The 47,440-nt window shown below is 73.7% G+C and carries 48 protein-coding genes; 23 read left to right on the top strand and 25 right to left on the bottom strand.

Going from position 1 to position 47,440, the window contains the following annotated elements:
* Positions 1 to 93: 93 nt before the first annotated feature.
* Entirely contained in the window at positions 94 to 1,170 is a 1,077-nt protein-coding gene (locus ACZ7IF_RS19900) for a tyrosine-protein phosphatase (RefSeq protein ID WP_470972846.1), read from the bottom strand.
* 841 nt (positions 1,171 to 2,011) lie between these two features.
* Between ACZ7IF_RS19900 and ACZ7IF_RS19895 the strand changes: the two genes are divergently transcribed.
* Positions 2,012 to 3,022: an ADP-ribosylglycohydrolase family protein gene (locus ACZ7IF_RS19895; RefSeq protein ID WP_470972952.1), complete on the top strand. Its 1,011-nt coding sequence runs from the start codon at positions 2,012 to 2,014 to the stop codon at positions 3,020 to 3,022.
* 96 nt (positions 3,023 to 3,118) lie between these two features.
* Here ACZ7IF_RS19895 and ACZ7IF_RS19890 read toward each other — a convergent pair whose 3' ends face one another.
* Complete coding sequence (locus ACZ7IF_RS19890) at positions 3,119 to 3,868, bottom strand: hypothetical protein (RefSeq protein WP_470972844.1); 750 nt, start codon at positions 3,866 to 3,868, stop codon at positions 3,119 to 3,121.
* Positions 3,869 to 3,975: 107 nt separating this feature from the next.
* Between ACZ7IF_RS19890 and ACZ7IF_RS19885 the strand changes: the two genes are divergently transcribed.
* Both ACZ7IF_RS19885 and ACZ7IF_RS19880 read left to right on the top strand, forming a co-directional pair.
* Complete coding sequence (locus ACZ7IF_RS19885; RefSeq protein ID WP_470972842.1) at positions 3,976 to 4,836, top strand: TIGR03619 family F420-dependent LLM class oxidoreductase; 861 nt, start codon at positions 3,976 to 3,978, stop codon at positions 4,834 to 4,836.
* A 119-nt stretch (positions 4,837 to 4,955) separates the two neighbouring features.
* Complete coding sequence (locus ACZ7IF_RS19880) at positions 4,956 to 5,432, top strand: hypothetical protein (RefSeq protein ID WP_470972840.1); 477 nt, start codon at positions 4,956 to 4,958, stop codon at positions 5,430 to 5,432.
* A gap of 124 nt (positions 5,433 to 5,556) precedes the next feature.
* On the opposite strand, the gene ACZ7IF_RS19875 is transcribed toward ACZ7IF_RS19880, so the two are convergent.
* From ACZ7IF_RS19875 to ACZ7IF_RS19865, 3 genes are all read right to left on the bottom strand, one after another.
* The gene (locus ACZ7IF_RS19875; protein WP_470972838.1) at positions 5,557 to 6,762 is read right to left on the bottom strand and encodes a DUF4241 domain-containing protein; all 1,206 of its coding nucleotides are present in this window, start codon (positions 6,760 to 6,762) and stop codon (positions 5,557 to 5,559) included.
* Positions 6,755 to 8,044, bottom strand: a complete 1,290-nt coding sequence (locus tag ACZ7IF_RS19870; protein WP_470972836.1) for a DUF4241 domain-containing protein — start codon at positions 8,042 to 8,044, stop codon at positions 6,755 to 6,757. The genes ACZ7IF_RS19875 and ACZ7IF_RS19870 overlap by 8 nt, the downstream gene beginning before the upstream one ends.
* A gap of 64 nt (positions 8,045 to 8,108) precedes the next feature.
* On the bottom strand, positions 8,109 to 8,531 hold the full coding sequence (locus ACZ7IF_RS19865) for an ATP-binding protein (RefSeq protein WP_470972834.1): 423 nt from the start codon (positions 8,529 to 8,531) through the stop codon (positions 8,109 to 8,111).
* 128 nt (positions 8,532 to 8,659) lie between these two features.
* Here ACZ7IF_RS19865 and ACZ7IF_RS19860 point away from each other — a divergent pair, with 128 nt between their 5' ends.
* Together ACZ7IF_RS19860 and ACZ7IF_RS19855 are read left to right on the top strand one after the other, a co-directional pair.
* Positions 8,660 to 9,499 carry a helix-turn-helix domain-containing protein gene (locus ACZ7IF_RS19860; protein WP_470972950.1) on the top strand — a complete coding sequence of 280 codons (840 nt, stop codon included), beginning with the start codon at positions 8,660 to 8,662 and terminating at the stop codon, positions 9,497 to 9,499.
* Complete coding sequence (locus ACZ7IF_RS19855; protein ID WP_470972832.1) at positions 9,496 to 9,738, top strand: DUF397 domain-containing protein; 243 nt, start codon at positions 9,496 to 9,498, stop codon at positions 9,736 to 9,738. The genes ACZ7IF_RS19860 and ACZ7IF_RS19855 overlap by 4 nt, the downstream gene beginning before the upstream one ends.
* Here the strand turns inward: ACZ7IF_RS19855 and ACZ7IF_RS19850 are convergent.
* The 3 genes from ACZ7IF_RS19850 to ACZ7IF_RS19840 are packed head-to-tail and all read right to left on the bottom strand — an operon-like array spanning position 9,735 to position 11,939.
* A complete protein-coding gene (locus ACZ7IF_RS19850; protein WP_470972830.1) occupies positions 9,735 to 10,073 on the bottom strand; it encodes a hypothetical protein in 339 nt (112 codons plus the stop codon). The two genes, ACZ7IF_RS19855 and ACZ7IF_RS19850, sit on opposite strands and share 4 nt — an antisense overlap.
* Before the next feature lie 54 nt (positions 10,074 to 10,127).
* Positions 10,128 to 11,213 carry a serine hydrolase domain-containing protein gene (locus ACZ7IF_RS19845; protein WP_470972828.1) on the bottom strand — a complete coding sequence of 362 codons (1,086 nt, stop codon included), beginning with the start codon at positions 11,211 to 11,213 and terminating at the stop codon, positions 10,128 to 10,130.
* Positions 11,214 to 11,273: 60 nt separating this feature from the next.
* Positions 11,274 to 11,939 carry a DUF4097 family beta strand repeat-containing protein gene (locus ACZ7IF_RS19840; protein WP_470972826.1) on the bottom strand — a complete coding sequence of 222 codons (666 nt, stop codon included), beginning with the start codon at positions 11,937 to 11,939 and terminating at the stop codon, positions 11,274 to 11,276.
* Between the two features lie 250 nt (positions 11,940 to 12,189).
* Between ACZ7IF_RS19840 and ACZ7IF_RS19835 the strand changes: the two genes are divergently transcribed.
* The 3 genes from ACZ7IF_RS19835 (at position 12,190) to ACZ7IF_RS19825 (ending at position 14,108) form a co-directional block, all read left to right on the top strand.
* Positions 12,190 to 12,912 carry a helix-turn-helix domain-containing protein gene (locus tag ACZ7IF_RS19835; protein ID WP_470972824.1) on the top strand — a complete coding sequence of 241 codons (723 nt, stop codon included), beginning with the start codon at positions 12,190 to 12,192 and terminating at the stop codon, positions 12,910 to 12,912.
* Between the two features lie 113 nt (positions 12,913 to 13,025).
* Positions 13,026 to 13,682 (top strand): dihydrofolate reductase family protein, encoded by a 657-nt coding sequence (locus tag ACZ7IF_RS19830; protein ID WP_470972822.1) that lies wholly within the window; start codon positions 13,026 to 13,028, stop codon positions 13,680 to 13,682.
* A 54-nt stretch (positions 13,683 to 13,736) separates the two neighbouring features.
* On the top strand, positions 13,737 to 14,108 hold the full coding sequence (locus tag ACZ7IF_RS19825) for a VOC family protein (protein WP_470972820.1): 372 nt from the start codon (positions 13,737 to 13,739) through the stop codon (positions 14,106 to 14,108).
* 11 nt (positions 14,109 to 14,119) lie between these two features.
* On the opposite strand, the gene ACZ7IF_RS19820 is transcribed toward ACZ7IF_RS19825, so the two are convergent.
* Entirely contained in the window at positions 14,120 to 14,611 is a 492-nt protein-coding gene (locus tag ACZ7IF_RS19820; RefSeq protein ID WP_470972818.1) for a GNAT family N-acetyltransferase, read from the bottom strand.
* Positions 14,612 to 14,740: 129 nt separating this feature from the next.
* On the opposite strand from ACZ7IF_RS19820, the gene ACZ7IF_RS19815 reads away from it, so the two are divergent.
* Positions 14,741 to 15,139, top strand: coding sequence for a VOC family protein (locus ACZ7IF_RS19815; RefSeq protein WP_470972817.1), 399 nt, complete (start codon positions 14,741 to 14,743; stop codon positions 15,137 to 15,139).
* Here the strand turns inward: ACZ7IF_RS19815 and ACZ7IF_RS19810 are convergent.
* Entirely contained in the window at positions 15,103 to 15,486 is a 384-nt protein-coding gene (locus ACZ7IF_RS19810; protein ID WP_470972815.1) for a winged helix-turn-helix transcriptional regulator, read from the bottom strand. The two genes, ACZ7IF_RS19815 and ACZ7IF_RS19810, sit on opposite strands and share 37 nt — an antisense overlap.
* A 59-nt stretch (positions 15,487 to 15,545) precedes the next feature.
* Here ACZ7IF_RS19810 and ACZ7IF_RS19805 point away from each other — a divergent pair, with 59 nt between their 5' ends.
* The gene (locus ACZ7IF_RS19805; RefSeq protein WP_470972813.1) at positions 15,546 to 16,196 is read left to right on the top strand and encodes an NAD(P)-dependent oxidoreductase; all 651 of its coding nucleotides are present in this window, start codon (positions 15,546 to 15,548) and stop codon (positions 16,194 to 16,196) included.
* Positions 16,193 to 16,666 carry a nitroreductase/quinone reductase family protein gene (locus ACZ7IF_RS19800; RefSeq protein ID WP_470972811.1) on the top strand — a complete coding sequence of 158 codons (474 nt, stop codon included), beginning with the start codon at positions 16,193 to 16,195 and terminating at the stop codon, positions 16,664 to 16,666. The genes ACZ7IF_RS19805 and ACZ7IF_RS19800 overlap by 4 nt, the downstream gene beginning before the upstream one ends.
* Positions 16,667 to 16,673: 7 nt before the next feature.
* On the opposite strand, the gene ACZ7IF_RS19795 is transcribed toward ACZ7IF_RS19800, so the two are convergent.
* Both ACZ7IF_RS19795 and ACZ7IF_RS19790 read right to left on the bottom strand, forming a co-directional pair.
* Positions 16,674 to 16,976: a hypothetical protein gene (locus tag ACZ7IF_RS19795; protein WP_470972809.1), complete on the bottom strand. Its 303-nt coding sequence runs from the start codon at positions 16,974 to 16,976 to the stop codon at positions 16,674 to 16,676.
* A 162-nt stretch (positions 16,977 to 17,138) separates the two neighbouring features.
* The gene (locus tag ACZ7IF_RS19790; RefSeq protein WP_470972807.1) at positions 17,139 to 18,716 is read right to left on the bottom strand and encodes an APC family permease; all 1,578 of its coding nucleotides are present in this window, start codon (positions 18,714 to 18,716) and stop codon (positions 17,139 to 17,141) included.
* Positions 18,717 to 19,070: 354 nt separating this feature from the next.
* On the opposite strand from ACZ7IF_RS19790, the gene ACZ7IF_RS19785 reads away from it, so the two are divergent.
* Positions 19,071 to 20,888, top strand: a complete 1,818-nt coding sequence (locus ACZ7IF_RS19785; RefSeq protein ID WP_470972805.1) for a hypothetical protein — start codon at positions 19,071 to 19,073, stop codon at positions 20,886 to 20,888.
* 38 nt (positions 20,889 to 20,926) lie between these two features.
* Here ACZ7IF_RS19785 and ACZ7IF_RS19780 read toward each other — a convergent pair whose 3' ends face one another.
* The 5 genes from ACZ7IF_RS19780 to ACZ7IF_RS19760 all read right to left on the bottom strand — a co-directional run bounded on the left by ACZ7IF_RS19780 (position 20,927) and on the right by ACZ7IF_RS19760 (position 27,554).
* Positions 20,927 to 22,384, bottom strand: a complete 1,458-nt coding sequence (locus tag ACZ7IF_RS19780; RefSeq protein ID WP_470972803.1) for an aldehyde dehydrogenase family protein — start codon at positions 22,382 to 22,384, stop codon at positions 20,927 to 20,929.
* Entirely contained in the window at positions 22,381 to 24,117 is a 1,737-nt protein-coding gene (locus ACZ7IF_RS19775; protein WP_470972801.1) for an N-acyl-D-amino-acid deacylase family protein, read from the bottom strand. The genes ACZ7IF_RS19780 and ACZ7IF_RS19775 overlap by 4 nt, the downstream gene beginning before the upstream one ends.
* Positions 24,118 to 24,537: 420 nt before the next feature.
* The gene (locus ACZ7IF_RS19770; RefSeq protein ID WP_470972948.1) at positions 24,538 to 25,665 is read right to left on the bottom strand and encodes an LLM class flavin-dependent oxidoreductase; all 1,128 of its coding nucleotides are present in this window, start codon (positions 25,663 to 25,665) and stop codon (positions 24,538 to 24,540) included.
* A 134-nt stretch (positions 25,666 to 25,799) separates the two neighbouring features.
* A complete protein-coding gene (locus ACZ7IF_RS19765; protein ID WP_470972799.1) occupies positions 25,800 to 26,597 on the bottom strand; it encodes an SDR family NAD(P)-dependent oxidoreductase in 798 nt (265 codons plus the stop codon).
* A gap of 9 nt (positions 26,598 to 26,606) precedes the next feature.
* Positions 26,607 to 27,554: an LLM class F420-dependent oxidoreductase gene (locus ACZ7IF_RS19760; protein WP_470972797.1), complete on the bottom strand. Its 948-nt coding sequence runs from the start codon at positions 27,552 to 27,554 to the stop codon at positions 26,607 to 26,609.
* 157 nt (positions 27,555 to 27,711) lie between these two features.
* Here ACZ7IF_RS19760 and ACZ7IF_RS19755 point away from each other — a divergent pair, with 157 nt between their 5' ends.
* The gene (locus tag ACZ7IF_RS19755) at positions 27,712 to 28,374 is read left to right on the top strand and encodes a transmembrane-type terpene cyclase (RefSeq protein ID WP_470972946.1); all 663 of its coding nucleotides are present in this window, start codon (positions 27,712 to 27,714) and stop codon (positions 28,372 to 28,374) included.
* On the opposite strand, the gene ACZ7IF_RS19750 is transcribed toward ACZ7IF_RS19755, so the two are convergent.
* The 3 genes from ACZ7IF_RS19750 to ACZ7IF_RS19740 are packed head-to-tail and all read right to left on the bottom strand — an operon-like array spanning position 28,346 to position 31,211.
* Entirely contained in the window at positions 28,346 to 29,257 is a 912-nt protein-coding gene (locus ACZ7IF_RS19750; RefSeq protein WP_470972795.1) for a L,D-transpeptidase family protein, read from the bottom strand. The genes ACZ7IF_RS19755 and ACZ7IF_RS19750 overlap by 29 nt on opposite strands.
* Before the next feature lie 23 nt (positions 29,258 to 29,280).
* Positions 29,281 to 30,519: a sensor histidine kinase gene (locus ACZ7IF_RS19745; protein WP_470972793.1), complete on the bottom strand. Its 1,239-nt coding sequence runs from the start codon at positions 30,517 to 30,519 to the stop codon at positions 29,281 to 29,283.
* On the bottom strand, positions 30,516 to 31,211 hold the full coding sequence (locus ACZ7IF_RS19740) for a response regulator transcription factor (protein WP_470972791.1): 696 nt from the start codon (positions 31,209 to 31,211) through the stop codon (positions 30,516 to 30,518). Before ACZ7IF_RS19740 ends, ACZ7IF_RS19745 begins: the two co-directional genes overlap by 4 nt.
* 90 nt (positions 31,212 to 31,301) lie before the next feature.
* On the opposite strand from ACZ7IF_RS19740, the gene ACZ7IF_RS19735 reads away from it, so the two are divergent.
* From ACZ7IF_RS19735 to ACZ7IF_RS19715, 5 genes are all read left to right on the top strand, one after another.
* The gene (locus tag ACZ7IF_RS19735; RefSeq protein ID WP_470972789.1) at positions 31,302 to 31,793 is read left to right on the top strand and encodes a hypothetical protein; all 492 of its coding nucleotides are present in this window, start codon (positions 31,302 to 31,304) and stop codon (positions 31,791 to 31,793) included.
* Positions 31,778 to 32,944, top strand: coding sequence for a peptidoglycan-binding protein (locus ACZ7IF_RS19730; RefSeq protein ID WP_470972787.1), 1,167 nt, complete (start codon positions 31,778 to 31,780; stop codon positions 32,942 to 32,944). Before ACZ7IF_RS19735 ends, ACZ7IF_RS19730 begins: the two co-directional genes overlap by 16 nt.
* Positions 32,941 to 33,639: an ABC transporter ATP-binding protein gene (locus ACZ7IF_RS19725; protein ID WP_470972785.1), complete on the top strand. Its 699-nt coding sequence runs from the start codon at positions 32,941 to 32,943 to the stop codon at positions 33,637 to 33,639. The genes ACZ7IF_RS19730 and ACZ7IF_RS19725 overlap by 4 nt, the downstream gene beginning before the upstream one ends.
* Positions 33,639 to 34,877: an ABC transporter permease gene (locus tag ACZ7IF_RS19720; protein WP_470972783.1), complete on the top strand. Its 1,239-nt coding sequence runs from the start codon at positions 33,639 to 33,641 to the stop codon at positions 34,875 to 34,877. Before ACZ7IF_RS19725 ends, ACZ7IF_RS19720 begins: the two co-directional genes overlap by 1 nt.
* A 74-nt stretch (positions 34,878 to 34,951) precedes the next feature.
* Complete coding sequence (locus tag ACZ7IF_RS19715) at positions 34,952 to 35,392, top strand: NUDIX hydrolase (RefSeq protein WP_470972781.1); 441 nt, start codon at positions 34,952 to 34,954, stop codon at positions 35,390 to 35,392.
* Between the two features lie 26 nt (positions 35,393 to 35,418).
* Here the strand turns inward: ACZ7IF_RS19715 and ACZ7IF_RS19710 are convergent, their stop codons facing one another.
* Positions 35,419 to 36,339, bottom strand: coding sequence for an EamA family transporter (locus ACZ7IF_RS19710; protein WP_470972779.1), 921 nt, complete (start codon positions 36,337 to 36,339; stop codon positions 35,419 to 35,421).
* Positions 36,340 to 36,408: 69 nt separating this feature from the next.
* Here ACZ7IF_RS19710 and ACZ7IF_RS19705 point away from each other — a divergent pair, with 69 nt between their 5' ends.
* Complete coding sequence (locus ACZ7IF_RS19705) at positions 36,409 to 37,287, top strand: LysR family transcriptional regulator (RefSeq protein ID WP_470972777.1); 879 nt, start codon at positions 36,409 to 36,411, stop codon at positions 37,285 to 37,287.
* Here the strand turns inward: ACZ7IF_RS19705 and ACZ7IF_RS19700 are convergent.
* A complete protein-coding gene (locus ACZ7IF_RS19700) occupies positions 37,277 to 37,765 on the bottom strand; it encodes a hypothetical protein (RefSeq protein WP_470972775.1) in 489 nt (162 codons plus the stop codon). The genes ACZ7IF_RS19705 and ACZ7IF_RS19700 overlap by 11 nt on opposite strands.
* A 127-nt stretch (positions 37,766 to 37,892) precedes the next feature.
* A complete protein-coding gene (locus ACZ7IF_RS19695) occupies positions 37,893 to 38,732 on the bottom strand; it encodes a trypsin-like serine peptidase (RefSeq protein ID WP_470972773.1) in 840 nt (279 codons plus the stop codon).
* A 718-nt stretch (positions 38,733 to 39,450) separates the two neighbouring features.
* On the opposite strand from ACZ7IF_RS19695, the gene ACZ7IF_RS19690 reads away from it, so the two are divergent.
* The gene (locus ACZ7IF_RS19690) at positions 39,451 to 39,777 is read left to right on the top strand and encodes a hypothetical protein (protein WP_470972771.1); all 327 of its coding nucleotides are present in this window, start codon (positions 39,451 to 39,453) and stop codon (positions 39,775 to 39,777) included.
* Positions 39,778 to 39,780: 3 nt separating this feature from the next.
* On the opposite strand, the gene ACZ7IF_RS19685 is transcribed toward ACZ7IF_RS19690, so the two are convergent.
* On the bottom strand, positions 39,781 to 40,365 hold the full coding sequence (locus ACZ7IF_RS19685; RefSeq protein WP_470972769.1) for a class I SAM-dependent methyltransferase: 585 nt from the start codon (positions 40,363 to 40,365) through the stop codon (positions 39,781 to 39,783).
* A 736-nt stretch (positions 40,366 to 41,101) separates the two neighbouring features.
* Here ACZ7IF_RS19685 and ACZ7IF_RS19680 point away from each other — a divergent pair.
* A complete protein-coding gene (locus tag ACZ7IF_RS19680; protein ID WP_470972767.1) occupies positions 41,102 to 42,208 on the top strand; it encodes an alpha/beta fold hydrolase in 1,107 nt (368 codons plus the stop codon).
* 85 nt (positions 42,209 to 42,293) lie between these two features.
* Here the strand turns inward: ACZ7IF_RS19680 and ACZ7IF_RS19675 are convergent, their stop codons facing one another.
* Complete coding sequence (locus tag ACZ7IF_RS19675; RefSeq protein ID WP_470972765.1) at positions 42,294 to 43,514, bottom strand: amidohydrolase family protein; 1,221 nt, start codon at positions 43,512 to 43,514, stop codon at positions 42,294 to 42,296.
* Positions 43,515 to 43,679: 165 nt separating this feature from the next.
* Between ACZ7IF_RS19675 and afsR the strand changes: the two genes are divergently transcribed.
* Both afsR and ACZ7IF_RS19665 read left to right on the top strand, forming a co-directional pair.
* Positions 43,680 to 46,706, top strand: coding sequence for an SARP-family global regulator AfsR (afsR, locus tag ACZ7IF_RS19670; protein ID WP_470972763.1), 3,027 nt, complete (start codon positions 43,680 to 43,682; stop codon positions 46,704 to 46,706).
* A 211-nt stretch (positions 46,707 to 46,917) separates the two neighbouring features.
* Positions 46,918 to 47,118, top strand: coding sequence for a hypothetical protein (locus ACZ7IF_RS19665; RefSeq protein ID WP_470972761.1), 201 nt, complete (start codon positions 46,918 to 46,920; stop codon positions 47,116 to 47,118).
* Positions 47,119 to 47,440 lie beyond the last annotated feature (322 nt).

The following is a 47,440-nucleotide window of genomic DNA, read 5'->3' as shown; positions in this document are numbered from 1 at the left end:
TGCACCACCCCCCCCCCACCACCCCCCACCCCCCCCCCCCCCTCCCCCCCCCCCCCCCCCCCCCCCCCCCCCCCCCCCCACCCCCGGACCGGCCTATCCGACGAGGAGGTCCTTCTTCAGCTCGCGCAGCTCGCGGGCGTCGACGCCGAGGCCGTCCTTGAGGTAGCGGTCGAAGGAGCCGTACGTGGCCTTGACCTCGTCGTAGCCCGCGTTGAGGTACTCGGGGCGGACGTCGAGCAGCGGCTTGTAGACGGCCGCCTGCTGGGCCGGGAGGCGGGAGAGGACCGCGTCGTTGGCGGCCTTGCGGTAGTCGTTGCTGGCCAGGTAGTCGGCCATCACCGTCTCCTGGGGGACGCCGAGGGCGGTCAGCAGGGTGGCGTTCGCCCAGCCCGTGCGGTCCTTGCCGGCGGTGCAGTGGAAGAGCGCGGCGCGGCCGCGGTCGCCGCGTATGCCGTCGAGGACCTGCGTGTACGCCTTCTTGCCGCCCTCGCCGCTGACCATGGCCCTCTCCGCGTCGACCATGGCCTTGGCGGCCTCGTCGGGGGACTTGGGCATGGTCTGGAAGGAGCCGGAGCCCGCGAAGACGTCGGCGACGACGTAGTTCGCGCCGGCCGGGACCTTGTCGGCGTCCTTGCCGCGCTCGTCCTGCATGCGCAGGTCGAAGACGGTGCGCACGCGCAGCCGCTCCAGCTTGGCCAGGTCGTCCGCGGTGAGCTTGGCGAGGGCGTCGGAGCGGTAGACCTCGCCCATCTTCACCCACTGGCCGGTGGTGGTGCGGTAGCCGCCGGCGTCGCGGAAGTTGGCCGTGCCCTCCAGCTTGATCAGCCGGTCGGCGAGGCGCAGGCCCTGGCCGTGGTCCGGCTGGAAGTCGAACCACTGGCGGTCGGCGGCGGGCAGTCCCTTGACCACGGCCCGCCCCTGGGCGCCGCCCTTGGCGACGGCCTTGCCGTCGGCCTTGACCGTGACGCGCTTGGTGCCCTTGGTGTTCCACGTCAGGGTGTACGAGCCGTCGGCGGCGGCGGTGACGGTGGCCTCGGTGAAGGGGACGGCCGAGCGGTCCCGGTGGCTGCCGAACCACTCCCGGTCGGAGGCGGCGGCGGTGGGGACGGCGAGCAGGGAGGCGGCGAGCGCGGAGGCGACGGCGGTCGCGGCGAGGAGGGCCTTCTTCATGCCTCCGAGGCTGTGGGCGCCCGGAGAACGCCGGATGAACGAAGCGTGGCCGAAAACGACCGGGGTGAAGGCGAGTGGCAAAACGTGCCACACGGTGTGGCCGTGGCCGGAACCGTTCGCATTCCGGCCGTTCTCCGGTCAGTTACGGGCGACCCGACAGAGTGCTTCCGAATACGACCGAAGCCGTCCACTACAGTGCGCGTCCTGAGCCTGGGGGGACGGCATGGACACGACGACGAACACGGCGGGCGGCGCGGCGGCCGGCGCTGCCGGCGGGACGACGGGTGCGGCGGGCAGCGCGGGCAGCGCGGGCGGCAGTACGACGGACACGGCTGTGCTGAGGGTCGTTGCGACCGGGCCGGCCGGTGTGGCCGAGATGGCCGGGTCGACCGCCACGGGAGCCGCCGCCCGGGCAGCTCGGGCGGCTTCGGCCGGGGCGGCTCGGGCCGCGGCCGGTATCGCGGCGGCCTCCGGGGGCTCGGGCCCTGCCTCCACGGGAGCCTCCGCAGGCGCGGTCGCCGGTCACCCGGGGGCCGTTGGCCCCGGCTCGACGGGAACCACCGGAGTCGTCGGGCCCGCCGCCACGGGAGCCGCCGGAATCGCGGGCACCGGCCACCCGGCAGGCGGGGTCGGCGGGGTCGGCGGTCTCGCCGGGGGCGTCGAACCCGGCCACCCGGGAACCCCCGCAGGCGCGGTCGCCGGGCACACCGGGGGCGTCGAACCCGGCCACCCGGCAGGCGCCGCAGGCGCGGGCGGCGGGCACACCGGGGAGGTCGGGCCCGGCTCCGCGGACGCCTCCGGGGGCGCGGGCGGCGGGCAGGCGGGAGTCACCGCCGGAGGCATCGGCACCGCGCTGTGGGGGCGGGCCGAGCAGCAGGACTTCCGGGGCCGGGTGCGCGGAGCACTGCTCGGGTCCGCCCTCGGGGACGCCCACGGCCGCCGCGGTGCCGTCAGCGCCGCCACGCAGCTGACCCTGTTCACCGTCGACGGCCTGATACGGGCCCACGTACGCCGGGACACCGGCGGCTGGCACCCGCCGACCGACGTCCACCGCGCCTACCGCCGCTGGTTCGCCACCCAGCACGACTGGGGCCCCGACGAGCGGCGCGAGGGCAACGGCCGGCTCGGCAACGAGGAGTGGTTCTACGTCCGGCGCGACCCGGAGCGGGCCTGCCTGACCGGCTTCGGCGACGACACCCTCGCCACCCTCGACCGGCCGAAGAACCCCACCGCCCGGGACGCGGGCGCCGCCGTCCGCTCGGCCCCCTTCGGGCTGCTGGTCGGCTGGGAACCCGCGCTGGTCCTCCAACTGGCCGTCGAATGCGCCCTCCAGAGCCACGGCCACCCCGCCGCGTACCTGTCCGCGGGGGCCTTCGCCGTGATCGTGCACGGCCTGACCCGGGGCGACTCCCTCGACACCGCCGTCCGGCGCGCCCTGACCCTGCTCGCCGCCCGCCCCGGCCACGAACCCGTCACCGAGGCCCTGCGCCGGGCCCTCGCGGCCGTCCCCCAGGGCGAGCCCGGACCCGGCACCGTCGAAACCCTCTCCGTCGGCGGGGGCCGTACCGCGGAGGACGCCCTCGGCGTCGCCGTCTACTGCGCCCTGGTCGCCGAGGACGTCCCGCACGGACTGCGCCTGGCCACCGGCCACAGCGGCCCCCTGTGCGGGGCCCTCCTCGGCGCCCTGCACGGCGAGACGGCCCTCCCGGCGGCCGGGCTGGCCGAACTGGAGGGCCGGGCGATCCTGCTGGAACTGGCCGACGACTTCGCCCTGGAACTGACCCAGGGCCCGTCCCTGCACGGCCCCGCGGTCACCACCTCGGCCTGGCTGACCCGCTACCCCCGCGGCTGAGGCGCGGGGTCTGGGGCGGAGCCCCCGGGAACGGGGGAAGGACGGGGCCGGGACCAGCGCCGCAGGCGCCCGCGCCCGCGCCCGCACCCGGGACGGTCATGCCCCGGACCGCGGCCACACCCACAGCGCCTCCGCGACCCCGCACAGCTCACCCTCCCGCGTGGCCAGCGCCGTCCCCACCCGGCACTTGCGCCCCTCGACCCCGAGCAGCCACGAGTACGACACCAGCCCCGCACGCCCCGGCACCGCCCGCAGCACCCGCCCCGTCAGCGCGGCGGTGACGGCTCCCGCCGGCCCGCCCGCCAGCAGCCGGCCCGCCGCGTTGCCGGGGCAGTCCAGCGCGGCCCAGGCCAGCTCGGGCGGCAACAGCCCGTCGGCGTCGAGGAGTCCGGCGTCCGGGGTCCAGGCGGTGGCGACGAGGTCCCGCCCGGGCACCCGCCCGCAGTGCAGCCGCAGCCCCGTCGCCGGGGTCCGGCCCAGCCCGCACCCGAAACAGTCGACCTGCCCGTCCGGCGGGTCCGCCCGGTAGGTCTCGGCGGCCTTCGAGGCCTCCGCCCAGGAGGGCGCCCCCGGCACCTCCCCGCCCGGCGCGGCCACCGCCGACGCGGCGGCCAGCAGCACCCCGTCCGCGTCGAGCAGAGCCGCCCCGCCACCGGCGGCGCCGGGATCCAGCCGCACCGCCGTCCCGGTCGGCACGGGCCGCCGGAAGTCCACCCGTACCGCCCCGGAACCCCCCGCGCCGCCCGCCAGCCGCCCCGCGAGCAGCCCGGCCACGTATCCGCCGAAGGCCACCCCGGGGTAGCCGTGCAAAGCCTCCGGAACGGTGATCGTCTCCATCGAGTCCATGCCGCCCACCCCATCACACGCGCCGCGCGGAGGCCCCGTACGCTCTGCCGTCCGCACGCGCGAGCCCGTACCTTGGCCCTCCCGACGTCTCGGAGGTGCCCTCGCCCATGCGGATCGCCACGACCATCTTCCTCACCGACCGCACCGTCTCCCCCACCCGCCTCGCCCGCTCCCTGGAGGAGCGCGGCTTCTCCGGCCTCTACCTCCCCGAGCACACCCACATCCCCGTCAGCCGGGACACCGGCGCCCCGATGGGCGGCGAACTCCCCGCGCAGTACGGGCGCACCCTCGACCCCTTCGTGGCCCTCGGCCAGGCCGCCGCCGTCACCGAACGCCTCCACCTCGGGACCGGCATCACCCTCGTCGCCCAGCACGACCCGATCGGCCTCGCCAAGCAGGTCGCGACCGTGGACCACCTCAGCGGCGGCCGCCTCACCCTCGGCATCGGCTACGGCTGGAACGTCGAGGAGGCCGCCGACCACGGCGTCGACTGGCCCACCCGGCGCGAACGCGTCCGGGACCACATGGCGCTGATGCGCGCCTTGTGGGCGCCGGAGCCGACCGCGTACGAGGGCCCGTACGGCTCCGTCCGCGCGAGCTCGGCGTACCCGAAGCCGGTCCGGGCCCCGCGCGAACTCGCCCCCGGGCAGCCGCTGTACGGCCCGCGCACCCTGATCGGCGGGGCGGCCGGTCCGAAGCTGTTCGCCGCGATCGCCGACCACGCCGACGGCTGGCTCCCCATCGGCGGGCGCGGCCTGAGCGAGTCGATGCCGGTGCTGCGGCGGGTCTGGGAGGACGCCGGGCGCGACCCCAAGGGCCTCCAGGTGGTCCCGTACGCCGTCCAGCCGACGCCGGGCAAGCTCGGGCACTACGCCGAGCTGGGCATCGAGGAGGTCGTCCTCCAGCTCCCCTCGGCGCGGGAGGCGGAAGTCCTGCGCACCCTGGACGACTTCGCCCAGTACCTCTGAAACCTCCCCGCACGGAACCGGATCACCCCGCCCCTGCGTGTCTGCGGGTGGCCGCCGCCTGCCCGGACGGCTGCTAGCTTGGCCCGTCTTTCGACCGACTCGCCCCTGGGGGACTTCCCGTGCACAGCAACCTGCGTATCTCCGTCGCCGCCGCAGCCGGAGTCGCGGCCGTCCTCACCCTGACCGCCTGCGGCAGCGACAGCAAGCCCGCCGACGACAAGAAGCCGGGCACCGCCGCCTCCGCCCCGGCGGCCGCCACCCCGGCCGCCACCCCCGCCGCGGGCGGCGGCGCGGCCGCGGGCAGCCTCGACGGCGGCTGGATCGCCATGGCGACCCCGGGCAAGGGCGTGGTGCTCACCGTCAAGGGCCAGAAGGCGTTCGTGGTCGAGGCCGCCACCGGCCTGACCTGCGAGGGCACCACCAACGGCTCGACCCTCGACCTGAAGTGCCCGGCGGGCGCGACCCGTTCGAAGGGCAAGGTCGACTCGGTCGACGCCACCACCCTGAAGGTCACGTGGGAGGGCGCCGGCCAGGACACCTTCCAGAAGAGCGAGCCGGGCAAGCTCCCCTCGCTCCCGGCGCTGCCGAAGTCGTAACCCCGGCCGGCCCGCACCGCCCCGCCACCGCCGCCCCGCGCGCCGGTCGCGGGGCGGTGGCGTCCAACGCGGCCGGTCGGGCGTGCCGCGTCAGTGGCGGACGGCCCCGGCCCGCCGACACCCCCTAACCCCCGGCGCGGAGGTCGAGGTCGAAGGCCGTCTGCACGACCACGCGGACGACCTCCCCGGATGCCGACCGGCCCACCCACACCGGATAGACGCCGTCGCCGCCCGTGGCGAAGACCGCGAGGTCGGCGCCGAGGCTCCCGCCGTCCAGGTGCATCCCGGCGGCGGAGTCGGCGAGGAGGCCGCGGTCCGGAGACCCCTGCCACCGCGCCCGCTCCAGCAGGTCCCGCAGCTCCTCCCAGGCCCCGGCGTCGCCGAACGCGCCCGTGGCCGCGTCCGTGCCGAAGCCGAAGGCCTCGCCCTCGCGCAGCCGCAGCGTGTCGTCACCCGGCCCGAGCGCCATCTCCCAGACCACCGCGGGGGCGTCACCGATCCGCAGCCGGACGGCCGCCACGTCCTCGTACGACCCCCAGTACTCCTCCGGCACCTCGACCCAGGCCGCCTCGACCGGGTACGTGCCCGGCGGCACGGCCACCGTGATCCGGGACAGCCCCTCCCCGGTGTCCGGGCAGGCCACGGCCAGCACCCCGCTCGGCACGCGCACGCTGCCGCACGGCACCGGGTCGAGCACCTTCAGCCCGGGGATCTCCGCCCCGGCCCGGAACACCCGGTCGAAGTCGATGGAGCCGAGCAGCCGGGAGGGCTCCCGCCGCCAGCCGGCCGCCTCCGAGGCCGGCAGCGCGCCGACCCAGTCCGGGAGCGAGTCCGCCACGGGCAGCCCCGGCCAGTCGTCGAAGCCCGGCCGGACCGTCCAGAGATCCCCGTCGGCCACCTCAACCCCGGTCTCCAGGGAGTCGCCCCGCATCCCCCCGGGCTGGTGCGAGACGCGGGCCGTGCCGTCGGCGGAGAGCTCCACCGCCGTGCGGGGGCAGTCCACCGCGTACTCCGCCGTCCGCGCGTCCGGGTACCGCCGCACGAGGAGCCGCCGGACCAGCAGCCGACCCTCCTCGTCCCGCAGCCGCAGCTCCGCCTCGGCGGTCCGGCGGCCGTGCTCGTCGTACGCCCAGGCGTCGACGCAGCCGGCCCGCCACGCCACCATCCGCACCCCGAGCGGCACTTCACGGCCCGGGGCACGGTAGACCACCGCGTACGGAAGGCCTGCGGCATCCCGGGCGCGCGCCTCCTCGGGGGACAGCTCCCGGCCCCCGGTACGGAACGCCGCGTCCCAGGACTCCTCGAAGGTCACGTGCGCCGTCTCAGGCACCGGCGGTGGCCCCGTCCCGCTCCGGGAGGATCTCGGGCATCCCCTCGGTCAGCACCACGACCGCGACCACGTCACCGGCCCCGGACCGCCCCAACCAGACGGGGTAGGTCCCGTCGCCGCACGTCGCGAAGGTCATGAGCTCACCGCCGGTGGCCGTGTCCCACGTGCGCTGCATGAACATGGAACCGTCGCCGAGGTCCTCGTACCCGTCGAGGTCCGGCTCCCCCTTGATCAGCCCCCGCTCGTAGAGCGCGACGAGCGGCTCGAAGGCCCCGGCGTCGGCGAAGCAGCCCGTGGCACCGTCGGTGGAGAAACCGGCCATCTGGTCCTCGATGAACAGCCGGAGGTCGTCGTCCGCCCCGAGGGCCATCTCCCAGGACGCGGCGGGGGTCTCGCTGACGAGCAGGCGCACGGCAGTGGGGGCCGTGGTCGTGACCTCGGCGTCCCGCCACTCGCAGTGGTAGCTGAATTCGACCCGCGCCTCGTCGAGTACGTACTCACCGGGCGGCACGGGCACCGTGATGTGCGGCCCGTCGTCGACGTCGTCCGGGCCGGATACCGCCAGCAGCCCGCTGGGCACGCGCAGGGTGCCGACCCGGTGCGGCTCCAGGACCGTCTGCTCGGGGTGGTACCCGTCGGTGACCCGGACGCCGGGCCGGAACAGCTCGCCGATCGGGCCCGGCTGCGCGGGACGCGGCGGACGCCAGCAGCCGGCGGGCGCCTCATCGTGGCCCCCCTCGGCCACCGGCTCGACCACCTCGAAGACCGGCGGCTCCGCGATCCCGTGGTCCCGCGCCGAGAGCAACGGCCACTCCCCGAAGGCGGGCCGGACCATCCACCGCTCGTCGTCGCGGAGCCTGGGCGTGGTGGCGTACGACCCCCCGGCCGCCCCGCGGCTCTCCTCGATCCGCCGGCCCCTCCCGTCCGGAAAGAGGTCCACGGTGACGCGCGGGCACTCCCTGTCGAACTCCGCCATCTCCGGGCCGGTGTAGTACCAGCCGACGGAGTACCGGCGCAGCAGCCGCGCCGGGTCGTCGAGCAGCCGCATGTCCAGGTCGAAGGTGCGGCGGCCCTGGTCGTCGTAGACCCACAGCCCGACGTAGTGGTCCCGCCAGGAGACGAGCCGGACCTCCAGCGGCGCCTGACGGCCGGCCGTCCGGTACACCACCACGTACGGCAGCCCGGCGGCATCCCGCTCCCGGGCCTCCCCGGCGGACAGCGGCCGCCAGGCCGCGCGGGCCTCCGGGTCCCACGCCCGCGCGTACCCCACCTCGACGACCATGGCGGCTCCCTGTCTCTTGCGTTCGTGCCGAGCTGCAAGGTAGCCGCCGCGGGTGACAACGGCCCTACCGGGCCAGCTCCGCCCAGACGGTCTTGCCGATGATCCGGTCCATGACCCCCCAGTCGGTGGCGAGGGCGTCGACGATGCGCAGCCCGTAGCCGGACTCCGCCTGGTACGCATGGGGCCGCACGGCGGGGCGCCGGTCCCTGCGCGGGTCGGACACCTCCAGGCGGAGCACGCCCTCCAGCAGGGTCATGCGCAGCTCGAAGTCCCGCCCGATGACGCGGCCGTGGGTGACGGCGTTGGAGGCGAGCTCCGCGACGAGGAGCCCGGCGTCGGCGGAGAGCGCGGTGCCCTCGGGGACACCCCAGTCGTGCAGCGAGACGAGGGTCAGCTGCCGGGCGAGGCGGGCGCCGCGGGGGGTGCAGCTGAAACGCTGAGTGAACACGCGTACGAGGGCCTTGGGGTGGCCGAAGGGTGCGGTCATGGCTAGAACGTCCCGTGTCAGCACGGGAGTTCCCAGCAAGGCGACTACTACTGTTGAAGAGTAGTAGTCCAGTGTCTGGACAGGCGCAGTCACCGACCGTGAACATGAGTAATCGGGAGGTGACCGTGATGACGGCTGGCATGGGCAGCAACGGTGACGACCAGGTGGAACCCGATCCCGACCTGCGGAACTTCGGTGACGTGCTCAAGGCGACCCGCAAACGCGCCGATCTGACCCAGGAACAGTTCGGCCCACGGGTCGGCTACTCGGTGCAGTACGTGGCGTCCGTGGAGCAGGGCCGCCGACATCCGTCCGCGAAGTTCGTGAACAAGGCGGAGGAGGTGCTGGACGCCTTCGGGGTCATCCAGATCGCGGCGAAGCAGCTGACGCGCAGGCGTGGGCTGGCCTCGTGGTTCAGGCGGTGGGCGGAGCTGGAAGAGGTCGCGGTCGCGCTCAATACGTACGAGTGCCGGGTGGTGCCCGGGCTTCTCCAGACGGAGGCGTACGCGAGGGCCCAGATCCAGAACGTGCCGCCCATGTCTACGGCCCAGGAAGCGGAGGACCGGATAGCTCGACGCTTGGAGCGACAGGAGTTGCTCACTCGAACCCCCTACGCATCCTTCAGCTTCATCATCGAGCAGGCGGTGATCGAGCGGCAAACGGGTGGCCCGGCAGTGAGCCTTGAGCTGATCGACCACCTGCTGGAATGCGCCCGGCTCCCCAATGTGGACGTCCAGATCATGCCGACGATCAGCCCGGAACACTCGGGCACCGACGGCCCCTTCCAACTCCTCGAAACCCAGGAGAACGAGTGGTGGGGCTATAGCGAGGGACAGAAGACCGGCCGGGTCATCTCCGACCCGAAAGCCGTAAGCGGCCTTCACCAGCGGTATGCCAAACTTCGCATCCAGGCCCTCAATCCCACGGACAGTGCGGGCCTGTTGATGCGATTGCGAGGATCCCTGTGAACAGCTCCCAGCTCCGGTGGTTCAAGAGCAGCTACAGCGGTAGCGAGGGCGACAGCTGCGTCGAGGTCGCCCTCTCCTGGCACAAGTCCACCCACAGCGGCAGCCAAGGCGACGACTGCGTCGAGGTCGCCGCCTGCGCCGACACCGTCCACGTCCGGGACTCGAAGCTCACTGCCAGCCCCGAGCTCGCGGTCAGCCCCGGCACCTGGACCGCGTTCCTCGGCGGTGTCACCGCCTAAGGCGGCGGGATCGGTCCCGGCGCCGCCACGCCCGGGGCCGGACGCCAGAAGCGCCCGTCAGGCAGGGCCTGACGGGCGCCGAGGAAGTAGTCGGCATCGCGCTGGAACCGGACACCCGGCACGGCGCCGCGTACGTGCGCCCAGATGCTCGGCGCCACGCGGTATTCGCCGCACACCATCCAGGGGTCGTCGCCCAGCACGAAGAGGTGCCGGATCTTGAGGAACTGGTCCCGGGAGAGGGACACGGACTCGACTATCTCTTCGTCCACGTCGCCGAAGCCGGTCAGATCCCAGACGAGGTTGTACCCGTCCGCGAATGGATAGTCGCTGCTCATCTCGCTCAAGCTAGGCGGCCCCCACGGGCCGCCGCACCTGCTTTTTACCTGCGCTCAGGCGCCGAAGACCTGGCCGAGCAGCGACTTCTGGACCGCCGTGAAGGCTTCCGCCGTCTTCATGAGGTCGAGCCGGGCGTCGCTGGAGGTGAGCGAGGCGGTCAGCGTCGTCCTGCCGTCGGGCGAGCTGTACATCAGGGCGCCCCAGCCCCAGAAGCCGCCGTTGTGGGTGTAGATCGTGCCGTGCTCGGTCTCCTCGACGATCAGGCCGAGGCCGTAGGCGAACTTGGTGTGGGGGCTGCGCATCTCGTCGAGCAGCGGGGCCGGCAGGAGCTCGCCGCTCATCAGGGCGGAGAAGAAGGTGTGCAGGTCCTTGGTCGTCGAGATCATGTCGCCGGCGGCGGAGATCCACGAGGGGTTGGCGCGGGTGACGTCGACGGTCTTCCACTCCTCGCCGTCCTGGTAGGTGTAGTAGCCGTGGGCGTGCGGCTCGGGGATCTCGGGCGAGGCCTCCGGGAGGAAGGTGCCGGTCAGCCCCAGCGGGGCCAGGAGCCGCTCCCGCATCTCCTCGGCGAACGGGCGCCCGGCGACCTTCTCGACCAGGAGCCGCAGGAGCACGTAGTTGGTGTTGGCGTAGCTCCAGTCCGTGCCCGGCTCGAAGCGGGCCGGCTTGGACAGGGAGAACCGGACGAGTTCCTCCGGCCGGTAGGTGTGGAGGAGCTTGTCCACCCACTCCTGGCCCTGCCAGTCGATGCCCGGGGCGATGGTGCCGTCCTCGTAGTACTCGCCGGTGAAGTTGAAGAGGCCGCTGGTGTGCTGGAGCAGCATCCGGACGGTGATCCGCCGGTCGAGCTCGTACTCCGGGAGGTAGTCGTCGACGGGGCCGTCCAGGGCGATCCGGTCGTCGGCGACCAGCTGGAGGACGAGGGTCGCGGTGAAGGTCTTGGTATTGCTGCCGATCCGGAAGTGCCCGTCGGCCTGCGGTGCGGCGCTCTCGCCGAGCTTGCGTATCCCGGCGGCGCCGGTCCACTCGCCCCGCTCGTCGTTCACTCGCACCAGCACCCCGGCCCAGGCCTCGGACGCGGCGATCTCCTCGATGGCCTTCTGCAGTTCCGGACGGTCGTTGTTCGGCTTGACGGACATGGTGGTCTGCTCCTTGGCGTGGTGGTGGGTGTGCGGTGTCGGGCGAGGAGGGCGTGCGGCTCAGACGGTGCGGGCGGTGATGTCGCCGTAGGCGGTGGTGGCGTGGATGGTGAGGGCGTCGCCCTCGCCGGTGTTCTGGAGGGCGTTGCCGATGCGGCCGTAGCCGGTGCCGGCGTCGAGGGAGGCGGAGACTCCGCGGGCGGCGCCGACGGTGATGTCGCCGTGCTCGGTGTGCAGGGTGACGGTGCCGCCGGTGGCCTCGGTGATGGTCAGGTCGCCCTTCTGGGTGCGGATGTCGGCGGAGCCGGTCAGGCGGCCGACCGTGACGTCGCCGGCTGCGAGGGTCAGGCGGACGCCTGCGGCCTCGTCGAGCTTGACGGTGCCGTGGGCGCTCTCCAGGGACACGTCACCCAGGCGGCCGGTGGCGGTGAACTCGGCCGACGCCGTCTTCGCCTCGATGCGGGACCCGGCGGGCAGCTGGACGGTGACCTGCACGGTGCCGGAGGCGCCGAACGCCTCGTTCTTCTGCGGGGTGTTGATGCGCAGGACGCCGTCGCGGAGGTCGACCGTGGTCTCCTCGGCGGCCTTCACGTCGCGGCTCTTGCCGGCGTCGGCCGGGAGGATCTCGACGGTGGTGTCGGCGCGGTCGGTGGCGATGAATCGGATGTTCCCGGCGGGGACGTCGAGGATGGTGGCGATCGCGGCGGTGGTGGCGAAGTTCTGCATGATTTCTCTTCCTTCGGGTTCGTTCTCGCTGTTTCCGATGACCTGAACGCTACGTCGCGTTCACAAGGTGAGCAACAACTTCGTTGCGAGCAATCACCATCTCCGCAGGTCAGAGCCATAAGATCGTTGCACCACGCCTAAATCTAACGCAACGACAGCTACGCATCCGTTGCAACAGCTCGGATTTGAACGCTACGCTGGAGCCACAGAGGCAACAGGAAGCACGAAAGCAGCGCGAAGGAGACCGCACATGCCGGGAGGCAGGCTCACCCAGCAGGAACGCCAGCAGATCGCACTGGGGGTGGCCGACGGCCTCGCCTACGCGGAGATCGCCAGGCGCCTCGACCGCCCCACCTCGACGGTCACGCGCGAGGTGATGCGCAACGGCGGCCCCGCCGGTTACCGCGCCGACCTCGCACAGCGCGCCACCGAACACCGCACCCACCGCCGCAAGCAGGCCGCGCCCCGGGGCCCGCAGGCGCCCGCGCCGGCCCACGGCCGCGACCCGGAGGCGGTGCGCGAGTACGAGGAGATGTTCACGACCGTCCTGATCCAGTCGGGCCTGCCCAAGATGACGGCCCGGGTCCTCGTCTGCCTCTACACCGCCGACTCCGGCACCCTCACCGCGTCCGAACTCGTCCAGATCCTCCAGGTCAGCCCGGGGTCCGTCTCCAAGGCGGTCGCGCTCCTCGAAGGCCAGGGCCTCATCCGCCGGGAACGCGACGAACGCCGCCGCGAGCGCTACATCGTCGACGACGACGTCTGGTACGAGTCGATGATGGCCAGCGCCCGCTCCACCGCCCTGCTCGCCGAAACCGCGCGCAAAGGCGTCAACGTCCTCGGCCGCGACACCCCCGCCGCCACCCGCCTGGAGAACATCGGCCGCTTCGTCGACTTCGTCTCCGAGAGCATCGTCCGCGCCGCCGACCAGGCCCGCGAGATCCTCCACACCAAGCCCGAACAGGCCCCGTAGGGAATCCGGGAATCGGGGAAACGGGGAAGCAGCGTGTCGGCGGGCGATGAGTTCCGCCGGCGCGTGCAGTCTCGATCCTCGTCCACACACCCAACGGAGGAGGAGACAGACCCATGGTGCGGCAGCAGCTGCTGAGAGTGCAGAACTTCAACGTCTCGCGGGACGGATTCGGCGCCGGCGAGAACCAGAGCCTGGAACGGCCCTTCGGCGACGCCGACCCCGGGACCATGTTCGCGTGGGCCGGTGCCACGGCCAGCTGGCCGAACCGCACCGACCCCGGGGGCAGCCGCGGCCTCGACGACTACCTCACCCGGGACTTCGGGAACAACATCGGCGCCGAGATCATGGGCCGCAACAAGTTCGGCCCCCAGCGCGGCCCCTGGCAGGACCACGAGTGGCAGGGCTGGTGGGGCGACGAACCCCCCTTCCACACGCCGGTGTTCGTCATGACCCACCACGAGCGGCCGTCGTTCACGCTCTCCGACACGACCTTCCACTTCGTCGACGCCGACCCGGCCACCGTCCTCGCGCGGGCCAAGGAGGCGGCGGAGGGCAAGGACGTACGCCTCGGCGGCGGAGCCGCCACCGTCCGGGAGTTCCTCGACGCCGACCTCGTCGACACCCTGCACGTGGCGGTCTCCCCCGGGGTCGAGATCGGATCCGGGTCACGGCTGTGGAAGTCACCGGACGAGCTGCTCGACCGCTTCCACCTGGAAGTCGTCCCCAGCCCGACCGGCAGCGTGGTCCACCACCTGTTCTGGCGGAGGTGACTTCCGCGCCCGAACGCGGTGGACAGGGGTCGGAGCCTGATCGATAGTGCCGCCATGGCATCTCTCGTACGACACGTGACCATCGACTGCGCCGACCCCTACGCCCTGGCGCAGTTCTGGCTCGCCGCCCTCGACGGCAAGCTCGGCGACGACGACCACCCCGGCGACCCCGAGGTACTGGTCGAGACCCCCGGGGCCGGACTGCTGTTCATCCGGGTACCCGAGGGCAAGACGGTGAAGAACCGGGTCCACCTGGACCTCCAGCCGCAGGACCGCACCCGCGACGAGGAAGTGGAACGCCTGACCGGCCTCGGCGCGACCGTGGCCGGCGACCACCGCAACCCGGACGGCACGGGCTGGGTCACCATGGCGGACCCGGCGGGCAACGAGTTCTGCGTGGAACGCAGCGCGGCCGAGCGGGGCTAGGGGGACACCCCCTAAGCCCCCTCCCACCGGACCTCGCCGTCCTGCCACCGGCCGGTGGGGGCGAGGCCGGCCGCGGCGGCGACGGCGGCGGACGCACGGTGGTCGGGGTGGACGTGCGCGACGACCGTGCCCGCCCGCCGCTCCCGGAGCCAGGCGACGAGCCCCCGGGCGGCCTCGGCGGCGATCCCGCGCCCCTGCCAGGGGGTCCCCACCACCCAGGACACCTCGGCGGTGCCGCCACCGACCGTCGCCTGAACGGTGCCGACGAGGCAGCCCTCCGCACGCAGCCGCACCACCCAGTTGCACCAGGAGACGGCCGGATCGGGCGACCCGGCGGACCACCTCACGTACCGGGCGCGCAGCTCCTCGACGGTCTCCGGCTCACCGCCGATGAAGGCGTGCAGGGCGGGGTCGCCCAGCACGACGGCCATCTCCCCGGCATCCTCGACGCGCAGCGGCACGAGGTCCAGCCGGGCGGTACGAACGGTCTCAGGCTCGATCACCCGGCCGATTATGCGCGGGCACCCGGGGGAGCGGGGTTTTCGGGCGGGCGGTCTCATGGCCGAAACCCCGCTCCCCCCGCCCCACCCCCACCCCCCGACCCCCCGCAGCCCCTCCCCTACGCTCCCCGCATGATCAACTCACAGACCCACATCCGTGTCGCCCGACCCTCCCGGGACCTGGAGGCCGCCGAGCGGTTCTACGTCGACGGGCTCGGGCTCGACGTCCTGTGGCGGAGCACCGAGCGCACGCCCGGGGAGCACGACCTGCTGATGGTCGGTCCGGCCGGGGGCGGGTGGCACTTCGAGCTGACGCTCGACCCCGACAACCCGATCGAGCCCTCCCCCACCGTGGACGACCTGTTCGTCGTCTACCTCGGCGAGGCCCCCGACGAGGAACTCGTGCGCCGGCTCGTCGACTGCGGCGGGACCCGGGTCCCCTCGCACAACCCGTACTGGGACGAGTACGGCGTCACCGTCGCCGACCCCGACGGCTACCGGCTCGTGCTCTGCTCCCGCACCTGGGGCTGAGCCGCCAGCCCCGCCTCCCGGGCGTCGATGAGCTCGTCCCAGTGTTCCCGCGTCCACTCGCACGCCGCGTCCAACGGCCCCAGCAGGCCGCGGCCGAGCAGGGTGAGGGCGTAGCCGCCGGACTCCTCCCGTACGACGAAGCCGTCGCGCTCCAGCCCGCGCAGGGACTGGGTCAGGGACTTGGCGGTGATGCCCCTCAGCGGGACCTTGAGCTCCGAGAAGCGGCGCGGGCCGCCTTCGAGGCAGCGCAGGACCAGCGGGGCCCACTTGTCGCCGACGCGGAACGGCACCAGCGTCGAGGGGCAGACGGGGTCGAACATCTCGGGGTCCAGGGGCGGCTGCGTCATGATCACCACGGTAGGCCGGTATCCGATCGGTAACCAGCTCCTTTCCTACGCTCACCGGCATGACCAACGAGAACGAGACCAACGACAAGAACACCACCCCCGCCCGCCTCATCGTCTTCGGCGCCACCGGCCGCGTCGGCCGGGCCGTGGTCGCCGCCGCGCGGGCGCGCGGGGTCGAGGTGACGGCGGTGGGGCGGGCCGACGGGGAGGTGACCTCGGCGGCGGACGTGGCGCGGCTCGCCGCCGGGCACGACGCGGCTGTGGTCTCGGTGTACGACGCCCAGGCGGCGCCCGGGGAGTTCTTCCCGGGCGTGGCGCGGGCGATGGCGGCGGGCCTGCCGCGGGCGGGGGTGCGGCGGCTGGTGTCCGTCGGGCTGGCTTCCGTACTGCCCACGGCGGACGGGACCCCGCTGATGGACACCCCCGGGTACCCGCAGGAGTGGCGGGAGTTCTACGTCGGCCACGGCGCCGGCACCGAGGCGCTGCGGGCCGCCGCGCCCGGAGCCCTGGACTGGGCGGTGCTGTCCCCGGCGGGGGACTTCGACCACGAGGGCGTCCCGGGCGGCACCTCACGCCACGGCTACGCCTACGCCCCCGCGGACGCCGGCAGCCGGATCACCCCGGCGGGTTTCGCCGAGGCCGTCCTCGACGAGGCGACGGCCCCGACCCTGCACGCCGTGCACGCGGGCGTCACCGGGGCGGCGTCGTGACCCCCGAGGCACACGCGGGCGCCACCGGCACCACCACCGGCACCCCGTTCCCCGAGCGCGTCACCGACAGCCCCGCCCCCTGGGTGGCGGAGCACATCCGGCGCTTCGAGGAGACCGCGGGCCGGCCGCGCCCCGGGATCACGGACCTGCTGCTGACCACGCGGGGGCGCCGCTCGGGCCTGCTGCGCCGGACGGCGCTGGCGTACGTGCGCGACGGGGATGCGTACGTGCTGACGGCGTCGAACGCGGGCGGTGACCGCCACCCCGCCTGGTACCTGAACCTGGCCGCCGACCCGGCCGTCACCCTCCAGGTCGGCGCCGACACCGTCCCGGCGCTCGCCCGTCGCGCGAGCCCGGCGGAGGCGGAGCGGCTGTGGCCGGCGGTGGTGGCCGCGATGCCCTCGTACGCCGCCTACCGCGACGCCACGGCCCGGGAGATCCCGCTGGTCCTGGTGACCCCCACCGACTGACGGAGAACTACCCCTTCACCTTCGGCGCGTCGGGCACCCCGGCGTCCAGGGCGCTGCCGGCGCCCGCGAGGGAGCTGTTGGTGGAGTCGGCCGCGCTGCCGACGGCCGCGCCGGTGATGGCGACGGCGGTCCGGGTGTCCTGCACGGCCTGGCCGGGGTGGTCGACGATGCCGACGACGCGCTTGACCGGGGGCTGCCCTCCGAGGCTGGCCCCGGCCCCGTCGGCGGCGTGGGCGGTCAGGGGGGTGAGTGCGAGTGCGGCCCCGCCGGTGAGGGCCAGGGCGGTGAGGGTGCGCTTCATTGCCTTCATGCCCCGCCCAACGACCCCCCGCACCCCGGGTCACCGCCCGCCTCCGCCGTTCCGCGCATCGGATGACCCGGGCCCGCGTACGCCGACGGCCCCGGATCGGGGGATCGGTCCGGGGCCGCGGGTCATGACACAGCGGGAAGGAGAGGTCGGGAAATCAGGGGGTCAGTCCTCCACCACCAGCGCCGGGGTGGCCTTCGTCAGGACCTCGCCGCGGAAGAAGGCGGGGCTGCGGCGTTCGGTGACGAACATGACGACCAGGCCCAGGGCCAGCAGGCCGACGCCGATGACGAAGACGCTGCCGACGCCGAGGACGTCGGACCCGGAGCCGTAGGAGGGGTCCCAGGCGTCCATCAGGGTCTTGAAGAAGACCGCGGCGAGCAGCAGGCCGCCGAGGACGGGGAAGACGCCCTTGAAGAACAGGTCGCGCGCGGAGCGGCGCAGGTCGCCGCGGAAGTACCAGGCGCAGGCGAAGGCGGTCAGCGAGTAGTAGAAGCAGATCATCAGGCCGAGCGCGAAGATCGTGTCGGTGAGGACGTTCTCGCTGACGAGGGTCATCACGGTGTAGAAGGCGCCGGTCGCGATGCCCGCCACGACGGTGGCGCGGCCGGGGGTCTTGAACTTCGGGTGGACCTTGGCGTACGAGGGCGGCAGGGCCTCGTAGGTGGACATGGCCAGCACGGTGCGCGCCACCGGGATGAAGGTGGTCTGGAGGGAGGCGGCGGCGGAGGCGAGGACGGCGACGAAGAGCAGGATGCCGAGCACGGGGCCCATGACGGGGCCGGCGAGGGCGGCGAAGACGTTGCCGGAGGTCTCCTCGTTGCCGAGGCCGAGGCCCTCGGCGCCGGAGCCCACGGCCATCTGGGCGGCGATGCCGGTGGCCAGGTAGGAGCCGACGAGGACCACCATCGCGATGAGGGAGGCGCGGCCGGGGGTCTTGGCGGAGCCGGTGGTCTCCTCGTTGGTGGCCAGGCAGGCGTCCCAGCCCCAGTACATGAAGATCGAGAGGGAGAGTCCGGCGGTGAAGGCGCCCATGGACTCGACCGCGAAGGGGTTCATCCACTGCCAGGAGAAGTCCAGGCCGGTGTCGAAGGTGCCGGCGGAGGCCTTCTGGAGGGCCATGGCGACGAAGACCGCGAGGACGACGAGCTGGAGGCCGACCAGGGTGTACTGGACGCCCTTGGTGGCGGTCATGCCGCGGTAGCTGATGGCGGTCGCGACGGCGATCAGCGTCAGGCAGGTGGCGATGTGGACGAGCTTGTTGTCGTCGAGGGCGGCGATCGACGGGTTGCCCGTGATCTCGCCGGCCAGCAGCCAGAAGTAGGAGGTGGCGACGCCGGCGAGGTTGGAGAGCACGATGATCGTGGCGATCACCAGGCCCCAGCCGCACATCCAGCCGATCCGGGGGCCGAAGGCCTTGACGGTCCAGGTGAACGAGGTGCCGCAGTCCGGCATGGCCTTGTTGAGCTCGCGGTAGGCGAAGGCCACCAGGAGCATCGGGAGGAAGCCGGCCAGGAAGACCGCCGGCATCTGGACGCCGACCTCGCCGGCGGTGGAGCCGAGGGTGGAGGTCAGGCAGTAGACGGGGGCGACGGTGGAGATGCCGATGACGGCGCTGCCCAGCAGGCCGACGGAGCCCTTGCCGAGGCCCTTGCCCCGGACGTCGGTGTCGTTCCCGGCGCCGCCCTCGGCGACGCCGCTTACCGTGTCTCCGACCCGAGGCCGCGTGTCCAGCTGTGTCATGGGACAGGACGGTAGATGCTGCGGTTTCCTGATCCGGAAGACTTAAGTCCGGTAAACCACAAGGCTAAATTCCTTGGATTACGAAGATCAGATCCGTTCACGAACTGGCAATACAAGGTTCACCCAGGCACCCATCCGCGGTTCACGAGGCATCGAGACGAACGTTCCGGAATGCGGAAACCGCAGGACTACCCCATATGTCCGTTTCAAAACTTTCCCGTGCCAATTTTCGAAGCCTCCGGAACCCGCCCCAGCCCCCGAAACGACTGCGCCCCGTGAAAACCGCTGGACGGCCCGTGACCACGGCTGGCAGGCTCCCGGCATGACCTACGGAATCGAGTCCCACCCCGCCCTGTGAGCGCCCGCGACGAGCGGACGCCGCTCACTCCCGGAGCCTCCCTGTACGACTACGCCCTGTTCCGCCGGGGCACCGAACCCGCCGACGCCTTCCCGCGCCGCGGCTACCCGGTCCCCGACGGGCCCGACGGCCCGCCGGACCCGCCGCCCTCCCGCCCCGGCCTCACCTGGGACCGCGCGCAGGAGGAAGTCACCGCCGCCCTCGCCGGCCCGCTGGCCGACCCGGACCCCGTCCGGGCCGCCGAAGCCGTCCACCACGCCACCGGCCGGCTCCGGCTGCCGGACCGCACCGTCCGCGCGGTGGCCACCCGGATGCCGCTGGCCGACGACGCCGCCGCCCGGGCCACCGCCCGCCGGCTGACCCGGACCGGCACCACCCTCGCCGCCGTCGGCGTCGGCGTCGCGCTCCTGATCCGCCTCGGAGAACCCGAGGACGTGCCCTGCCTCAAGGCCCTCGGCCTGCTGCGCGGACTGGGCCAGCCGGCCGCGGCCGCACTGGACCCCCTCGACCGGCAGGCGGCAGCCCTGCTGCTGCTGACCCACCTCGGCCGCGACCGGACGCTGACCCCGCTGGTCAGCGCGGCCGCCGCCGGGTCCGACGGCGACCGGGCCGTACGGGACGCACTCGTCGCCCTCGTCACCGCACCGGACTGGGCCTCCACCACCCGCTGGCAGTCCCGCCGGATCGCCGAGGCCGCCCGCCTCGACGGCCTCCTGCGCGCGTACCCCGACGACACCGGGCTGATCACGGCCGCCGGGCGGCTGCTGCACGCCATGGCGAGCCAGTACAACGCACGCGCCGACCTCCTCGACTACGCCCCGGCGGTGGAGGCGTACCGCACCGTGGTGGCGCGGGCGGGCCGGCCGGACCCGGACCTCGACCACCAGGCGCTCCTGCTCTCCCTCGCCCAGGACCTGCACAGCGGCACCGGCGCACTGCTCGACTGGCCGGCCGGCGAACGGGAGGCCCTGCTCGCCCTCCTCGGACAGCACCTGGGCACCGAACCCCCGCCCGGGCCCCACGACCGCCGCGCCGCCTGGCTCGCCCGCAACCGCACCCGCCCCTTCCTCCACCCCGCACCGCACGCACCCCTGCGCATCGAGGTGGTGGTCGGCGACCCCGCCACCCACCCCGCCGTCGAGACGCGGATCCTGATCGACGGACGTCCCCTCGTACCGGCCCTCTTCGGCAACGGCGCGGCCCATCCGCCCGAGCACCTGCTCGACGACGGCGGACTCCTCGCCGGCCCCGGACCGCGCGAGGTGCAGCTCGCCGAGGCGGACTGCACCGAGGGCTGCTGCGGCGCCCTCTACGTCACCGTCCGCCGCGACGGGGACGAGGTCGTCTGGGACGGCTGGCGCGGTGCGGCCGGACCACCCCCGCCGGAGCTCCGGTTCGACGCGGCCGCGTACCGGGCCGAGGTCCGGCGCGCCCGGGCCGACGAGTCCTGGGCCTGGCCGGCCCGGCGCACCGCCCGGCGGATCACGGCGGCCCTGCGGCAGCGGCCGGAGCTGCGGACCCGCTGGGACCTCGGGTGGATCCGGGCCGCCACGGGCTGGCGCGACCCGGACACCGTGATCGTCAACTTCGGCCACCGGCCCGCCCAGGCGACCCCGCCGGGACCGGGCGAGGACCCCGGCCCGAGCCTGATGTTCGAATGGCAGCTGCCCGACGACGGCCGCCCGCCCGAGGTACAGGCCGAAGCGGCGGTGGCCCGCCTGGAGACCACCGACCCGAAGACGTACGCCCGGGTGGCCGGCGGGGACCGGGAGTTGGCCGAGTCCCTCGGGTACGCCTGGCCGCAGCAGAACTGACGCGGGCCCCCGGGGTGGACCGGGGCCCTCCCCCTCCATCAGGTCGTCCAGACCACCGACTGCACCTCGCTGTACGCGTGCAGCGCGTACGAGCCCACGTCCCGCCCGACCCCCGACCGCTTGAACCCGCCGAACGGGGCCTCCATGTTGCGGCCGATCGTGTTGACCCCGACCCCGCCCGAGCGCAGCCGACGGGCCACCCGGAAGGCACGGGCCGCGTCCCCGGACCACACGTAGCTGATCAGCCCGTAGTCGCTGTCGTTCGCCAGCCGGACGGCCTCCTCCTCGTCCCCGTCGAACGGGACCACGACCACGACCGGGCCGAAGATCTCCTCCCGCACCACCCGCATGTCGTTCGTGCAGTCCACCAGCAGCGTCGGCGCCACGTAGAAGCCGCGGCCGTCGCCGACCACCGGGCGCTCGCCGCCGTACGCGATCCGCGCGCCCTCCTTGCGGCCCAGCTCCACGTACGACTCCACCCGGTCGCGGTGCGCGGCCGAGATCACCGGGCCGACCACCGTGCCCCGCTCCCCCGGGTCGCCGACCTTCATGAACGCCAGATAGCCGCGCAGCTTCTCCACCAGCGGTTCGTACACCGACCGGTGGACGATCACCCGCGTGGGCGCGGTGCAGATCTGGCCGCTGTAGAAGGAGAAGGTGGTGCCGATGCCCATCACCGCCGCGTCCAGGTCGGCGTCCTCCAGGACGACCGCCGCGCCCTTGCCGCCCAGCTCCATCAGCTGCCGCTTCATGGACCGCCCGCACACCTCGGCGATGCGCTGCCCGACGCCCGTGGAGCCGGTGAAGGAGACCATGTCCACGTACGGGGAGTCCACGGCCGCCTCGCCGACCTCCACCGAGGCGCCCGAGACGACGTTCACCACTCCGGCCGGGACCCCCGCCTCGTGCAGCGCCTCGGCCATCTTGAACACCGACAGCGGGTCCTGCGGGGCGGGTTTGACCACCACCGTGTTGCCCATGGCGAGCGCCGGGGCGACCTTGCCGGCCGGGTTCGCCCACGGGTTGTTGTACGAGGTGATGCAGGTGACCACCCCGACCGGCTGGCGCACCTCCAGCGCGCCCAGGACGGACGCCTTCCCCATCGGGCCGGCCTCGGTGACCTGCGGCGGGAGCCCCTTCTCCACCGGCTCCAGGGCGCCCTTCGCGTACCGCCGGAAGCGGGACACGCCGACGCCGACCTGCATCCCGCGGGCGATGCCCGTCGGCGCGCCCGTCTCCGCCTGGGCCAGGGCCGCCCACGGTTCGAACTCCCGCTGCATCACGTCCGCGGCCCGGTCGAGGATGGCCGCGCGCTCCTCGGGGGCCGTACGGGACCACGTACCGAAGGCCTCGGCGGCGGCGCGGGCCGCCTCCTCGACCTGCGCGCGGGAGGCCTCGGGAGCCAGGCCCACCACGGACTCGTCGGCCGGGTCGACCACCTCGTAGTGGCCGCCGTCGGGCTCGACCCACTCGCCGCCGATGTAGAGCCGTGTCATCGCGTGCTCACCGTCCTCGTGTCGCGGCCGGAGCGGAGCACGGTCCCGGGGACCGCGCCGGTCACCTCGTCGTCGCGGATGGTCTCCACGCCGTTGACGCGTACGGACACCACCCCGACCGCCCGCGCGTCCAGCCGCGGGCTGTCGCCGGGCAGGTCGTGGACGAGGGTCGCCGGGCCCGCGTCGATGCGCTCGGGGTCGAAGAGGACCAGGTCGGCGTGGAAGCCCTCGGCGATCCGGCCGCGCTCGCGCAGCCCGAACAGCCGGGCGGGGTCGTCGGTGAGCATCCGCACCGCCTGCTCCAGCGGGACGAGCTTGCGGCCGCGCAGGCAGTCGCCGAGGAACCGGGTCGTGTACGGGGCCCCGCACATCCGGTCCAGGTGCGCGCCGGCGTCCGATCCGCCGAGCATGACGTCCTCGTGCTGCCAGGTCTCGGCGCGCAGGGTCCAGCTCGCGGGGTCGTTGTCGGTGGGCATGGGCCACAGGACGGTGCGCAGTCCGTCGTTGGCGCAGATCTCCACGAGGCACTGGAAGGCGTCCTGGCCGCGCTCGGCGGCGATGTCGCGGACGACGCGTCCGCTGAGCCCCTCGTTCTCCTTGCTGTACGTGTCACCGATGACGTAGCGGCCGAAGTCGGCGAGGCGCCGGAAGACCCCGGCCTCCTTGCTGTCGGCGCGGCGCAGCATCCCGGCGCGTACGTCCGGGTCGCGGAGCCTGGCGATCCGTTCGGGGACGGGGAGGGCGAGGACCTCGCCCCAGCCGGGGATGAGGTTGAGGGCGCAGAAGGTGCCGAGGGACATGTTCATGGGGGTGAGGATCGGCATGGTCAGCGCGACGATCCGGCCGCCGGCCTTGCGGGCGCGCTCGCTGGGGACCAGCTGGCGCGGGACGCGTTCGGGGACGGCGGCGTCGATGGTGAGGACGTTCCAGTTGAGGGGCCGGCCGGCGGCGGCGCTCATCTCGACGAAGAGGTCTATCTCGTCGTCGGAGAACTGGTCCAGGCAGCCGGCGACGATGGCTTCGAGCTGGGTGCCCTCGTGTTCGCCGACGGCGCGGGAGAGCGCGAGGAGTTCGGCGGGTTTGGCGTGCCGGGAGGCGACGGGGGCGCCGGCGCCGTCGGAGTGGGTGGAGGACTGGGTGGTGGACAGCCCCCAGGCGCCGGCGGCCATGGCCTCGTGGAGGAGGTCGGTCATCTGCCGCAGCTGCCCGGGGGTGGGCTGTCCGCCGACGGCGTCCTCGCCCATGACGTGCCGGCGCAGGGCGCAGTGGCCGACCATGAAGCCGGCGTTGACGGCGATGCGTCCTTCGAGGGCGTCGAGGTACTCGCCGAAGGTGGACCAGGTCCAGTCGACGCCTTCCTCCAGGGCGGCGAGGGCCATGCCCTCGACCTTGCTCATCATGCGGCGGGTGTAGTCGGCGTCCTCGGGGCGGGCGGGGTTGAGGGGCGCGAGGGTGAAGCCGCAGTTGCCGCCGGCGACGGTGGTGACGCCGTGGTTCATGGAGGGGGTGGCGTAGGGGTCCCAGAAGAGCTGGGCGTCGTAGTGGGTGTGCGGGTCGATGAAGCCGGGGGTGAGGACGAGGCCGGTGGCGTCCTCGGCGGTCGCCGCCTCTGCTTGGGTGCCGGGTGGGGCTATGACGGCGATGCGGCCGTCCTTGATCCCGACGTCCGCGGTGTACGCGGGGGCGCCGGTGCCGTCGACGACGGTCGCTCCGCGGATGAGGTGGTCGAGCATGCGGGTCCCCTCCTGGGTGGTCCGTGGTCTTTGCCGTTGCCCTGGCCGGGCGAGTTCCGTGTCCCGCGGCCCTCCCCTGGCGGGGGTTGTTCCCTGCCGGGCCGGACCCGGCGCGCCGGGCGGGGCGCGTGGCCCTGCGGGGCTGTCCCCTGCCCGCCCTTCCACCGTTCCCAGGGCTCCGCCCTGACCCGCGCCTCCATCGCCGGCGGGGCTGGATTTGGCCGCGCTGGGCCGGAACGTGCCGCTCGGTGGGCTGGAGTGCCCGGAGGGCACTTCCAGCCCCGCCGGCGACTGGGGCGAGAACGGTTGAAGGGCGGGGAGGGGCGGCCCCGCGCAGCGGCCGGCCACCCGCACCCGGCCCGCCGGCCCCAGCCACCCGCACGGGCCCCGCACCACGTCCGACGGCCGGAGGCGGGCGCGTCAGGAACGGGCGGACTGGCGGAAGCGGGTCGTGCGGTGCACCGGGTCCGTGTCGATGTGCGGGATGACGTGTTCGCCGATCAGCTTGATCGTCGTCATCGTGTCCTCGTACGAGACACCGGTCGGCAGTCCGAAGGACAGCTGGTCCGCTCCCGCCTGCTCCCAGCGCTTGCACTGGGCCCGCACCTCCGACGGGTCACCGCAGATCAGCAGCTCCTCCGCGATGAGCAGCTCGATGATCTCCGCGTTGTACTCCGGCAGGGTCTCGGGCCACTGCGGGATCGCCTCCGGCCGCGGGAAGGTGTCGTGGTAGCGGAACACCAGCGACTGGAAGCGGTTCATGTTCGCGTTGACGGCGATCTCCACCGCCTTCTCGTGCGTCTCGGCGCAGATCGCCGTCGAGGTGACCATCACGTTGTCGTTCACGAAGGCCCCGATCGCCTTCGCCTCCTGGATCGCCGTCTTGTACTGCTCCAGGACCCACTCCATGTCGGAGACCTTCTGGACGCTGAAGCCCAGCACCCCCAGGCCCTTCTTCGCCGCCATGGCGTAGGAGGAGGGCGAGCCGGCGGCGTACCACATGGCCGGGTGGGCCTTGCCGTACGGCTTGGGGAAGATCTTGCGCGGCGGGAGCGACCAGTGCTTGCCCTGGAAGCCCTCGTACTCCTCCTGGAGGAACATCTTGGGGAACTCCGCGATGGTCTCCTCCCAGATCTCCTTGGTGTGGTTCATGTCCGTGATGCCGGGCAGGAAGCCGAGGATCTCGTGGCTGCCCGCGCCGCGTCCGGTGCCGAACTCGAAGCGGCCCTTGGAGAGGTGGTCGAGCATGGTGACCTTCTCGGCCACCTTCACCGGGTGGTTGACCGGGGCGAGCGGGTTGAAGATGCCGGAGCCGAGGTGGATGCGCTCGGTGGCGGCGGCGAGGTAGCCGAGGAAGACCTCGTTGGCGGAGAGGTGGGAGTACTCCTCCAGGAAGTGGTGTTCCGAGGCCCAGGCGTACTTGAAGCCGGACTTGTCGGCCTGGATGACGTACTGGGTCTCCTCGAGCAGCGCCTTGTGCTCCGCCTCGGGGTCGACCTTGGACCGCGCCTCAGGCACGTATCCCTGCACGAAGAGCCCGAATTCCAAGGGGTTCACCGTCCTTAGGTTTCTGACGTTGCGTCAGATTCGATGGGTCCGACTGTTCCACCGCCGGGGCGGGACCGTCAAGAGAGCCGTAAGGCCTGATCTGACGAGTCGTCAGGAAACACTCGGAGGGGGTCTCAGAGGATGCTGACGCCCGCCATCCAGCCGCCGTCCACCACGAACGGCTGGCCGGTGATGTAGGAGGAGTCGTCGCCGGTCAGGAAGAGGGCGAGCTTCGCGATCTCCTCCGGCCGCCCCACCCGGCCCAGCGGGACCACCCGCTTGTACAGGTCGGCCATCGCGTCCCTGGCCTCGTCCGTCATCCCCGCCGGGTCGAGCAGCCCGGGGTTCGCCATGGGGGTGTCCACCGCGCCCGGGCACATCGCGTTGACCCGGATGTTCTTCGCGGCCAGTTCCAGCGCCGCCACCCGCGTCAGCCCGAGGATCGCCGCCTTGGTCGCCGCGTACGCGCCCACGTACGCCATGCCCGTCAGGCCGGTGTAGGAGGAGGTGTTGACGATGGTCCCGCCGCCGGCCTCCGCGATCTCCGGGGCGAGCGCCTTGATGCCGAGGAAGGCCCCGATCTGGTTGACCTCGACCACCTGGCGGAACTCCTCCAGCGGGGTCGAGGCCAGCTCGTTGAAGCGCAGGATGCCCGCGTTGTTGACCAGCCCGTCCACCCGGCCGAAGGCCTCCTTCGCCGCGGCCACTGCGGCCGCCCAGTCCTCCTCCCGGCTCACGTCCAGCCGTACGTACCGCACCCGGTCCGCACCCGCCTCCGCGGCGATCTCCTCGGCCACCGCGGCGCCCTGCTCGTCCAGCACGTCGCCCAGCAGCACCCGCGCGCCCTCGGCGGCGAAGAGGCGGGCCTCCTGCTCGCCCTGGCCGCGCGCCGCACCGGTGATGACGACGACGCGCCCGTCCAGCTTGCCCATCCCGTACTCCTAGTCGTTGAGGAGCGGGGCCACCTCGGCCCCGAAAGCGGTGATCTGGTCCACGAGTTCGGCGCGGTCGCGATTGCGGAAGCGGACCTGGATCTGGTCCACGCCCAGCGCCGCGTACTCCCGCAGGGACGCGGCGAGAGCCTCCGCCTTGCCGGTCAGGGTCCGGCGGCCGGCGTCCCAGCCGGGCTCGCCCACGTACAGCGGCTCGGTGATCGCGCCGACCTCGAACGGGCCCTCGACCCCGGCCGCCTCCCGCAGCTCGCGGATCCGGGCCACCTGCCCCGGGATCCGCTCGCGCGGGTCGCCCTGCGGGAGCCAGCCGTCGCCGCGCACGGCGGCCCGGCGGACGGCCGCCGGGGAGGAGCCGCCGACCCAGACCGGGATCCGCTCCTGCGCCGGCCGGGGCAGCTGCCCGAGGTCCCGGAAGGAGAACCGCTCCCCCTGGAACTCCGGGCACTCCTCGGGGCCCAGCGCCGCGCGCAGCGCGTCCAGGCTCTCGTCCAGCACGGCCCCGCGGCGCTCGAAGTCGACGCCGAGCACCTCGAACTCCTCCTGGACGTGCCCGGCCCCGACCCCGAGGACCAGCCGGCCCCCGGAGAGGTGGTCGAGGGTCGCGTACTGCTTGGCGGTGAGCAGCGGGTGGCGCAGGCCGACGATCGCGACGTGGCTCAGCAGCCGCACCCGCTCGGTGATCCCGGCCAGGAAGGCCAGGGTGGCCACCGGGTCGTACCAGACGGTGCCCATGGGGCCGGCCAGGCGGCGCGGGATGGCCACGTGGTCACAGGTGGCCACGTACCCGAAGCCGGCCCGGTCGGCGGCGCGGGCCACCTCGGCGAGGTCGGCCGCGCCGGCCGAGGCCTCCCAGGGCTCGGCGTAGATGGTGCTCTGCGACTGGACCGGGAGCTGCATCCCGTACTCCAGCCGGCCTTCCGGAAACACGCGTGCCATGCCGGGCCCGCCTCGCCTTCGTATGCCGGTTCGCCGTGCGGTGCCGGGCCATCGTCGTAGCTGACGGTCCGTCAGGCAAGGGGTGGGGCGGACCCCCGCGGGCGGCGAGGGGCTGTCGGGCGGGTCGTGCAGCGCCTAGGGTGCGCGCGTGGAACTGATGTTGACGCTCATCAGCGGGATCGCCTGGACCGTCGTGTACGTCGAGGCCGTCCGGGTCGGGCTGCGGGACCGGACGTACGCCATGCCCGTCGCCGCGCTCGCGCTGAACTTCGCCTGGGAGGTCGTCTACGCCTTCGACGACATCCGTACCGGGCTCTCCCCGCAGGGCGTGGTCAACGTGGTGTGGGCCGTCGCCGACGCCGTGATCCTCTACACCTACCTGCGCCACGGCCGGGCCGGGCTGCCCGCCTTCGTCACCCGGCCGCTGTTCGCCGCCTGGACCGCCCTCGTCCTCGGCACCGGCTTCGCCGTGCAGCTGCTGTTCGTCGCGCACTTCGGGACGCACGACGCCAGCCGCTACTCGGCGTTCCTTCAGAACCTGCTGATGTCCGGCCTGTTCATCGGCATGTACGCCGCCCGGCGCGGCCCGCGCGGGCAGTCACCGCTCATCGCCGTCGCCAAGTGGCTCGGCACCCTCGCACCGACCGTGCTGTTCGGGGTGATGCAGCGGAACGGCTTCGTGCTCGGGCTGGGGGTGCTGTGCTCCGTCTTCGACCTCGTCTACATCGGGCTGCTGGTGCTGCGGCCCGGCGCCGGCCCCCGCGTCGGCCCCGGCTCCGACGCCGGCACGGTCAAAAGCCCGCCGGACCCATCGCGATGACCGGCTTCGCCGCCGGGTCCAGGGTGCGCAGCAGCTGCTCCATCGCCGCCCTGGGGAGGCCCACGCAGCCCTGGGAGGGGCCGTCGTGGTCCACGTGGAGCCAGATGTTGCCGCCCTTGTCCTCGCCCTCCGGCATGCCCGGGTCGAGCGGGGAGACCCCCTTGCGGCGGTTGTAGTCGATCGCCACGACGTAGTCGAAGGAGCCGTCCAGGGACTCGCCGTTCACGCCCCGGCCCGACGGGACGAAGCCGCGGTCCTGGTCGTAGGGGAGTTTCGTGCCGGGCGGGGGCGGCAGCAGGCCGCCCGCGTCGGTGAGGGAGAACACGCCCTCCGGGGAGGTCAGGTCCCCGTACTCGCGCCCGGTGGACCAGCCGTTGGCGCCGTTGCGGGCCGGCCAGTGCCCGGCCGCGGTCCAGTCCTTGCCGGCGGCGGTGCGGGTGAAGAAGGTGACGGTGGAGTCCGAGGAGTCCTTCGCCCTGCCGGTGACCAGCACGAGCTGGCGCGCGGCGGCCGGGATCCGGGCGCGGGTCGCCGCGCTGAGGGTGTCCGGGAGGCCCTGGAGGGCGTCCGCGCGCGGGGTGCTGCGCGTGGCGTGCCCCGGGGCGCCGCCCTGCGCCTGGGGCTGCTGTTTCGGGGCCGGGCCCCGGGCCTGCGGGCGGGCGTCCGAACGGGCCGCCGGGACGGGTGCGCCGGGCTGTTCGTCCAGGGCGTGCAGCCAGCCGGCGGCGAAGGTCAGCAGGCCGAGGGCGGCCACGGCGATCAGGGCCCTCGGCGGTCGGCCGGCCGAAGCGGAACGCCGGCGGTCGGCCGCGCCGGGGCCCGTCCGGGACTGCGTACGGCCACCGGTCCGGAAGCGGGAGCGGGCTCGGGCGTGCTTGCTCATCCCCCCGAAGGTACATCAGGTGATCATCGTTCCCCGCGAACGGCGGTCTCCCGTGGCCCGTGCGGCGCGGGAAAGCGGAGGCTGACCGTCAGCCCGCCGTCGGGCTCCGGATTGGCCTCGGCGAGCAGCCGCGCGCCGTGCGCCCGCGCGATCGAGGCGACGATGGAGAGGCCGAGCCCGGCGCCCTCGCCCGCGGTGTGCCGCCGTTCCGCGCGGCGGCGGAAGGGCTCCAGCAGGCGGGGGACGTCGCCGGGCTGGATCAGCGGGCCGGTGTTGGACACCGTCAGCACCCCGTCGGCGGAGGTCGCCACGCGCACCCGGCCGCCGGGGCGGTTGTGGCGTACGGCGTTGGCGAGGAGGTTGCGGACCAGATGGCCGAGCAGGGTGGCGTCGCCGGTCACCGTCAGCGGCGCGAGGTCCCGTACGACGGTCAGGTCGGGGGCGGGGGCTGCCGTCAGCTCCGCCTCCGTCAGGGCCGCCAGGTCCACCGGCCGCGACGACTCCGGCCCCTCCTCCGACACGGCGAGCAGCAGCAGCGACTCCACGAGGTGCTCGCTGGAGTCGGCCACCGCGATCAGCCGCTCCCGGATCCGCGCCACCTTCGCCGGCCCCGGCTCCCCCGCCAGCCCGATCTCGGCGGCGGCCCGCTGCACGGCGAGCGGCGTGCGCAGCTCGTGCGCGGCGTTGGCGGCGAACCGGCGCTGGGCCCCCACCAGGTCCTGGATCCGGTCGAGCATCCCGTCGAAGGTGTCGGCCAGCCGCTTGAGCTCGCCGGGCGGGGCCTGGAGCCCGATCCGCTCGTGCAGGTTCTCCCCCGACAGGCGCCGGGCCGTCTCGGTGATCACCCCGACGGGGCGCAGCACGCGGCCCGCCATCCACCAGGCGAGCCAGACCGACAGGACGGCGAAGAGGGCGAGGGCCACGAGGGAGACGAGGGTCAGCTCCTGGAGGGCGGCCCGGGCGGCGGCGTCGGAGAGGTTCCGGGTGACCCGCCACTGGGCGATCTGCTCCGGGGTGGGCGCGGTGCCGGGCGGCAGTCTGTGCGCGGGCTCGAAGCCGCGGTCCTGCGGGACGGGCGTGACCCCGTCCGAGGGGACGGGCAGGCCGGGCATGACGGTGGTGACGGCCCCGTTGACCCGCGTGTAGAGGCCGGACCGCAGCAGTACGTTGACCAGCGCGACCAGGCCGCCGCCCGCGAGGAGCAGCAGCGCGCCGTAGAGGGCGGTGAGACGGGTGCGCTCGGAGCGGAGCACCGCTCTCATCGCGGACCGCCGCTCTGGCCGGGGCTCGCGGGCCCGGCCGCGATGCGGTAGCCCGCCCCGGGCACCGTCTCGATCAGCGGCGGGTCGCCCAGCTTGGCGCGCAGCTTGCTCAGTGTGACCCGGACGGCGTTGGTGCGGTAGCCGGTGTCCTCCTCCCACACCCGCTCGATCAGGTCGTCGCTGCTCAGCACCGCCCCCTCGGCCCGCAGCAGTGCCTCCAGCACCGCGAACTCCTTGCGTGACAGGGCGAGCCGGTGCCCGTCGCGGGAGGCGGAGCGGCGCGCGGTGTCCAGGGCGATCCCGGCCCGCTCCAGCACCGGCGGCAGCGCCGGGTGGGCGCGCCGGCCGAGCGCGAGGACGCGGGCGAGGAGCTCGTCGTACGCGAAGGGCTTGGTGAGGTAGTCGTCGGCGCCCAGCCCCAGGCCCTCCACCCGGTCCCGCACGGTCCCGGAGGCGGTCAGCATCAGCACCCGCGTCAGCAGCCGCTCCCGTACGACCTGCCGGCACACCTCGTCGCCGTGCAGGCCGGGCAGGTCCCGGTCGAGGACGAGGACGTCGTACTCGCCGAGGCGCAGCCTGCGCAGCGCCTCCAGCCCGTCGCCGGCCTCGTCGACCGCCAGCGCGTCGCGCCGCAGCCCCTCGGCGATCATCTCCCGCAGGAACTCCTCGTCCTCCACCACCAGAACTCGCATGCCGTCCTCTCTACAGGAGGGGCGCATTTCGCCGTTGTAAGCGGACTGCGAGAGGGAAGCGAAACACCGCTTTCGCGCACGCTCGGCCCCATGAAGCGATCCCTGACCATGACCACGGCCGCGGCCCTCACCGGGCTGGCCCTCTCCGTCACCGCCTGCACGAACGGCGGCACCCCGGGCGGCGGCAAGGAAAGCTCCGCGAGCGGGGGCGGCGGCAACGGGGGCGGCGGGGCCGACGCCGACAACGCCGTGAAGACGCGCCAGTGCCTGCGCGAGCACGGGATAGACGCCCCCGACCCGAAGCCGGGCCAGAACCCCAACGGCATGACCGTCGGCGGCGGCGCGGACCCGCAGAAGATGGAGGAGGCCATGAAGGCCTGCGGCATGCGCACCCCCGGCTCCGGGGAGGGCCCGACGCAGGAGCAGAAGGACAAGGAGCTGCGCTGGGTCCGCTGCATGCGCGAGAACGGCGTGGACCTGAAGGACCCCGAGTACAGCGGCGGCATGAAGAGCGGCATCGAGGTCCCCAAGGGGCAGGAGAAGGCCTTCGAGGAGGCCCAGAAGAAGTGCGAAGCGGCCTGATGGGGGCCCGGCGGCGCGGGACGTGGCTGGTGGGCGCCCTGGCGGCGGTACTCGCCGTCTCGGGCGGCGGCTACGCCGTCCTCGCGCAGTCCCCGCAGGACGGCGGCCGGCGGCAGGACGCGGCCGACGCGCTGCCTCCGGCGACGGCCCCGGTGACGCGCGGCGACCTCGCCTCGGGCCTCCAGGTGGACGGCACCCTCGGCTACGCGCAGGAGCGCAGGCTGACCGCACCCGGGCCGGGGGTCCTCACCCGGATCGCGGCCGAGGGGTCGGCCGTCGAGCGGGACGGTCCGCTCTTCGAGGTCAACGGGAAGGCGGTGCGGCTGCTGTACGGGGCCGTGCCGATGTACCGGGCGCTGAAGGCCGGGGACAAGGGCGAGGACGTCCGGCAGCTGAAACGGAACCTGATCGCCCTCGGGCACGGGACGGGGCTGGACGCGCAGGACGGCACCTTCACGGCCGGTACGGCGGCGGCGGTCAAGCGCTGGCAGAAGGCGCACAAGGCGCCGGAGACGGGCGAGGTGGCGCGGGAGGACATCGCCTTCGCCCCGGGCCCGCAGCGGGTGAAGCGGACGGAGGCGGCGCTCGGCGACGAGCCGGGGCCGGGCAAGCCGGTGCTGACGGTGACCGGCACCGAGCGGATCGTCCGCTTCCAGCTGGACGCGGCGAAGGCGGGCGCCGCCAAGGCCGGGGACAGGGTGACGGTACGGCTGCCGGGCGGCGGCAGCGCGGCCGGGAAGGTCGACTCGGTGGGCGGCACGGCGGGCACGGACGAGCAGAACGGGGGGTCTTCCGGCGGGGGCTCCTCCGGCGGGTCAGGAGGCAGCGGCGGGGGCGGAGGCGGCGGGAGCGGCGGCGACAAGAAGGCCAAGGTGGACGTGAGCGTCACCTTCGACGACCCCGGCTCGGTCAAGGGCCCCGAACAGTCCCCCGTGTCGGTGGAGCTGACCGGCGAGACCCGCACCGGCGTGCTCTCCGTACCGGTGAACGCGCTGCTCGCGCTCCCCGGCGGCGGCTTCGGCGTCCAGGTCGTCGAGAACGGCAGGGCCCGCGAGGTCGAGGTCGAGCTCGGCATGTTCGGCAAGGGCCGCGTCGAGGTCAGCGGAGGCGGCCTCGCGGAGGGCATGCGGGTGGGGGTGCCCAAGCTGTGAGGCGGCACGCGCACCCGGTGGTCGAACTGGCCGGGGTCACCAAGGAGTACCCGGGCGGGGTCACGGCCCTGCGCGGGGTCGGCCTGACCGTCCTGAGCGGGGAACTCCTCGCCATCGTCGGCCCGTCGGGGTCCGGCAAGTCCACCCTGCTGCACATCGTCGGCACCCTGGACCGGCCGAGCGCGGGCACCGTGCGGATCGCCGGCCACGACGTCGCGGCGCTGTCCGACCGTTCGCTGTCGGCGCTGCGCTCGCGCCACATCGGCTTCGTGTTCCAGTCCTTCCACCTGGTGCCGGGCCTCAGCGCCCGGGCGAACGTCGCCGAGGGACTGCTGTACTCCGGGCTCCCCCGGGCCGAGCGCGGCCGCCGGGCGGCGCGGGCGCTGGAGCGGGTCGGACTCGGCGACCGGATGGACCACCGGCCCAACGAGCTGTCGGGCGGGCAGAAACAGCGGGTGGCCATCGCCCGCGCGGTGGCGGGGGAACCGGACCTGCTGCTCGCCGACGAGCCGACGGGGGCGCTGGACACGGCGTCGGGCCGGTCGGTGATGGAGCTGCTGCACGAGCTGAACGAGGACGGGGCCACCATCGCCGTGATCACCCACGACAGCGAGATCGCGTCGAGCCTGCCCCGGCAGGTGCGCATCCTCGACGGCGAGGTCGTCGAGGACACGGGCCCGGCGGGGGCCGCGTGATGGGCGGCCGTACGAAGACCCGTACGCGGGACCGTACGAGGACCCGTACGCGGCTCCGGCCGCCCAGGCTCACTCCGCGCGACGTCCTGCACGCCGGGTCGGCGGGGCTGCGCTCGCGCCCGGTGCGGGTGTTCCTGTCGGCGCTCGGCATCGCGATCGGCATCGCGACGATGATCGCGGTGGTCGGCATCTCCTCCTCCAGCCAGGCCAAGCTGCTGCGGGAACTCGACGAGCTGGGCACGAACATGCTGGTGGCCACCCCGGCCCCCGCCATGTTCTCGGGCCAGGACACGAAGCTCCCGAAGGAGGCCCCCGGGATGGTCTCGCGCATCGCGGGGGTCGAGTCGGTCGGGACCACCGGCGATGTCGGGGAGTCCGTCCGCCGCTCGGAGAACATCCCGCGGGAGGAGACCGGCGGCATCGCGCTGAAGGCCGCCAAGGACGACCTGCTGGGCACCCTGCGGGCCTCCGTGGCCCGGGGCGGCTGGCTGAACGCGGCCACCGCCCGCTACCCGTCGGTGGTGCTCGGGCACGTCTCGGCGCGCCGGCTGGGCATCACGGAGCCGGGGCAGCAAGTGTTCATCGGCGGACGCCACTTCACGGTCGTCGGCATCCTCGCGCCCGTCCCGCTGGCCCCGGAGATCGAACGCTCGGCCCTGGTCGGCTGGGAGGCGGCCGAACGGCTGCTGGGCTTCGACGGCCACCCGACGGCGGTCTACGAACGCTCGGCGGACGACCGGGTGGCCGCCGTCCGCTCCCTGATCGCGCAGACGGCCAACCCCCGCACCCCGAGCGCGGTGTCGGTGACCGACCCCTCGGCCGCGCTCCAGGCGAAGGCGGCCACGGAGGGCGCGTTCAGCACCCTCCTGCTCGGCCTGGGCGGCATCGCCCTCCTGGTGGGCGGGGTCGGCGTCGCCAACACCATGATCATCTCGGTGCTGGAACGCCGCCACGAGATCGGCCTGCGCCGCTCGCTCGGCGCCACGAAGGGGCAGATCCGGATCCAGTTCGTCACCGAGTCCCTGCTGCTGTCCGGCCTCGGGGGCCTGGCGGGCATCGCCCTGGGCGGGGCCGCCACGGGGGTCTACGCCCGGGCCGGCGACCTGCCCTGGGTGGTCCCGCCGTGGGCGGTCAGCGGCGGCTTCGCGGCCACCCTGGCCATCGGCACCCTGGCGGGCCTCTACCCGGCGGTCCGCGCGGCCCGCCTGAGCCCGACCCTGGCGCTCCAGGCGGCGTAGGGAGGGGTCGGTCGCAGCCCGCGGGGTGCAACCGACCCCTCCCGTCCCGGTACCGCCCGACTTACCCTGATCTGATGAGAACTCCGCGTCAGGCAGCCCGCATTGTCGTCCTCTCCCCCAGCGGATCGGTGTTCCTGTTCCGCGAGAACAACGTAGAAGTCGGGATCCACTGGCTGCCCCCGGGCGGCGGGATCGACCCGGGCGAGACCCCGGAGGAGTGCGTGCGGCGCGAGCTGCGCGAGGAGACCGGCTGGACCGACCTGGAGCCGCAACGGCTGCTGTGCACCTGGGAGCACGACTTCACCCACCAGGGCATCCCGGTCCGCCAGCACGAGCACATCTACGTCACCACCGGCCCCCGCCGCGAGCCGGTGCTCGAAGAACCCGGCATCCACTGGCAGTGGCTCTCCCCGGAGCGCCTGGCCGGCCTCGGCGAACCCCTCTGGCCCCCGCGCCTGCCGGACCTCCTCGCCCGCACCCCCGCCGAGCCGGTCCACCTGGGGCTGCTCGCCTGACCCCGGCGCCCCGGCGCCCCCGGTCCTCAGCGGTCGCGCCCGCCCGTACGCACCGCGCCCGCGCTCGCCACGACGACGAGCCCGATCGCCGCGCACTGGACGGGCGAGAGCCCCTGGTCCAGCACCAGGTAGCCGGCCGCCGCCGCGACGGCCGGGGACAGACTGGCCAGTACCGCGAAGGTGGCCGCGGGCAGCCTGCGCAGGGCGAGCAGCTCCAGGGTGTACGGCACCCCCGAGCTCATCACCGCGATCGCCAGGCCCAGGGCCAGCACGCCCGGCTCCAGCAGGGTCGTGCCCGCCGACCCGATGCCGAGCGGCAGGCTGACCAGGGCGGCTACGGCCATCGCGATCGCGAGGCCGTCCAGGCGCGGGAAACGGGCGCCCGCCCGGGCGTTGAAGACGATGTACGCCGCCCACATCGCGCCGGCGCCCAGCGCGAACGCCACGCCCGACGCGCCCAGTCCGGCGAAGCCGCCCCGGCCCAGCAGGAACACCCCGGCCAGCGCGAGCGCGGCCCACAGCATGCTCGCCGCGCGCCGCGAGACCACCACCGACAGCAGCAGCGGCCCGAGCACCTCGAAGGTCACCGCCGCGCCCAGCGGGATGCGGTCGATGGCCTGGTAGAAGAGCAGGTTCATCCCGCCGAGGGCCAGGCCGAAGCCGACGGCCACCGCCCAGTCGCCGCGCGCGTACCCGCGCAGCCGGGGCCGGGCGACGGCGAACAGCAGCACCGCGGCGAAGGCCACCCGCAGCGCGACCGTCCCCAGGGCCCCGGCCCGGGGGAACAGCAGCGCGGCGAAGGCCGACCCGAACTGGACCGACAGCGTCCCGGCCAGCACCAGCCCGACACCGCCGAGGGTGCCGCGGCCGGCGGGGTGGCGGAGCAGGCGCGCCGAGGTGGTGGGGGAAGACGTCATGGCGGAGGTCGTGGAGGTCGTGGAGGTCATGGGATTCACGCTAGGAACCGGGCCGTGCCGTGTGAAATGCCGAATGGCACCCGGTTATGCTCCCCAGGCATGACCATCGAGCTGCGGCACCTGCGCGCCTTCCTCGCCATCGCCGACGAGGGCAACATCACCCGCGCCGCCGCCCGCCTCCACCTGAGCCAGCCCGCGCTGTCCCGCACCCTGCGCCGGCTGGAGGACCACCTCGGCACCCGCCTCGTCGACCGCTCCACGCACCACCTGGAGCTGACCGCGCAGGGCCGTACGTTCCGCGACAAGGCCCGCGCCGCCGTCGCCGCCGTGGACGCCGCCCTCGACCCCGGCGGACTGCGGAGCTGGCCGCTGCGCCTGGGCCACACCTGGGCGGCGCTCGGCGACCACACCATCCCGCTGCTGCGCCGCTGGGACGAGTCCCGCCCGGACGTCCCGCTGGAGCTGCTCCGCGTCGACGACCCCACGGCCGGCCTCACGCAGGGCAAGGTCGACGCGGCCCTGCTGCGCGGCGCCGTCACCGCGCCCGGGCTGCGCACGGCACTGCTGCTGACGGAGGAGCGGGTGGCGGTCATCCCGGCGGGCAGCCCGCTGGCCGCACTCCCCCGCGTCACCCTGGCGGACCTCGCGGCCCGCCCCATCGTCCTGAACACCGTCTCCGGCACCACGACCCTGGACCTGTGGCCCGCGACGGGCCGGCCCGCGCCGGTGATCGAGGTGGCCAACACCGACGAGTGGCTCATGGCCATCGCCGCCGGCCGCGCCCTGGGCGTCACCACATCGGCGACCCCCAGCAACCACGCGCACCCGTCGCTGGTCTACCGCCCCCTGGCCGACGCCCCGCCGGTCCCCGTCGCCCTCGCCTGGCGCGAGGGCCCGGTCCACCCGGCCGTACCGGACCTGCTCGCCCTGGCGCGCGAGATCCTGGGCGGGGAGACGGACCGGGACCTCAGGAGCTGACGTCGGCGCAGATGGCGTAGAAGTCACCCCTGACGTTGTTCTCCGTGGCGTTCTCTGCGGTGACGTGCCACGACGTGCCGTCCGCCGAGGGACCGGACTCGCGCACGTCCAGGTAGATGGGGTCACCGCTGGTCACCGTCACCCCGCCGCCGAGCACCCGCTTGCCGGCAGGGCAATCGATCACCGCCCTGTTGAGCCAGTTCGGGCCGGAAACGAACCCGCCGGTGACCACCTCGTAGCCGGCGATTCCGGAGTTGCTCGTCGAAGTCGACGCGGACTGACCACAGTTGACGTTCTGGGTGCCGGTGAAGGTGTTGCCCTGCCCGACCTGGCCCGAGGGGAAGCAGGCGAGGACGACCGACGGATTGCCGAGGAGGGAGAGCAGGCTCTCTCCGTCCGCGTGGGCACTGCCACCGCCGAGAAGTACTGCCGCCAGGGCGGCGCTGCCGATCGTCGCGAGCTTCCGGGGGAGCTTCAAGGTGCTGCCTTTCGTCCGGGCGGGCCGGACGGGCCCGGCACCGCCGCGGACAGGATCCCGAGACGGTCACGCCGGACGTGGGGACGGCGCGCCGACTGCGTCGGCGCTTCCCCTGATCGGCCCCGGATCAGCGCTGCCCGGTGGCCCGCGCGTAGAGCTTGGCGGCGTAGTCGCCGAGGACCGTGCTCGTGGAGACGTCGTCCGTGTCCCCGCCGGTCAGGATGCCGATGATCTTCCCGTCGCGGCCGATCCAGGCACTTCCGCTGGTACCGCCCGGGAAGTCGGAGCAGTCGAAGCGCTGCTGCCGCTCGCCGGTGCGTACGGCGACCGCCGTGCAGGTACGCGGAACCTTGCGGTCGGCGGGGTAACCCGTCACCGTGACCTCCTCGCCCGCGCGGCCGGAGGTGTCCAGGGGCGCGGCGCCGGTGACGGCCTCGACGGTGCGGCCCTTGTCGTCGGGGGCGAGGCGGGCGAAGGCGAGGTCATAGTCGTCGTCGGTGCCCTCGGCCCAGCGCTCGTCCTCGAAGACCTCCTCGATCTTCCACACCCCGTACGGGGCCGTGCCGTTCACGTACCCGGGTGCGAACACGGCGCCCTTGCCGCCGGTCTGCTTGCCCTCCATCAGGCAGTGGCCGGCGGTGACGATCATGTTCTTGCCGGGGCTGCGCACGACGGTGGCGGTGCAGAAGTGCTCCCCGTCCAGGCCTCCGGTGAAGAGGGCCCCGGTGAACGCGACGGGCCCGCCGGGCTGGGGGCTCGCGGCGGCCGGCGGAGGCGTGGCGAGCTGCGGCTTGGACACCTGCGCCCGCGACGGCCCGGTCGGCGACGCCGAGGGCAGGGCGGACTTGGCCCGCACCGGAGCAGCCCCTTCGGGGGGCGGCACCAACTCGGCCACCGCCGCAGAGGCACCCAGCGCCGCCAGCGCGCACAGCACCGCCGTCACCACGGACCGCTTGTCCACCGCCATGATCCCTCCCGCTTGCCCTGGCGAGCATGCCCCGCGGACATGCCAAGGTGCAAGGCCCGAGGGCTGGGCGGGGTCGGGTTGGCGGGAATCAGCCTGGCCGAATCAGGGAGGGTTCGGGGGTTTCCCGTCAGTCCCATCGTCCTTCCGTGTCGGGCCGGTCCCTCAAGGGCGCTCCTTCGTCGCGTCGCTACGCGATGGCCTTCGGCCACCCTTGACCGACCGTCCCGCCCCGGAAAGCCGAAAGACTGCCGGGAAACCCCCAAAAGAACGGCACGGTCGATGGTGGGAGGGACGGGTCTCTCAGCGATGAGGCGAGGGGACGGGCCCCGGCCCGCCGGGCATCCGGGCCCTCAGCGTTCGAGATTCCGAACCAGGGGCGCGGCTACCCGCACCACATGTCGACCAGAGCGGCCCGGGGAGCGCCCAGGCGCAGCAGATCGCTACGCGCTCCTCGGATTTCAGCGTCCGGCGACCGTCCGGGGCCGATGCCCGCACCACATGCTGATCAGAGCGCTGTGGGAAGCGGACGGGCGCGACGGATCGCTACGCGCTCCTCCCGTCTCAGCGTCCGACGACCGTCCGGGGCTGATACCCGCATCAAATGTTGATCAGAGCGCTGTGGGAAGCGGACGGGCGCGGCAGATCGCTACGCGCTCCTCCCGTCTCGGCGTCCGGCGACCGTCCGGGGCTGATACCCGCACTGGAGGACAATGGGCACGTGAGCGGGAAGTACGCGGATCTGGACGGTGTCCTGGGCATCGGTGAGGACGCCGAGGGGGTGGTGTTCTACCTGCGCATCACTGCGGGGGAGCTCAGCTACGACCGGGGCGGGGAGGTCTTCGACCACATCCAGGTCATCCGCTTCCAGACGTCGGCACCGGGCCGTCCGGCGGACGCGAACGACATGTTCGAGACCAACGAGCTGGACGACATGGCCGCCGAGCTCCGCCAAGGAATCCTCGACTGGTACGGCGACCGCCTGGAGTTCCGCCTCCCCACACCCGAGGAGCGCGACCTGATCCGCGCCGCCACGGGCTGGACCTGACCGTCAGGCCCGGAAGCCGAGATAGGTCCAGGACACCCCGGGGCGTCCGTGCGGGTCCTCCCGCTCGGCCAGGTGCACGACGGACAGCCCGTACCTGTCGGCGAGGTCGATTGTCTCCCTCGCGGAGACGGCGAACATCCGACGGCCGGCCGGGACCGGCCCGTGGCGCAGGGAGAGTACGACCCGGCCCTCGCGCTCAAGCAGGGCGGCCAGCCGGGCCATGGCGGAGACACGCTCCCCTTCGTCGAGATGCATCCAGACGGCCGTCAACAGGACGAGGTCGAAGCGGCGCCCCTCCAGGCCGGACAGCTCGGGGAGTGCGTCATCAACCCACTCGATCTCCCGGCCCGCGTGGATTCCCCGGCCCAACTCGCGCAGCTCAGCCGTCGGTTCTGCGGCGACGACACGGTGTCCCTGGGCGGCCAGAGCCGCCGCGTCACGCCCGCTCCCCGCCCCGACGTCCAGGATCGAGCTCGGCCGGGAGGGAAACAGGTGCAGGACCTCACGGTGAACCTCGGCGAAGGTCACGCTCTCGTACTGCTCGGCCAACGCCTCGGCCGCCTCGGCGTATCCGGCGGTACTGGCCAACGTCTCCCCACCCATTTCCCCACCCATTTCGCTGTCCACGACAAGGCACCCTATGGCGATCCGTCGCGCCCACCCGCTTCCCGCCCCGCTCCACCCGCCCTCCAGTGCGGGTATCAGCCCCGGACGGCCGCCAGCCGCCGAGACAAGAGGAGCGCGTAGCGATCCGTCGCGCCCGTCGGCTTCCCGCAGCGCTCTGATCAGCATCTGGTGCGGGCATCGGCCCCGGACGGCCGCCGGACGCTGAAATCCGAGGAGCGCGTAGCGATCTGCTGCGCCTGGGCGCTCCGCAAGGGGCTCTGATCGTCATTTGGTGCGGGTAGTCGCGCCCCGGCCCGGGATCTCGGCTGCTGAGGGCCCGGATGCCCGGCGGGGCATGGCCCGTCCCCTCGCCTCATCGCTGAGAGACCCGTCCCTCCCACCATCGACCGTGCCGTTCTTTTGGGGGTTTCCCGGCAGTCTTTCGGCTTTCCGGGGCGGGACGGTCGGTCAAGGGTCGCCGAAGGCGATCACGCAGTGACGCGACCGAAGGGAGCGCCCTTGAGGGACCGGCCCGAACCGGAAGGACGATGGGACTGACGGGAAGCCCCCAAGCCCTCCCTGAGACGGGCCAAGGGGAGCCCGCCCCCACCCCCGCCCCGCCCCCACCCCCGCCCAACCGCCCCCAACACCCTTTACAACCCCCCGTTTTCACGTATGCTCCCCCCCAACAGCCAAACAGCGTCCGGGGGAAACAGTAATGCTCGACGCCACCACCACCGCCACCGCCACCATCACCGCCGCCATCACCGCCGCCGCCCTCACCGCGCCCGTCGCCGCCCTCCTCGCCCACCGCGCCCTCCGCCGGGCCGCCAACGCGCGCCTGATGCGGATCGGGACGCCGAACGGCGTCGACGAGCAGGGGTTCGTCCGCATCGGCGGGATCGACCAGTGGATCTCGGTCCGGGGCGAGGACCGGGCGAACCCGGTGCTGCTGGAGATCCACGGCGGTCCCGGTGCGGCCAACTCCCCCTACGGGGCCCGTACCCGGCCCTGGGAGCGGCACTTCACCCTCGTCCGGTGGGACATGCGCGGCGCCGGCCTGACCTTCGCCAACGGCGGCGCGGCCGCCCAGGGCGGGGAGACGACCTTCGAGCGGCTCTACGCCGACGCCCTGGAGGTCACCCATCACGTCCGCGAGCGCCTCGGCGTCGACCGCGTCATCCTCATGCCGAGTTCCTTCGGCACGGTCTTCGGGCTCCGCCTGGCCCGCAACCACCCCGAGCTCTACTCGGCGTACGTCGGCACCGACCAGAACGTCCTGGAGGCGGGCCGCGACACCTCCGCCTACGACGCCACCCTCGACCGGCTCCGGGCGGCCGGCAAGGCCAAGGGCGTGGCGACGGTGGAGGCGATGGGCCCGGACCCGCGCCGGTGGACCCCGAAGCAGCGGACCGCGTACGACAAGCTGTGCGCGGGCAGCGACCCGCTGACGCTGGACACCGTGAAGAAGGTGATCCTGGGTTCGATGTGGCTGTCCCCGCTGTACTCCCTCAAGCGGATCGCGGCGTACTTCAAGGCCCAGGGCTTCTCGGAGTCCGTCACCCCCGGCTCCCACGACATCGACGTCTGGGCCGACGGGACGCGGTTCGAGATGCCGTTCTTCGTCTTCCAGGGTGCCCGGGACGTGATCACCCCGACGGCGCGGGCGAAGGCGTACTTCGACGCGGTCGAGGCGCCGGTGAAGGCGTTCGAGCTGATCGAGGACGCGAGCCACTTCGCGGCGCTGCGCCACCCGGAGCGCTTCCTGGAGCTGCTCCTGACCCACGTCCGCCCGGCGGTGACGGCCGCCCGCGCCACCGCCTGACCCGCGCGTCGCCGGAACGGAAGGGGGGGGGGGGGGGGGGGGGGGGGGGGCCCCCCCCCCCCCCCCCCCCCCCCCTTCCGTTCCCTCAGGCCCCCGCCCAGAGCCCGTCCGCCGTGAGCCCCAGCAGGTCGATCGCGTTGCCGCGCACGATGCGGTCCACCACCTCCGGGTCCAGGTGGCCCATCTGGGCCTCGCCGACCTCCCTCGACTTCGGCCAGGTGGAGTCCGAGTGCGGGTAGTCCGTCTCGTAGAGGACGTTGCCCACTCCGATGGCGTCCAGGTTGCGCAGCCCGAAGGCGTCGTCGAAGAAGCAGCCGTAGACGTGCTCCGCGAAGAGCTCGGACGGCGGGCGGTGGACCTTGTCGGCGACGCCGCCCCAGCCGCGGTTCTCCTCCCAGACCACGTTCGCGCGCTCCAGGATGTAGGGGATCCACCCGATCTGGCCCTCGGCGTACATGATCTTCAGGTTCGGGAAGCGCTCGAACTTGCCGCTCATCAGCCAGTCCACCATCGAGAAGCAGCAGTTGGCGAAGGTGATGGTGGAGCCCACGGCCGGCGGGGCGTCCGCCGAGGTGGAGGGCATGCGCGACGAGGAGCCGATGTGCATGGCGATGACCGTGCCGGTCTCGTCGCACGCCCGCAGGAACGGGTCCCACTCGTCCGTGTGGATCGACGGCAGCCCCAGGTGCGGCGGTATCTCGGAGAAGGCGACGGCGCGCACGCCCCGGGCGGCGTTCCTGCGCACTTCCTCCGCGGCGAGGCGTGCGTCCCACAGCGGGATCAGGGTCAGCGGAACGAGGCGGCCCCGCGCTTCGGGCCCGCACCACTCCTCCACCATCCAGTCGTTGTACGCGCGCACGCCGAGCAGCCCGAGCTCGCGGTCCTTGGCCTCGGTGAAGGTCTGGCCGCAGAAGCGGGGGAAGGTGGGGAAGCAGAGGGCGGACTGGACGTGGTTGACGTCCATGTCGGCGAGGCGCTCGGGAACCGAGAAGGAGCCCGGGCGCATCTGCTCGTAGGTGATGACTTCCAGTTTGATCTCGTCACGGTCGTACCCCACCGCGGTGTCGAGGCGGGTGAGCGGCCGGTGCAGGTCCTCGTACACCCACCAGTCGCCGACCGGGCCCTCGTCGCCCTTGGCGCCCATGACGGGCGCGAACTTGCCGCCGAGGAAGGTCATTTCCTTGAGGGGGGCGCGGACGATCCGGGGGCCGGTGTCGCGGTACTTGGACGGGAGCCGATCCCGCCAGACGTTGGGGGGCTCAACCGTGTGGTCGTCCACCGAGATGATCTTTGGGAAGGTCTCCATGCGCTCTACCGTAGCGCTGAACTGACGAACCGTCAGCTATTCCCGCCGCAGTCCCGCCGTGGTCGCGCTTCGGCCAGGAGTGGTTGGCTCCGCTGCGGGCTGACTTGTACGTGCAACACAGGGCAGACTGACCCTTAAACCGACGGAAGGCAGGGGGGACGACAGATGGACGGCGTACCGCCCATCCCGCACCAGCGGAACAGCCCCGGAGCGGCCCGGTCCCGCAGCGGCACCGACAACGGCACCGCGCCGGACTCCCCCGCGCCCGCACCCCCCGACGCCCCCGGAACCCCCGCCCCCGCCGACGACCGCTTCGCCGTCCTCGGCCCCGTCCGCGCCTGGCGCGGCGCCGAGGCACTGCCCTCCGGCAGCCCCCAGCAGCGCGCCCTGCTCGCCGTACTGCTGCTGCGCGACGGCCGCACCGCCACCGCGCCCGAGCTGATCGACGCCATCTGGGGCGAGGACCCCCCGCAGCAGGCCCTCGCCACCATCCGCACCTACGCCTCCCGGCTGCGCAAGGTGCTCGAACCCGGACTGCTCGTCAGCGACGCCGGCGGCTACGCCATCCGGCTGCGCCACCAGGAGGCCCTGGACCTCGGCATCGCCCGCAGCCTGGCCGCCGACGCCGAGAAGGCCCGCGCCGCCGGCGACCGCGCCCTCGCCCGTACGCTGCTGGCCCGCGCCCTGGAGATGTGGGACGGCGAACCCCTCGCCGGGGTCCCCGGCCCGCACGCCGAGACCGAGCGCACCCGCCTGTCCGAATGGCGCCTCCAGCTGCTGGAGACCCGCCTCGACCTCGACCTCGAAGTCGGCCACCACGCCGAGGCCGTCTCCGAGCTCACCGCCCTCACCGCCGCCCACCCCCTCCAGGAGCGGCTGCGCGAGCTGCTGATGCTCGCCCTCTACCGCAGCGGCCGGCAGGCCGAGGCCCTCGCCGTGTACGCGGACACCCGCCGGCTCCTCGCCGAGGAGCTCGGCGTCGACCCGCGCCCCGAGCTGTCCGCGCTCCAGCAGCGGATCCTGAACGCCGACGCCGAGCTCGCCCGCGCCGAGGACCCCGCCCCCAGCGCCGCGCCCGTACCCGTGAGGCCCGCCCAATTGCCCGCCACCGTCCCCGACTTCACCGGCCGCGCCCCCTTCGTCGCCGAACTCGGGGAGATCCTCGCCGGCGCCGACGGGCAGGTCATGGCCGTCTCCGCGCTGGCCGGCATCGGCGGCGTCGGGAAGACCACCCTCGCCGTGCACGTCGCCCACGCCGCCCGGCCGCACTTCCCCGACGGGCAGCTCTACGTCGACCTCCAGGGCACCGAACCCCGGCCCGCCCTCCCCGAAGCCGTCCTCGGCTCCTTCCTGCGGGCCCTCGGCACCCCCGACAGCTCCATCCCCGACTCCCCCGCCGACCGGGCCGCGCTCTACCGGTCGATCCTCGACGGCCGCCGCGTCCTGGTCCTGCTCGACAACGCCCGGGACGCCGCCCAGGTCCGGCCGCTGCTGCCCGGCACCGCCGGCTGCGCCGCCCTCGTCACCAGCCGGGTCCGGATGTCGGGCCTCGCCGGGGCCCATCTCGTCGACCTCGACGTGATGAGCCCCGAGGAGGCCCTACAGCTGTTCACCCGCATCGTCGGCGCCGAACGCGTCGGCGCCGAACGGCAGGCCGCCCTCGACGTCGTCGGCGCCTGCGGCTTCCTGCCGCTCGCCATCCGCATCGCCGCGTCCCGGCTCGCCGCCCGCCGCACCTGGACCGTCTCCGTCCTCGCCGCCAAGCTCGCCGACGAGCGCCGCCGCCTCGACGAGCTCCAGGCCGGCGACCTCGCCGTCAAGGCCACCTTCGAGCTCGGCTACGGCCAGCTGGAACCCGCCCAGCAGCGCGCCTTCCGCCTCCTCGGACTCGCCGACGGCCCCGACGTCTCCCTCGCCGCCGCGGCCGCCGTGCTCGACCTCCCGGAGCACGACACCGAGGACCTCCTGGAGGCTTTAGTCGACTGCTCCCTGCTGGAATCCGCCGCCCCCGGCCGCTACCGCTTCCACGACCTCGTACGCCTCTACGCGCGTGCGTGCGCCGAACGCGACGAACAGCCCGCCGGCCGTGCGGACGCCCTCGACCGGCTCCTCGACTTCTACCTCGCCACCGCCGCCCGCGTGTACTCCGTGGAGCGCCCCGGGGACCGGCTCCCCGCCCACCTCAGCGCCACCCGCCACCCCGGCCTGGTCCTCTCCGACCCCCGCGCCGCCCTGGACTGGCTCTTCGCCGAGGCCGACCCGCTGCTCGCCTGCGTACGCCAGTCCGCCGGCCGGCCGGGCGCCCTGCGCCGGGCCGTGGACCTGCTGTGGGCGGCCAAGGACCTCTCCGAGTCCGGCGCCAACTCCAAGCAGTACGAGTCCGCCGCGCTGACCCTGTGCGAGGCCGCCCGCGCCGCACGGGACCCGCGCGCCGAGGGCCGGGCGCGCACCACCCTGACCATGGTCCACCTGTTCGCCGGCCGCTTCGCCGAGGCCGACGACCAGGCCCGCCAGGCCATGGAGCTGGCCCGCGAGGCGGGCGACCCGCTGCCCAGCTGCTGGGCGCCCAACGACCGGGGGATCATCGCCCTCTACGAGAAGCGCTACGAGGACGGCGAGCGCTACCTGCTGGAGGCCATAGAGAGCTTCCGCGCCGACGACAACCACATCGGCGAGGCGAGCGCCCTGTGCAACCTCTCCCGCATCCACGTCGGCCTGGGCCGCCTCGGCAGCGCCATCGACCTGGCCCGGCAGGGCATCGCCGTCTACGACCGGATGGGGCTGACGCTGCGCCTGGCCAACGGCCGCTACGCGCTCGGCATCGCCCTCACCCAGGCCGGCCGGCTCGGTGAGGCGCTGGCGCAGCTCGGCGAGGCCCTGTCGCTGTTCCACGACAACCGGCAGCCGCTGTGGGAGGGCGTCACGCACTTCCGGCTCGCCGAGGCCCACCTGGCGGCGCAGCGGCCCACGCTGGCCGCCAAGCACGCCGAGCAGGCGATCGCGCTGCGCGGCATCGGCGGGGAGTGGCGCCGGGCCACCGTGCTGACGGTCCTGGGCAAGGCGCTGCGGCGGCTGGGCCAGCCGGACCGGGCGCGGGCGTGCTGGCGGGACGCGGAGACGGTCTTCGCGCAGCTCGGGTCGGCCGAACTGGGCGAGGTGCGGGCCCTGCTGGCATCGGAACTGGCCGCCTGACCTGCTCCGTTCCGGGCGGCCGGCGGCCCGTCCGGCGATGGACGTGGACGTTCATCGTTCGTTTATCGCCGCGCGCCACGATAGGTACATCGACCCGGCGCTTCGGGGGGCAACCGGGCCGGTTGGAGGACTACCCGTTCGGCGGTCCACGGGGGAACCGCCGAACGGGACCGACCCACCACGGGCCCGACTCAGGATCAGGAGAGCCGAGATGACGACGAACGAGAACAGCCTGCCGCTCGACGGGGACATCAGACCGTTCGACAACCACGCTTCGGGCGCCGAGATCGACCCGCGGGGGCTTCCCGCGGAACCGCCGGTGGTCAAGCCCGGGGAGACTCCGGACGACAACCACGCTTCCGGCGAGGAGATCGTCTCGCTCGACAACCACGCGTCCGGCCCGCGCCCGTAACACCGGGAGCACGGCACGGCGTACGGGGGACACGTACGGGGGGAAGCGTACGGGGGCCCTTGAGCGGTCGTACGGGGGACGTACGGGGGAACCGCTCGGGGGGCGTACGGGGGAAGAACGCAAGGACGGACGGCCCACGGGGGATTCGGGGGAATTCGGGGCCGTCCGCACGGGGGAACGAGCGCGGGGGGGGGGGGGGGGGGGGGGGGGGGGGGGAGGGGGGGGGGGGGAGGGGGGTGGGGTGGGGGGGGGGGTAGGCCCGGAGGTGCCGGCCGTATTCGTGCGCGACACCGTCGAGGTGTGCCGGGCACTGGCGGAGGCC

Source organism: Streptomyces sp. NPDC037421, from assembly GCF_055602105.1.
The sequence above is the reverse complement of the archived record's forward strand: the minus strand, read 5'-3'. Positions and strand labels throughout refer to the sequence as shown.

Excerpts from the sequence above, each read along its gene's own strand:
- ACZ7IF_RS19900 (WP_470972846.1), bottom strand. The coding sequence starts at position 1,170 with ATGAAGAAGGCCCTCCTCGCCGCGACCGCCGTCGCCTCCGCGCTCGCC.
- ACZ7IF_RS19890 (WP_470972844.1), bottom strand. The coding sequence starts at position 3,868 with ATGGACTCGATGGAGACGATCACCGTTCCGGAGGCTTTGCACGGCTAC.
- ACZ7IF_RS19885 (WP_470972842.1), top strand. The coding sequence starts at position 3,976 with ATGCGGATCGCCACGACCATCTTCCTCACCGACCGCACCGTCTCCCCC.
- ACZ7IF_RS19870 (WP_470972836.1), bottom strand. The coding sequence starts at position 8,044 with ATGGTCGTCGAGGTGGGGTACGCGCGGGCGTGGGACCCGGAGGCCCGC.
- ACZ7IF_RS19865 (WP_470972834.1), bottom strand. The coding sequence starts at position 8,531 with ATGACCGCACCCTTCGGCCACCCCAAGGCCCTCGTACGCGTGTTCACT.
- ACZ7IF_RS19860 (WP_470972950.1), top strand. The coding sequence starts at position 8,660 with ATGACGGCTGGCATGGGCAGCAACGGTGACGACCAGGTGGAACCCGAT.
- ACZ7IF_RS19850 (WP_470972830.1), bottom strand. The coding sequence starts at position 10,073 with ATGAGCAGCGACTATCCATTCGCGGACGGGTACAACCTCGTCTGGGAT.
- ACZ7IF_RS19845 (WP_470972828.1), bottom strand. The coding sequence starts at position 11,213 with ATGTCCGTCAAGCCGAACAACGACCGTCCGGAACTGCAGAAGGCCATC.
- ACZ7IF_RS19840 (WP_470972826.1), bottom strand. The coding sequence starts at position 11,939 with ATGCAGAACTTCGCCACCACCGCCGCGATCGCCACCATCCTCGACGTC.
- ACZ7IF_RS19835 (WP_470972824.1), top strand. The coding sequence starts at position 12,190 with ATGCCGGGAGGCAGGCTCACCCAGCAGGAACGCCAGCAGATCGCACTG.
- ACZ7IF_RS19830 (WP_470972822.1), top strand. The coding sequence starts at position 13,026 with ATGGTGCGGCAGCAGCTGCTGAGAGTGCAGAACTTCAACGTCTCGCGG.
- ACZ7IF_RS19825 (WP_470972820.1), top strand. The coding sequence starts at position 13,737 with ATGGCATCTCTCGTACGACACGTGACCATCGACTGCGCCGACCCCTAC.
- ACZ7IF_RS19815 (WP_470972817.1), top strand. The coding sequence starts at position 14,741 with ATGATCAACTCACAGACCCACATCCGTGTCGCCCGACCCTCCCGGGAC.
- ACZ7IF_RS19810 (WP_470972815.1), bottom strand. The coding sequence starts at position 15,486 with ATGACGCAGCCGCCCCTGGACCCCGAGATGTTCGACCCCGTCTGCCCC.
- ACZ7IF_RS19805 (WP_470972813.1), top strand. The coding sequence starts at position 15,546 with ATGACCAACGAGAACGAGACCAACGACAAGAACACCACCCCCGCCCGC.
- ACZ7IF_RS19795 (WP_470972809.1), bottom strand. The coding sequence starts at position 16,976 with ATGAAGGCAATGAAGCGCACCCTCACCGCCCTGGCCCTCACCGGCGGG.
- ACZ7IF_RS19790 (WP_470972807.1), bottom strand. The coding sequence starts at position 18,716 with ATGACACAGCTGGACACGCGGCCTCGGGTCGGAGACACGGTAAGCGGC.
- ACZ7IF_RS19780 (WP_470972803.1), bottom strand. The coding sequence starts at position 22,384 with ATGACACGGCTCTACATCGGCGGCGAGTGGGTCGAGCCCGACGGCGGC.
- ACZ7IF_RS19775 (WP_470972801.1), bottom strand. The coding sequence starts at position 24,117 with ATGCTCGACCACCTCATCCGCGGAGCGACCGTCGTCGACGGCACCGGC.
- ACZ7IF_RS19765 (WP_470972799.1), bottom strand. The coding sequence starts at position 26,597 with ATGGGCAAGCTGGACGGGCGCGTCGTCGTCATCACCGGTGCGGCGCGC.
- ACZ7IF_RS19760 (WP_470972797.1), bottom strand. The coding sequence starts at position 27,554 with ATGGCACGCGTGTTTCCGGAAGGCCGGCTGGAGTACGGGATGCAGCTC.
- ACZ7IF_RS19755 (WP_470972946.1), top strand. The coding sequence starts at position 27,712 with ATGTTGACGCTCATCAGCGGGATCGCCTGGACCGTCGTGTACGTCGAG.
- ACZ7IF_RS19750 (WP_470972795.1), bottom strand. The coding sequence starts at position 29,257 with ATGAGCAAGCACGCCCGAGCCCGCTCCCGCTTCCGGACCGGTGGCCGT.
- ACZ7IF_RS19745 (WP_470972793.1), bottom strand. The coding sequence starts at position 30,519 with ATGAGAGCGGTGCTCCGCTCCGAGCGCACCCGTCTCACCGCCCTCTAC.
- ACZ7IF_RS19740 (WP_470972791.1), bottom strand. The coding sequence starts at position 31,211 with ATGCGAGTTCTGGTGGTGGAGGACGAGGAGTTCCTGCGGGAGATGATC.
- ACZ7IF_RS19735 (WP_470972789.1), top strand. The coding sequence starts at position 31,302 with ATGAAGCGATCCCTGACCATGACCACGGCCGCGGCCCTCACCGGGCTG.
- ACZ7IF_RS19720 (WP_470972783.1), top strand. The coding sequence starts at position 33,639 with ATGGGCGGCCGTACGAAGACCCGTACGCGGGACCGTACGAGGACCCGT.
- ACZ7IF_RS19715 (WP_470972781.1), top strand. The coding sequence starts at position 34,952 with ATGAGAACTCCGCGTCAGGCAGCCCGCATTGTCGTCCTCTCCCCCAGC.
- ACZ7IF_RS19710 (WP_470972779.1), bottom strand. The coding sequence starts at position 36,339 with ATGACCTCCACGACCTCCACGACCTCCGCCATGACGTCTTCCCCCACC.
- ACZ7IF_RS19705 (WP_470972777.1), top strand. The coding sequence starts at position 36,409 with ATGACCATCGAGCTGCGGCACCTGCGCGCCTTCCTCGCCATCGCCGAC.
- ACZ7IF_RS19695 (WP_470972773.1), bottom strand. The coding sequence starts at position 38,732 with ATGGCGGTGGACAAGCGGTCCGTGGTGACGGCGGTGCTGTGCGCGCTG.
- ACZ7IF_RS19680 (WP_470972767.1), top strand. The coding sequence starts at position 41,102 with ATGCTCGACGCCACCACCACCGCCACCGCCACCATCACCGCCGCCATC.
- ACZ7IF_RS19675 (WP_470972765.1), bottom strand. The coding sequence starts at position 43,514 with ATGGAGACCTTCCCAAAGATCATCTCGGTGGACGACCACACGGTTGAG.
- afsR (WP_470972763.1), top strand. The coding sequence starts at position 43,680 with ATGGACGGCGTACCGCCCATCCCGCACCAGCGGAACAGCCCCGGAGCG.
- ACZ7IF_RS19665 (WP_470972761.1), top strand. The coding sequence starts at position 46,918 with ATGACGACGAACGAGAACAGCCTGCCGCTCGACGGGGACATCAGACCG.